Genomic DNA, 55,335 nt, shown 5'->3' with positions numbered 1-55,335 from the left:
ATTTCAAAGATCAAACTCGGCAATTTGGATGATGAGGTTAAAAGTGACCACAAAATGCTCATGTTGCTCGGCCTGGGCATCGTACTGAGCGATATCGTCTTTAACATATCATCCCAAAGCCGGCTGGGCACCCTCGACATCATGACATTCCTCTTTGGCGGCTCCCTGATAGCTTACGGCACCAATAATAATGAACTGCGCAGAATGGGAACCTTCACTGCATACATGTCAGCCACCTTCCTCGTACTATTCCTGGTATTCTTCAGCCTGTTCGGTCGTCTCAACATCAATTTCACCCATATCTTCGACCACTATTTCGTCCTGCTCCCGGTTGTATCCATCCTGCACATCCTGCAAGTCCCCATCGAGGTTATCGGCACCGAGACCGTCCGCATGGCAGGCGTGGAAGAGATGAGCGTTGTCATCGGAGGCCCCTGTTCCGGCCTCTATTCCATGTTCATGCTCATCGGCATCATTATGGGTTACACAAAACTGGAGAAGTTCAACAACAGCCACATCTATATAATTCTTTTCATCACGGCAATCGTTGCATACACTTCCAACATATTCAGGATCCTCGTACTCTACTTAGTAGGATTTTCGTATGGGAGTGAGACCATGATGTTCGTCCATACCCACCTGGGCTGGATCATCTTTACCATCGTTGCCGGAATATTGTTGTATATATTAAATGAAATGACACGACGTAAGGGAATAAAAAATACATAATCTATCTTTCATTGCAGTATGACTTCCACATAAGGAGTTGCACTGGTCCCGCTCACATCGAACCGTATCCAGTTATCCAGTAACGTATATTCATCATCAATGGTTATTGGCTCGGCATTCTCCATAACGACCCCATTCCCGGTCATCTCAGTTACCTTAAAATCACCGTAACGTTTCCCAAGAGAAAGCTGCACCGGAGTTTGTGAATATTGCCTGATGTCCTTCAATAATATCCTCTCCCCGATAATTGATTCTATCTTGCATTCAAAGAAGGTAATTTTTTCATTACCAAACACACTCGTAAATGCAACCGTTCGCCCTTGTGGAAAGATGTTCGAATCAACCATCACCCCGTTTTTGGTAAGTTCCAGCAGCGCACCATCATTGGTGATATCCCAGAATGTCAGGATATACCCATCCTTTAACAAATAAGGTTCCCTGAGCCGTAGCGACTTCTCGTCATCATGTACCAATATCCGGCTCAGCAGATCGACCTTGTTTTTGCCGACCGGTGCATATACCCCTCCTAAAAATCCAATCTCTCCACTGCTGAGGGTCGCCCGGTACGTAGCATCGCCTATCTTGACATAGTTATCATTGGTAAAGTACATGTTCAAAGCTTCATAGGATGTTCCTGAATCCAGGTCATACCCAAAAGGCCTGAAGTTCTCACCACTCAGGTTCATCCAATGTCCCGCTCCGACATTGTATGACGAACCTTTCACCCTGTACGTCCCTGGTTTTGTCTTAATAGTATAGGCATACGCCCTCTCCCTATCATCTGCAACCTTGAACCGAACCCTGTTGTCCAGAAGACTGGTGGGATTCGTGAACTCAATAGTGGCCGGGTTTGTAAAGATAATGCGGTCGGCCTGGATGTCGTCCACCTGGAATTCACCATACCTGTCACCGATACTGACCTGGCGGGGAGCATCTGAATAGAGATACAGGTTTGTTATCCTGACACTTTCAGGTGATACACTCCCTACCTTAAAGGTAAGCATTTTGTAATTGTTTATCCCTGCTGCTGTTGTCCTGTATTCGAATATCTCATCGAACGACAGTGTTTCCGTAGTGATCACAAGACCATTTCTCCGCAACTCCAGGACAGCAGAACCATCAAAACCATTGATAGATAATATCGTTATATTGTAACCATTCTCAAGTGCCCAGGTATCACCTGTTTTCATGGTCTTCGACGCGCTGTTTATGATAATGTCGGTCAACGTATCAGCTTTCAAGGGATTGACAGAATAGTATTTCTCACCCTTATACCAGATACTACCGGAACTGGCACGGGTAGTATTATAGATAGCATCTCCCACGCCCACAGCGCCATCACTGGTGAAATGGAAGGAAAGGTCTTCGGTTGAATAAAGGTCAGTATAATCCCCGCTCGATATTGTGACCGTTTGACCCGCCTTTGTAGAAAGCACATTCCCCCGGATCTCAAGCTCGCTGCCGGAGCCCCCTGTTTTGACACCACTTAAATTCCGGTCAAAGAAAGACGCAAACGCCACATCATCCCACCATACCTGTACCCTGTCAGGATTTCCCTGCAGTTCCCGTACCTTCAGTTCGATCCGGTTATTCCTCAGCAGCATGACCGGGACCTCAACATGTTCCCAGCCCTCATTGCCCGCAGCGTCATCTTCCCACACAACCCTGTCGTTCAACAACACCTGCTTAGTATGATAACCCGGCCTGTTCGAAGTAATAGAATCCTTCACATCAAATACGAGCAATGCCAGACCTTTCGGTGAACCATTGACATACTGGTAGGCTGCTCCAAAATCGCCAGTACCTGAGTAATTACCCGGCCCCTGCTTCATCTCATACGAGAGCACCGGCGAACGGGACGTAACGTCAGTATAATTCCCGCTAAAGTTGACCCCGGTAAATTGCCAGATGGATGAATATTCCATATTGCCGTTGAGAAGTTCAGGTGGCGTTATCGCATAGTGAAGCACACCAGCAAGATCGTCATAGTCAATGGAAGATACTATCAACACCCCGTCAATACGGTAAGGCTCTTCATCATCTCCCCGATACAACACGGCCTCCAGTTTAATATCAGGACCGACCGCCTCGGGAATGAATGATATGTCCTCTACCCGGTCTTCCCGGCCGGCAAGCCAGAACCTCTGACTGCTGACAGGGACACCGTCCAGCCTAATCTCAAGGGTGTAGTCTGTAAAATCAGTCTCATAATTTTCCACTGCCACGGTGATAGTCGTCGGGACCCCGAGGGTCACATTGGAATTCCAGTTTTGGATGTTCAGGTTGGTAAGTGTCTTCAACTGGATATCATCCCACCAGACACTCATACTCTGGTTCTGAAGGCTCTTTAGCGCATTTACCCGCAGCATAATGCGGTTGGTTCCAGACAACCTGACCAGGGATTCAACATGCTGCCACCCTTCATCACCCGCAGTATCCTCCTCCCAGATAACTTTGTTATTGAACAGCACCTGCTTCAGGTAATTCCCTTCGGTCCTGGAAGTATCCGAATCCTTTACATTGAATGCTAAGACTGCCGGCCCTTCCCTCGACGCGTTGATATCCTGGTAAACTGCACCGAAATACCCTTGCCTAACAGTCTGTCCATTCTCACCTTTAAGGATATTGACCTGGTATGAACGTGATTTCGAAATCCAGGTCTTATTCGAATAATTTCCTGTAAAGACCGGACTCCCTGAAAACATCCAGCCGCTATTATCCTCCATATTTCCGTTGATAACCTGTGGTACGGATACAAGGTAACTCTCAATACCACCGGAATTATTTTTATCGATCTGTGAATTGACCCAGAGATGTACTGAACGATAGGTCCCCCCGGTTCCTTCTTTAAATAATAAAAATTCGAGTTTTATCTTCTCACCTATAACATAAGGGATATATGTCACATTCTCAACCCATTTCTCATTATGACCCAGGCGAACCTCCCTTTCGGTCAGGACCACACCTCCAAGCACCACCTGCAAAGTATAGTTCACTCGTGCATGTTCGTAATTCTCTATCCCGACAAGGGTGGTCGTCGTCTCGCCAAAAGAAAGGTTTGTCTGGTATCCTTCCGCTTTCCCGCCCGGGCCAAGGATATACAGGGCCGTGAACTGCTCCGGTTCAAAAGTAAGCTTTGCATAGATGAGCATACCGCTGGCAATGATGATGGACCCGACCATTGCAATAATCAATGCCTTCTCAATATCGGTCATCTCTTCTTTCGTCTTCAGGGATTCAATGAACGGCCGGGCATCGGGAACAAAACGCTGCTCAGGAGGCAGCCGCCTTCTCATAAAATAGGTAATAAGCATAAAGAACAGGATTATGAGCGTAAGCGAGACCACGATGGATGTCGGCCTGAAACGCCAGACTGTGACACTAATCGCAAAACCGTCAAAGACCGTTATGGCAATGCTCAGCCCCACGCTCAGGGTGAACCGTTCTATCCCGCTGATATCGCGTCCCGGGAACAGTGCTGCAATGAACACGTATCCGGGGAGGAACAGTAAGAGTACCAGGGCCAGGGGGATACGGAGCGGCGTCTCATTGAACGGTGGGATAAGTATGAAAAGGATGGCCAGTGCATTCGTAGCAAGTACCAGATACAGGTCGATCCATGGTGATTGAAGCAGTTGTCTTTTCATGTGATTACAACCTCGTTATAACAATTATCCTCATTGAAAACCTCATCGTAACCTGTTCCTAAACACCAGGTACATGATACTGTGAGTTGTGGCCAGCACACCAAGATAGACACCGGTAATAATAAGGGAATCCTGCACCTTGAAATCTTTATTTGCGAACGTATAGACGACAATAATGCCAAACAGTATCATGGAATGGGATATCAGGCTGTACAGCAGTGTTTTTTTCCATCGCGGGATGCTCATATATGCATCATTGATCTTTTCTTGTGTTACAATCACATATTCCAGTACCTTCATACGAGCCCACTCTCCGCCCATTCGGTCTGTACCGTTTTTATTCGCTCACTCAGTTCCGGATGTGTTTTAAAAAGCGCATAAAAATCATCTTCAATATCATTACTCTGGGGCAGAGGATTGACAATGTTCAGCAATCCATGGGAAGGATTTATTCCCTCATGCCTGTTCTCCATGAAATGTCTCCCCATCTTCGCAAGCATCCGGACATAGACTCTCGGCCCTTTACAAAATTCTACTGCCATTTTGTCTACACTATATTCCCCATCCGCAGGTAATGTCAATAATATGAATGCGGCTGCCGGAGGGGCGACGAGTGCCCTGGCAAGAAATTGTATGATGCGGGGCGCAGGGTCATCTTCCTGGCCAAAGCCTGTGAGCAGTGCACCCCAAAAGAACATTGTCGAGCACATGGTCAATATGCCTGCGGTAAATGCCACCAGGGTTCGCCTGTATATCTGGTTCAGTTTGATACGTGACATCTCATGGATTATCGCACAGGTCAGTTCCTCTGAGGATAGTATATCCATGAACGCGTGAGTCAATACAATGGAGGCTGAATTACAGTCCCGCCCAACCGTGAATATCAGTGGAATATCTTTATCTGACAGATAGAATCGGGGGACAGGAATATCAACTATTCCTGCAAATTCTTTGACGGTTTCGATAAACTCAGGAGAATCGTCTTTCAACAATTCCTTGCCACCGTAGATTCTTACCATAATGAAAGAGGGCAGATAATACAAACTTCCTGCAGCCATCCCGGAAATAATAAGGCCTGCTGCACCACCATATAGTATCCCTTGAGATTTGGATAAAAAATATCCGGCTGCTGCAGTTATGGTACAAATTACCACAGATGCTCCAATAAAGACCAGATATATTTTCGATGTATCTTTCATACTATTCCCATGTGCTCCCTGCCCTGGTTAACAGTGATTAATCAGCAGTTCTCATGCCAGGTTGTTTTCCTTAATCTTTTTCAAGCCGGTTCTTTATAAATACTATTTTATAACTAAATGATGTTTTGCATAAAAGTTTTTCTGAAGACTTCAGGAATGTTTTCCGGATATTTATCTGGATGATAATATAATACACGATACGGCGAGAATTATCCTTAAAATACAATCTTCAACGATTACTCGCCTAATATGGACAATATTTTCTGGATATCGGAAAACATTAAATATTTGATTTTCCGATTTTTAATTAATGAACATTACAATCACCCCATCCCTGCAATATATGGGCACAGAACATCCAAAATACACGTTAGATTGTGTCCATTGTGGTAGCCAGTACCAGCACCATGAGATGTCATGCACCCATGATACCGGTCTGCTCAGAAGCAATTATACCTCCAGCCGCCTCCACGTACACGACCTCCCTGGCATGGGAAAGTTCCTGGACTGGCTACCCGTCAGCGCCCCTTTGCCTACCCGCGCCGGACCCGTGACCTACAAAAGCACTGCACTTGCCAGGGAACTGGGCCTTACCAACCTGTACATAGGATTCAATGGTTACTGGCCCGAGCAGGGCGCACATATTCAGACCTGCAGTTTTAAAGAACTTGAAGCCTATCCCACCATGCAACTGATGCAGGAATCGGGGAACCACAACCTTGTCCTTGCCTCTGCCGGGAATACGGCCAGGGCATTTGCCCATGCTGCCGTGGGCACAGATATAGATGTATATATTGTAGTGCCTGAATCCGGTATGTCCAAGATATGGTTACCCGAAGAGCCCACAGATAATATCCACTTTATCAGCATGGCAGGTACATGCGATTATGCTGATGCCATCCAGATGGCAGGGAAGATCGCAACCTTGCCAGGCATGACATCAGAAGGCGGCGCCCGTAATGTGGCCAGGCGGGATGGCATGGGTACCGTGATGCTGGATGGCGCCGTGACCATAGGCCGGATGCCCGACCACTATTTCCAGGCCATTGGCAGTGGAACCGGTGGTATTGCCGCGTGGGAGGCATCCTTGCGGTTGAGGGGAGACGGCCGGTTCGGCGAAACCCTGCCCAGGTTACACCTGGTACAGAACCTGCCCTTCGCACCAATGTTACATGCATGGGAGCTTGGCCGGAGGGATATCGTGGAAGACATTGATATGCCGGGTGCAAAGAAGCTCATTGACCGGATGTATGCAGATGTGCTGTCCAACAGACAACCCCCCTATTCGATGCCAGGTGGTGTTTATGACGCTCTTACCGATACGAATGGTGCTCTGTACGGGATATCCACTCCTGAAGCCCTGCAGGCGAAAGCACTATTCGAGGAATCTGAAGGCATCGATATTGTAGCACCGGCCGCTGTCGGTGTGGCCGGGCTGGTTAAGGCCGTGGAAGAAGATGCGCTGAACAGGGATGATCTCATACTCCTCAATATAACTGGCGGTGGGGTTGAACGGTTGAAAGAGGATTTCACGCTTCACCATTTACAGCCAGAGTTCAAACTTACTTCACCGAATATTGATATGGGACTTTTTTTACGCTGACCGTGTCAGCCTGTTGATAGAATGAACGATATATCTCCAGAAGAACGGGTTGTTGAAATATTAAAAACGCATAGTATAGACCTGGCTGCAACATTACCTTGCGACAGGATGAAATGTCTGTTGCCGCTTATTGAAGCCAATTTCAGGACCGTGCAGTTGACCCGGGAGGAGAACGGTGTAGGCATCTGTGCAGGTCATTATCTTGGTGGCGGGCGGCCCGTCATGGTCATCCAGAGCACGGGCCTGGGCAATATGTTCAATGCCCTGCTCTCGCTCAATGCCACTTATGGCATACCATTACCTATTCTGGCAAGCTGGCGGGGGGTGTACAAAGAAGGTATCTCCGCCCAGGTGCCTCTTGGACAGGCCCTGCCGGGTATGCTTGATGCCGCCGATATACAATATACCATTATTGAAACCCCTTCGCACCTGGAACTGCTGGATACTGTCATCATCGATGCATTTGAGAACCAGCGCCCGCATGTGGCCCTGATACAGCCATCAGTGTGGGAGATGTCCTGCTGTGCCCTTCCACCTCCACCCAGAACAATAGTACCCAGGACCTGCCAGCTGGAATTGACCACCCATATACAGGCACCCACCATATCAAGATACCAGGCCATACTCTCGCTTGCATCTGTGTTTGAGGATGAGATAGTAGTCTCAAATATTGGGGTTCCAAGTAAGGAATTATTCCATATCAGGGACCGGCCCCTCAACTTCTATATGCTGGGGTCCATGGGAATGGCATCTGCCGTCGGGCTGGGCCTGGCCATGGTACAGGACAGGCATGTGGTGGTGATAGACGGGGACGGCAGTCTGCTCATGAACCCGAATGCACTGACCCAGATAGCGGTACAGTCACCGCCGAACCTGACCGTGGTGGCTGTTAATAACGGGGCATACGGGTCCACAGGGAACCAGGAGACTGCTGCCTGCGCAAGCACTGACCTGGAACTAATGGCGAGGGGGCACGGGTTGCAGTATACTGCGAAGGCGCATACCGGGGATGAACTGGTGGCCGTATTCAAGCGTTTGAAAAGGATGCCGGGGCCGGGATTCATTGATATGGTGGTCAGGCCGGTCAATGAAGCGGTGGCGGATATTCCGCTGGCTCCGGTGGAGATTAAGAACAGGTTTATGGAAGCTGTTTCTAGCTATAGCCATGATAATTCTATGTACTGAAGCATATTCGATTTATCAGGACTAGAAAAGTCTATAATTGACGTATGGTTTCGCACATGAAATAGTCACGTTTAAGTCTATTTTGCCTATTGTATCCCATTAAAAAGGATAAGAGATAAAAAATAATGACCCCTGAAGAATCCTACGATATAATCGTTATCGGTGCCGGACCCGCTGGCTCAACGGCAGCCATGTATGCGGCCCGCTCCGGTGCCAGCGTTCTGCTCATTGATAAGAAAAAGGACATCGGCACCCCGATCCAGTGTGGCGGTTTTTTGCCCTGTTACGAAGAACTGGAAGAATTACTGCCCGGTGCAGACCTGCCTGATACGCTTAAGGATATACCGGAAAGCTGTATTCACACCTCTACCCGTATCCACCGATTCATTGCTCCCAACCTTGACCCAAAGGAGTTCGAAGTCCCGGCAAATGTACTTGACCGGAGCCGGTTCGATAAACACCTTGCCCGGGAAGCGGCAAGGGCCGGGGCAGAGTTGATGGTTGGGACCCGTGCGGATTCCATCGAGGGAGATATAGTGTCGGTCAGGGGGATACAGGGTGAATTTACCATCAAGGCAAAAGTCATTATCGGTGCGGACGGCCCCACTTCACTGGCTGCAAAAACGGCAGGCCTGATCGACCTCCGCGACAATATGGGCAGGGCAGTGGCGCTGGAATACGAACTTACCGGAGTTGACATAGATACCGAAGCGGTTGAGATGTTCTTCGGACGGGATTATGCGCCAGGAGGCTATGCCTGGATCATCAGCCAGGGAGGTGATACTGCAAATATCGGTGTGGGAATACGGCAGCCACTGTGCGAAAAAGGTGTATCTGCGCAGGATTACCTTCACAGGTTCATGTACGAGCATCCCAGGGCGGCACCGATGTTCGAGGATGCCAGGATAACCGCAATTATCAGCGGTATCGTACCGGTGGGGGGTGCTCCGCCTGAGACCGTGAAAGGCAATATTATAATATGCGGGGACGCGGCAGGTCACCTGATAGCCACCAACGGCGGCGGCATACCCACTGCCATGGTAGGGGGCAGGGTGGCTGGCGAAACAGCTGCCGGGGCAGTTTCAGGTACGTGCCAGTTATCAGAATACGAGAACGGGTGGAGAGAGCAGATGGGCCTGGAGATCAGGACCTCGGTATATGTCAAGAAACTGATGGACGGGCTGATGAGGTCTGACCCTATGATGAGCACGGCCATGAAAATGATAACCCCGGAGCAGATGAAAGCCCTGCAGCGGGGTCGGCTGCCTGACCCCGTGAAAAAGATGTTGAAAAGCCTCAACGCCGGGTTTGGGTGAATAACCTTAAGGGTTTACAGGTCATTAATAATAGTAGATTACAAGAGTGGCAGAGTGATAGATGAATGAATGAACCGGACCCGGGGACAATTACCTACCCCGCACATGGAAATATGTACCTGAACATTACGAATAGGTGTACCTGTTCCTGTATCTTCTGTGTGAAGAATTACGGCGATGGCGTTTACGGTTACAACCTGGTGCTGGCGAGGGAACCTGAGGTCAGTGAAGTGATCGAAGCACTTGGCAAATATGACCTGTCCGAATTCAACGAAGTGGTATTCACCGGCCTGGGAGAACCGCTGACCCGGCTGGATGATGTGCTTGAGATAACACAATGGCTCAAAGTCCGTGGGGTCAGGGTGCGGATAGATACTATCGGGCATGCCAAACTCCAGTTTCCGGACAGGGATGTTGCACACGAACTGGCAAAAGCAGGTGTTGACGAGATATCGGTCAGCCTGAACACCCATGATGAAAATACCTATGAGCAGCTTGTACAGCCACAATTGCACAAGAATTCCTACGTATCGATGAAGGATTTTGCCAGGGATATTGTGAAAGAGGGTATCAAGCTCAGGTTTACCGTACTTGACCTGCCGCCCGTGGATATCGAGCAATGCCGCCGGATATCAGAGGAAATCGGGGCCGAATTTAAGGTAAGGGGATATGGCGGTCCGGCAGTTAGTGAATGAATTGGTCTGTCAATTTGTTCAATTACGAGACTATTCTTCTACAACAGATACATACGGTCGTGTCACTGAAACAGGGTGATTCGTCCCCGGTTGTGATGAAAACAGATTACCTGTGTACGGATGATGTAACAAGGTTGAACCGGAAAAAACCATCCTGGAGTCATGATTTTGGAATCTCTAATACAAAAATAGCCCCACCCTCAGGATTATCTTCTACCCATACTCGCCAGTCGTGGAGTGCTGCGATTTTTTTTACAATTGTCAGGCCTAATCCTGAACCCTTTACTCCTTTCTTTTCCATTGAGTGGAATCTTTCAAATATCCCCGTCTTATCGGTGTCCTTTATCCCTTCTCCAAAGTCTATGACCTTTACCTTCCATGAATCGGTATTTTCCTCGACATCTACAGTAATCTTTTTGCCCATTCGCCCGTATTTTATAGCATTTGAGATATAGTTTGCAAATATTTCTTCAATTATTCGATTTGCTCTGGTAGGAATGCTCTGAGTGATGTGATTTTCAATGCTCATCCCAGATTCAGAGGCAAGAGGTTCAAAGTTGTCAATGACCTTTTCAATGACCTTCGTTATATCCAGATCCTCGAATTCAATACGTTCCAGACTCGTAAGTTTGGAGAGCAAAGTGGCACTTTCTATCAACTCCAGACTTTTGACCATATTTCTGTTAATGACATCTAAGTAGCCCTTTTTTTCAGGGTCATTTTCGTCATCCATAAGTATTTCAATATAATTACGCGAAATATTCAGGGAATTTAAAAGGTCGTGATGAATGATATCCGTGAACAGGTCCTTTACATGGTTTGACTTTTCCAGTTCCATAGCATATTTATGAAGGGATTCCTCCACCTCTTTTTGAGGGGTGATATCCCGAACGATACATATATGTCCCTGGTAATCTCCTTTCTCATCAAAGAGACCGGTGGCCCTGATCTCAGCTGGTAACGTTTTGCCATTTTTTTTAAGAGCAAGGACCTCGCTGCAGAAAGAGCCTGCATTCCTGTTCATAAGTGTCTCCTGCAAGGCCTTTTCAGTTGGAATAATCATTTCTGGCAATACAAGGTTCCGCCAGGTCATCCCGATAAGCTCTGCAGATGGATAACCGTATATCCGGGCATGAGCATCATTTACGTAAGTAAACAGGTTATTGGCGTCTGTCAATGCGAGACCATCGGTTAAAGTGGAGATTGCCAGAAACAGTTTATTTTGTTCAGTTTCAGCTCGCTTTCGTAGGGTTATATCCCGGGCAATGGCCATCGTTATTAGCCTGCCATTAATATTGATGATATTGCCTGTTATCTCCACTGGCATGAGGGTCCCATCCTTCTTGCGCTGGTTCACCTCGAAATCGATATCATCAACAATGTAATTTATTACTTTTAGAAATGCTTCATGTCCTCTGTGCTCAGCATCTACATCCTTGATATTCATTTCTAAGAGTTCATCCCTGGTATATCCCAGGGATTTACAGGCGGCACGGTTGACATCTATGAAGTTTCCTGCTTCATCAGCAAGAAATATGGCATCTTTTGCTTCTTAAAAAAAAAGTTGGTATTTGTCATTCTCAATATTGTTCGTTATTGGCTTATTGGGAAAGATGTCTCTCACACTACTTTTCACATCTGTTCGTGCCTTTTTCAAAGAACCATCGGTCATTTTTACCTGATAATATACTCATTAATTTATCTCCTCACACAACATTTATCAATTTCGGTGTTCATTTAACTGTACAGTTTGTTCTATGCAGAAGTTTAAAGCTATTCACGGACAGTATACACCATCCTACCCTATTTGCCGGGGTGGCAGAGCGGACTAATCCAACGGAGCCGTGTGACTCATTGGAGTCTATATGCGGCAGGCTCGAGACCTGTTGTATCTTCTGGTACACTTGGGTTCAAATCCCAACCCCGGCGCTTCTCATTAATCCACTGAATATGGATTTTTTTCAGCTTACATTTAACATAACTTTGACAGTTACTATGGATTATAGAATAAATGGAGTCAAAAATCTGATTTATGTGAATTTTGATGTAATAAATACATTTAGATGGTTTTTCCTGACAAAACAGAAGACATTATCCAAAAGAAAGAAAAAAAAGTGCTAAACTTGGATTATTAAAGGTAAAATTGGGATTTAATATCTTTTTTTTCGGATGTAGAAATATTAATATAGTTCTTATACCAATACCTTCGCCATTAACCAATACTAACCAACACTAATCCTATTTTCCGCAGTTTTGAAATCGCTTAAATTTGAATTAAATTCGCTGCTTCAATCGAGATTTTTTCCATCTTTGAAATAATCTCATAAAAACGTCTTTTGTTCCCGATCCATTCCATTAACTGCTCAGCTTCATTCTTTTTCAACCTCACAGATACCGTTTTCCCCTGAACCTTTCGTGTCCATTCATAGTATGGACCATGAAGAGCTTTAGGATCCGTCTGGCATTTGCATCCAGCAGTACCGCAACGCATGAACCGTTCTGCTATGCTCCCTGTCAGAATGAAACCGATCAGACCAAGTTCATCACGATAAGCCTCGAACTTACGACGGCATTCATCAAGGCCAGGAATGGAATCAGATACATCATTCATTGGAATCATCTTATACATAAACACAATAAACCTACCAGTATATATACTGGTAGGTACTATATATAATAGATAAGCGAAATCGAGCCGTTCAGACTTGAAACACACATGATCGGTCCACTTCCCATTGTGAACCATTTCATCAAAAGGATAGGACTTGATGACACTCTCGAACGTCATCTCAACACAGCCAACACCCGAAAAGTAAGCCCCTCAAAGAGTATAGGAGTTCTACTTCGTAACATCATCCTTCATCGAACACCGATATACGACCTGCATGATTGGGCATCCCGGTATCGACCTACACTTTTTGGTCTGGATTCAGAACAAATAACCTCACTCAATGATGACAGAGTAGGTCGGGACCTTGACATGCTTTTCGATGTCGATCGGGCATCTATTTTGACCGAAGTTGTTGTCCGGGCCATCAAGGAATTCAAGCTGGACCTGTCCCGGTTCCATAATGATTCCACCACCATAACCTTCTCAGGCATCTACGAGGAAGCAACAGGTGAGAGAAAACGAGGGAAGGAATCCCTGAACATAACATTTGGTCATAACAAAGATCATCGACCAGACCTCAAGCAACTGATGTGGTTTTTGACGGTAACTGCAGATGGTGCAGTTCCAATCCATTACAAAGCGTGTGATGGAAATACCGGTGAAAGCCCGACATATCAGGAAGCTTGGGATGTACTCAGGGAACTTGTAGGACGATCTGATTTCATATATGTTGCAGATTCAAAGTTGTGCACGGGAAAGAACATGAAGTATATTCATGAAAATGAAGGTCGGTTCATAACAGTATTACCTCGAAACAGACGAGAAGATGGCTGGTTCAGGGAATACATTCAATCTCATAAGGTTCTTTGGGAAAATGTTGAGAGGCATCAGAACCTGAATGACACTGGACAACCTGACATGATGAAAATGGTTGAATCCCCGATCAGGTCATCTGAAGGTTTTCGTATCCTATGGACATGGGATCCACAAAAGGAAGATAAGGATAAACACTCCCGTCAAGCTCTAATTGAGAAAGCCGTGTTGAAACTGGAACAACTTGAAACACGTCTTAGAAATCCACGAACCAGGTTACGGTCACGAGATGCGGTAATTGAAGCTGCTGATAAGGCGCTTGGTGAATTTGCACATCGATGGGTGGATTACGAGATTCTTGAAGAAAAGGAAACTGTTTTCAAACAGGAGAAACGTGGGCGTCCAAACTCAAATACAAGATTTAAGTGTATGGTACAAAAGAGATTCCATGTGAAATGGAGTTCCAGGAAAAAGAATATCGATTTCGATGCACGAAGCGATGGGATGTTTCCGTTAATAACAAATTGTGAGGATCTTTCGTTGGTTGAGATTCTGGACAATTACAAGTATCAGCCCTGGTTGGAAAAGAGGCATGAACAATTAAAGACCGTCCATAAAGTTGCACCTGTGCTATTGAAGAGTGTTACTCGAATCGAAGGTTTGCTGTTTGTATTTTTTCTTGCTATGCTTATACAGGCCCTGATTGAAAGAGAGGTCAGATTGGAAATGAAGAATGATGGGTTGGAGTGCATTTCTATCTATCCTGAAGACCGAGATTGCGAATCACCAACTGCTTCCAGGTTATTGTCTCTCTTTGATAATATCGAATTCCATCGGTTATGGTCACAGAATACCCTGGTACAGACCTTCCAGACAGAGATATTGGCCAAGCAGATAGAAGTACTTAGGTTGGCTGGAGTGCCACTTGAAGCATACTCTGGGGATGAATAACAAGGGCCGAAATAAATTCAGAGTTTAGCAATTTTAAAGTTGCGGAAAATAGGTATGAAACAATAATGAATGGAGAATCATTTTATGGCAGGGCATTTATTGTGAATGCCTGGTATCTAACTGCATACGAACCTATCATAGATAGTAATACGAATGAGATAATAGGCATATTATATGTTGGTGTTAAAGAAGATATATTCCAGGAAAAATTAAAGGAGAACATGGCAAGACAAGTAATAGGAAAAAGCGGTTACATCTTTATTTTAGATGAACAAGGAAATTATGTTTTGTCAAAAGGAAGAGAAAGTGATGGAGATAATATTTGGGAAGCAGAAGATGAAAAAGGAAATAAAATTATTCAAGAAATTGTCACTAACGCAAAGAACCTGAAAGCGGGCGAAACAAAAACAATTTATTATCCCTGGAAAAACAAAGGAGAATTAACTGCACGAGATAGTCTTGTTGCATACGCCTATTACCCTGAATGGGGATTGTTGCAACATCTGCTTATACAGATGAATTCTTCGTTGAATTAAATAAAACCAGAACAATAATCTTTGCAGTATCTTTACTTTCGATCTTACTGGGCGGATTAATAATATATATATTTTCTAATAAGATAACTGGACCCTTGAATAAGATGAGTGAGGTTGGAAATAAAATTGCTAACGGAGAATTAGATACTGAGTTGCCAATAATAACAACGAATGATGAGATACAGGATATTAGTGATACAATGAATCTATTAGTTGGAGCTCTGAAATACCTTAAAAATGAAACAAAGGGAAAATGATTTTGTGACAATTATTGACAAGATTTTCCGAAACCATAGTTGTGCTCTTGAAATCTTTGGAATAAAAGAGACGGGATCATTGCTGACATACAGTACTCTCTATTCCAAAAATATGATTTGGAGCACAATCCCATTTTCCATTTATTTTTTACACCGACTTTAGGTAAGATCGGTGTTATTCAATGTTAATCCGTGTCTGGAAATATAAAAAGACACGGATTTCATGTATTTACACAGATTTGTAGTCGCATCTGTATCTGATATATTCGTTGGAATAACCGATTTTTGGCATTGTGTCACACAATATAATGATGTTTATTCCTAAAGCCCAACATTATGGTTTTTCAGGGAAGAAAAACAATTCAATATTTGACTCGTTCTATTGTATGTTTAGAAATGAGCAGTCCGTATATCATTACAAATATCGAACTTATTATTAACAGCATTCCAAGTGAAAGTCCGGCAGCAATTAGTGGCCCGCTTGTAACAACATTGGTGCCTGCAAGTAAAAAAGAAATGCTAGATGAAGTGACAATTATAATGCCGATAATATTTCGGGATTTCATACCACAACTACTCCTTCATCTTTGATCTCACGGACCCATTCAGGATATTTCTCTTCAGCTTCCTTAACTGACATTTCTCCGCTGAAAATACCACAGTCCATTGGGAAGTGTTCGGGACTGAGATGGGCCATATAGAAATGGAAAAAAATCCCGACCATACTTATTATGGCAAATCCGGCATGAATGCTTTTAAATGAAAGCATCAGATGGATTGGTATTATTTTCATAAACAGAAATGGCATCATCAATATTGCCCCTGAGAGTCCCAGGATGATCCCATCGACAAAAATAACACTGTAAATGTCAATTTTTTCCATCCAGCTATATTTTCCGTATTGTGGTTTCTCGTCTCCAAATCCGAATGTATACTTAATGTCAGTGATTACATCACTGAAATCCTTTTTTTTAGGCAGGACATGTCTGAGGAAGTGTTCATGAATAAAGATCGAATTTAAAGTATGGTATATTACCGTAATAAAAATGGCTAATGATAATACTATACCAGCAACCCTGTGTATGAACATGGTCCCGGAGTAACCGAAAAGTATTGCCGGTATCCAGCCCAGTTGCTCAGGGAAAGATATCGGGAATCCTGTGATATACAATATCAATATGCTAAGTGCACCTGTTACATGAACCGCAACCTGAATTCTGGAAAACCTCTCAATAAACTGTTCTGCTTCACCGGCCATGTTACTCCCTCACCTTCTTTTTCCTGAAATAACCGGAAATCGTGATATGCTCGAACAATTCAAGCCCTATAATCACTATGACTGCAACTGCAATGATGATCTTCATTGCCAAATCAACCCAAGAATTTATCTCCATTCCCTGTTCATAAGCTGTTTCGTCAGGTATCCTGGATAACTGGTTTGGAACAGATTGGTCGAGAGCATATGTTATCAGCACGGCAATAACTATAATTGCAGCGATAACTGAAACAGCCTCCAATTGTAATTTTGTCACGCTCATGGTCTGGCCTCAAAAACGTTTCAATCTCAAGTTTCAACGGCCAATCGTGTTGCTGCACGCTCTCGCATTTCTGCTGTTATCTTTTCAGCATCACCGGCTAACAGTCCCTTGCATGAACAGAATTTCGAGCACCTGGCAACTGCATCATTCTGTACCAGTTGACCATTCTCTTTCTGTTGATACGGCTCCACACAGAACGTACACTTATCCATCTTCCCTTTACTGCCGAATATTCCACTGGCTTCGAACTGTGGGGCTCCGAACGGACAAGCAAATAAACAATAACCGCAACCGATGCATTTATCTTTATCGACGAGGACTACACCATCTTCCCGCTTATATATAGAATCTACCGGACATGCTTTAGCGCATGGAGGGTCAGCACAGTGCATGCAAGGCATGGGTACATTTTTTTCACCGGGTTCGCCTTTGTTGATAGTTATTACTTTTATCCGCCTCATACCGTAAGGTACATCGTTCTGCTGTTTACATGCAACCTCACATCCACCGCATTTTATGCAGCGGTCAGTATCTGCCAGGAATTTATTTGTTACCATTTCTCACACCTCCTATGCCGGATATATCTTGCATTGACAAACCTTTGTTTCCTGCATCTGCATACTTCTGTCATAGCCATCGCCACAGATGATATTAACCGAATCGCCAAGAGCCAGCTCTGCAGTCCCGGGCGGGTACCTGTCCCCATAAGATTTTCCTTCAAAGATGCCTGCCCAGTGGTACGGCATGAAGGCTACTTCATGGCTTTGCTCCGGTGTTTTCGTCATTGCTTTAGTCACATTTGCCCTCACTTTGCACTTGCCCCGTAAGGTCTCGACCCAGACGAAGTCCCAGTGTTTGACCCCGATGTCTGCTGCCAGTGCCGGACTGATCTCCGCATACATCTCAGGCGCGAGTTCAACCGTGTATGGGCAGCTTCTTGTCTCGGCTCCACCACCCATATGCTCAACCTGTCTTCCTGTAGAAAGCACAACAGGATACTTATCAACAATGTGCTTTCGTGCAGTCTGGTTGGTTATATACGGTGCCGGGACTCTATATTGGAAGGGAACATCATCATATGTGGGATAATCCTCAATAAGATCCGGTCTCGGGCTTTCAATGGGTTCTCTATGTATTGGTACAGGGTCAGGCAGGTTCCATGCCCATAACCTTGCCCTTGCACGACCCGTTGGGGGATCGCCTCTGGCCAGTGCCTCTCGTGATGTGTTCAGGGTAAGATCATAAGCATATCCCACCTGAGCAACAGGTTTGTCACCTCGAAGCAGATCATCACCTATATGCTTCCCGGTTGGATTATCCGGGACCGTCGTACCCCAATTGGCTCTAAAATCGTGTCCCCCATCGCTTACTGGTTTGCTGACATCGTATAAAATCGGAGTTCCGCAATGGTCTGGTGTCCAGCAAGGCCATGGCATACCATAGTATTCACCTTTACATGGACCACCCGTTGCCCTGGTCGTTTCCACATCAAAGTCCGCACAATGTTCCTGCTGCCTTTTAAGCCTCTCAGGTGTCTGTCCTACCAAGGCAATGGCACCCATGCCCAGGTTCCATTCCCTTACGATTTCCTCAGGTCCGGAATAGGTAAAGTGTTCACCAAAGCCCAGTTTTGTTGTCAGCATTTGTATGATCTCTCCATCTGGTTTGCTGTCAAATCTGGGTTCAACCAGTTTATTCCTCCATTGGACCTGCCTTCCGGTTGTTGTCACCGTGCCGTCCTTTTCGAACACTGTGGATGCCGGTAGTGCAATGATTCCATTATCACGTTCGGGAAGCGCTGATGCAATGGTGGAGTGGGGATCCACACTTACTACCAGATCAACTTTTTCCAGCGCCTCTTTCATTCTTTTCATCTCTGTAATGGAGTTCAAAGAATGACCCCAAACAATGACCATTTTAATATTATGGGGCTGATCGATCTGATCTTCAGGCAGTATTGCACCTTCATACCACCGTGCAACGGTGAATCCATTTTTGTTCATGAGTGTTGAATCATTTTGAAGGTCGAACCTACCTTTCATCCAATCCATTGTTACCGGGGATTTTGTATTCCAAACATCGACCCAGTGCCCCCATGCTTTATCTGAAAGACCGTAATAACCGGGCAGACTGTGCGCAAGGATACACATGTCTGTAGAACCCTGAACATTATCATGTCCTCTGAGGGCCTGGACACCTCCACCTGACATACCCGCATGACCGAGAACAAGACTTACTATAGCATCCATACGGATATTATTCGTCCCAACGCTATGCTGGGTCTGGCCCATGGCCCAGACAAGAGTAGAAGGTTTGTTCTCGTACATTGTCCTTGCGATCAATCTGATGCTATCGGCAGGAACCCATGATATATTTTCTACAACTTCAGGAGTGTAATCTTTTGCAATCTCCCAGAGATCCTCGAATCCTATTGTCCTGTTCTTGATAAATTCTACATCATGCCAGCCATTATTCACAAGGACATTGACTATCCCGAGCAATATTGGTATATCTGTTCCCGGTCTCATTCTGGCATAAATATCAGCTTTTCCAGCTGTTCTGGTAAATCTGGGGTCCACTACAATGAGTTTGGCACCCCTATCCTTGGCTGTAAGGAAATGCTGCATACTTACAGGATGTGCCTCGGCAGCATTAGATCCTATAAAGAATGCACATTTTGTGTGACGCATATCATTAACATTATTGGTCTGGGCACCGAAACCCCATGTATTGCCAAGCCCTGCAACTGTTGTCGAGTGGCAGATCCTGGCCTGATGGTCAACGTTATTGGTTCCCCAGAAAGCGGCCATCTTCCTGAACAGGTAACATTCCTCATTGGTCATTTTCGCTGACCCTATGAACATCACAGAGTCCGGGCCGTAGGTATCTCTGATCTCTGTCATCTTGGCGGAGATTTTATTGATAGCGTCGTCCCATGATTTTCGAACCCACTTTCCATTCACTTTCTCCATCGGATATTTTAGACGGCGTTCAGAATTGACCATTTCAGCTATTGCTGTTCCTTTGGAACACATCCCGCCATGATTGATTGGATGATCTTCCCATGGTTCCAGTCCGATTAGTTCTCCGTCTTCTACTTTTCCAAGTACACCGCAACCTACCGCACAGTGTGAACATATAGTCTTGATAAGTGTTTCGTCAATTCCTTGTGTATCATTGGCAGCACTTGCCAGTCTAATTATATCGTTCTTAAAAAAATCTCTGTGTCCTGCATACCCACCCAATGTAGCAGTGGCGCTAAGGGCAACAGTTGCTTTGGCAAATGTGCGTCTTGTTATTTTTAATTGAAATTGCTTTTGTTTTTCAGATATCATATACAACTACCCCCTAATATCTAAATTCAATTATTAATTGTTTGTTATTACATTTATAACTATCTATACTTTGAAGGTTTTAATTTTAATTTTAATTTTTATTGTTAAGTTGAAATGTGATAATATTGTAATTTCGAATAACAATCATATTTATACTATTGGACTATCCAATTATTTATGGACAAAATAAAAGGATGTATGCAATTCAGGAATAACATCTATGCCTTCTTATATCGTATGTTCCTTGAAGAACCTCCGAAACAGCTTGCTATTGATCTGGTGAAAGGTACATTTCTCATACCTTCAGGTCTACGTAATATAAATTCTTACACAGAGGAGGGGGGTAACCTGTTAAATGAATATATGATGAACTGCAAAGATGTGGGTACAGTATATGAAAAACTCCATGAAGAGTTCACGACCCTTTTTATTGGACCAGGTAGACTTCCGGCACCACCTTACGAATCAATGTACAGAGATAATAAAATGCGCGGACCATCACTTCTGGAATTAAAGCAATTTTACCGCGAAGCCGGTGTTGAGAGTAATGATTATTCCGAACCTGAAGACAATATCGCGTTTGAATTGAGATTTATGAATTATCTTGGTGAAAAATTGCTCCATGAAAACGATAACACGTATCTTGAGTTACAACAAAGGTTCATAGATGAACATCTGTTAAAATGGGTGCCGGATTTTTGTGATGAGCTTTTTGCCAGTGATAAGTCTGATTTCTATCAAGGGATAGCAAAGTTCACCAAAGGTTTTCTTTTATTTGACAGGCAAACATTAAACGAGTTATTTTAACAATCCTTTTTCAAACGCCTTTATCGGCCTGCAGTCCTGGCAATAATAAAGTAATTCTATTATTTCATTTTCGGGTCCTAATTTATCACTAACACGCGCTATAGCCCCTTTTGTAATAAATGGTTTGTTGCATGCCAGGCAATTGATCTGTTCAGGTTCTGCCAGTATGGTCTCGCGCTGAGACAATCGTGCTATATCAAGTATCTTCTCAAGCCTGATAACATGTTCCGGGCATGCTTTCTCGCATAACCCGCATGCAATGCACAATGAATAATTAAAATAAATCTTCCCACTTCTATTATTTAATGCCTCTGTCGGACACATATTCATGCATGCATTGCACATAATACATTCACCATCAATGGTAACATTTCCAAAAGGAATATCACCTCTTTGGACAAAATCCCCGGACTTACCAGGCAGATTATCAATCAAATCAAGTAAGACAAATCTCTTATTATCGCCTTTGATCCCTGCTACCATCTTCCTTCTCTTTTCGCAGGATGGGAGATTATCGACAAAATCGTATAGTTCATGCACAAGAGCTTCCGGATGATTCGGATCAGCCTGAATGACTGCAAATTTTTCATTAAAATCAACTGCGTTCAAAATAGTTTTGATGACATTCATAGGAGAATTATCATTGATTTTATGTTTGCAATTTTCGCATCCAAGAAGAACTACCCCATCTGCCCCCGATTCAAAAGCATAGAGAATGTGTGCTTCATGAACAGCATTGATACAGGGAATCAATATTGGCAGTACGGGTGGATAGGTTATGTGTTGTTTCCCCAATTCATCCAATACTTGTTGTCCCTGTTCGACACAGGTGAACATGATTATTTCATTTGAAAGTCTCTCTTTTCCAGTTAACAAACTGTCTATCTGAGCATAAATCGAATTGTCAGGATACGCATGTAATTTTGGAATTGAAATTGGACAAACAGCTGTACAAGCCCCGCAGCCCAGGCATGATACATCGTTGAAAATAATGTTGTCACCTGTACGGCTAATGGCATCATGCGGACAGACCAATTCACATAAAGTACATCCGATAATCTCACTTTTTCCGGATGCGCATCTATCATTAACTTCCAGTATCTTATATTTTTTAACTACTCCGATATTTATGATGGCATCCATTGCTGCAATCAGGGCCCCTGAAATATCTCCATTTTCATTGATATGCACGCCTAATTTTTTTGTATGCTCCCATCCCGGTTCAGTTACCACTATCTGTCCACATATCAAAGGCTCAGCCTCATTTTTCTGGAAATTGATAGCTTCCACCGGACAGGCATCAATGCATTTACCACACTGGTCACATGCATTATCAATTTTTAAAGAAAAGTCTATTGCACCTTTCGGACATACCTGAACACAGCGACCACATAAAATGCATCTTTTAAAATTCACAGGTTGATGTGCAGATATTTCCACAGTAAAATCACCAATCTGGCCATTGATGCTTCGTATGGACCCCACATAGAGGGGTAAATTATATCGCAACATTCTGTGGTCAGGTTCAGTTAATAAAAGACTTACATTGGCAAGTCCGGTCAATTTTTCAATAACTGGAACGAGAAAACGCGTTCCAGTAACCAGTATATCCTTACCTGCATTTAATCTGGTCGTATCAAGTGATTTCTTTTCTGTGTTTAACGCGACATTCAGCAAACGTCTTGCTTTCTCGGTTGCATCTTTTTGTTCATGGACCCATCCGCAGTGCTCCCGCAAATTCAAAAAGTCCAAGTCAACCGATTCATTAACAATTTCGTTAAATATCGGTTTCTTGAAAGTACAGCCAATAAATATTCTATCCAGATCTTTTCTGCGGATGTCTTCTATTATATATGCTAATCCTTCATTCTGACAAAGAGTGTTATGGATTTCGATTATATCAACATTGATATCTTTCTTTAGATTGTTATATGCAATGGATGATGTTTTGTTGCATGTGCAAAAAAATACTCCCGTCTTCATTGTAATTTTGTTTATACGCATGAGATTAAATAGATACCTCTTTTGATCTGGGCTTACTCGCTTCAGTCCAGGGTACCGGTCTCAAGATCTGTTGTATCTTCTGGTACACTTGGGTTCAAATCCCAACCTCGGGGCTTCTTATTTTTATGATGGGGATAGGCAAATATTAATAATCAAGAAGCTGCCATATACTTTTAGAGATGCGGAATGATGTGAAATGGATAGTAACACAGCAGTGCGAAATCTCGGCATAGGACTGGTAGTCATCGGTATCATCATGTTGGTGGGATACGCTTTCTATACTATTTTAACCATAGAGAGTAATATGATACTGAAACTATCTCTTGCAGCCATTATATTGGGAATAATACTGGCATTATTGTCGTTGATAAAGGAAAAAATGGGTGAAGAAGATGCAGAGATCGAAAGAAAATACTGAGGTAAGAACATGATTATCGTGAATACAGACACCATCGCAGGAAAAGAGATCACCCAGAGTCTTGGTATGGCCCGGGGGAGTACCATTCAGGCCAAGCATATCGGCAAGGACATTATGGCAGGTCTGCGCTCCATCGTAGGCGGCGAATTGACAGAATATTCAAAAATGCTTGAAGAGGCCAGGGAAAAAGCCATGAACCGCATGGTGGACGATGCTGAAACGATGGGGGCCGATGCCGTGGTAAATGTCAGGTTCATGACTGCAATGGTAATGGCAGGGTCAGCCGAAATACTGGCATACGGCACCGCTGTCAAAATAACGGATAAAGAATGATCACGTGAAATAGTATCCCTGCCAACAAGGAACCCTATTTCTTAGTGGCCTTTTCGATCTCATCAAGCAGCTGGTCGTCAGTCTTGCCTTCAATTGAAATCCCCAGGTTCTCGGCTGACTGCTGGAGCTTGGATCTTTCCTGCGGTTTTTTGTTGTTATCGAGTTCCTTCAAGGATAATTCTGATTCCTTCTGGGCTTTCTTGAACTCACCCGTTGACCTGCCAAGTGCGTTGGCAAGTTCAGGAAGTTTGGTAGCTCCAAAGAGCAGGACTATTATACCGACTATCAGTGTCAATTCCATTGGTCCGGGCATTATCATTTTTAATTTACCTCAAAATTTTTCTGTACAATTAATCTATCTTTGCCATAGTAATTGTTTCTTCAATTGATTCTTTTACCTCAGAAACCGATAACTGGTTTTCAGCCTCTCGCATCGCCTTTCTAAAATCCCCCATCAAACGTCCAAGGGAATGAGCGATCTCCGGCAATTTGTCGGGTCCGAACAATAATAACGCTGCTGCAAAAATAAGCAACAATTCAGTTGAGCCAAGCATGTTATCAGTCTTCTTATTAATTTAATCTGGTGAATTATTTTCTTAACAAGAGTATAATTAGTAATATAATACATATAGCTTTCAGGCAATTCCGGTTTCAAATACTATTATTAACAATACTATTATAGCAGCTCCAATCCTATAAAATTATCCATCATCAAATGCATAACGATAGGTTAGACATGAACAATGTACCAGGCGACCAGGAATTGCCCCTGTTGGAACATGTACGAGAGCTTCGCCAGCGGATGCTCATAGTTGTGGCTGCTCTAATCATCGTACTTATGGGTACATTCCCCTTTACCGGAGACCTTATTGGTACGATGTGGGCCTACCTGTTCCCTCCTGAGATAGAAATGGTTATCTACAGTCCAATGGAGTGGATGCTGACACGATTGGTCCTATCCCTGGCAATTGCTATTGCATTTGTGTTTCCGTTATTCATGTATGAATTTTTCGTATTCATTCAAAAAGGACTGTTTCCCAACGAAAAAAGATTCACATTATTGGTAGTCCCTCCTTCGATGTTACTTTTCTTTATAGGTATGGGGATAGCTTTTTTCATAGTCATACCTTTGATATTCAATTACATGTTCTATTATTCAGAAGATGTGGCAACCTCAGGAATATCAGTACGAAATACATTCTCAATTATGACAACGATGATGATAATGTTCGGCCTGCTATTCCAGCTTCCCCTGTTAATGGTAATTTCCATCAAATCAGGACTGGTAAAAGCTGAGCAATTAAAGGATAAACGGATGATCGTCTATGGTATCCTCATCGGTTTTGCTATTTTTGTTGCACCCGATATTACAGGGATGTCACAATTGATAACAGCACTTTTCCTTGTGATCCTGTTTGAGTTCAGTTTATTCATCAGCAGGTATTTTTGACAAGTATTTATTACCCTACACATATAACCGTAATGAAGAGAATCAATAGCTATTCCATAATTTTATGTAATATACAGCATATTAGGACTTAAGATATACAATGGACTATGAAAATATTAGTATCACCCTGGTAATGCTAAAAAAGAAATTAATCCTGTTTGTACTAGTTCTAGTTTGCGGTTTCATAATATCTTTTCCATTCACGGGCGGATTTATAAAAAACATAATTGATAATATCCTCCCAGAGGGAGCCAGGGTCATCTACCTATCCCCTCCTGAGGTTATGCTCTTGAAAGTCAAAGTAGCACTCATTGCAGGTGCACTGCTCACACTCCCGCTGGTATCATATTACATTTATTCAGCGTTAAAAGGACGGTTCGAAGTTAAAAGGTCGTGGTTCTCAATTTTGTTTGCTGGAATGATTGCCTTTATCCTTTTCATGTTGGGTGCAGGCTATGCATATTTCCTGATGCTCCCCTTTTTTCTCAATTACCTGTTCCAGAATGCGGCCTCAGCCGGTGTGATGGCCACGTACTCTGTTTCACAATTCATCTCTTTTGTGTTATTTACCACAGTCATATTCGGACTGGTATTTGAATTTCCATTAGCGATTATAATCTTGGTACGTAATGGGCTGGTGGAACGGAGCACACTTGTGATGTATAGATATCACACTTATATTGGCCTCTTGGTAATATCTGCAATGATAACACCTCCAGACGTCATCAGCCAGGTCATCATTGCTGCGCCATTGATACTATTTTTTGAAATAAGTCTATTATTGGTAAAATTTGTAGGTAAGCCTGCCAAGTAATTTAAAATGGACTTGACAGTAAAATGAATAGCTATTCTATTCTTTCTTTACCTATTTAGAATCTGCCAGTGCCCACATAGTAAAAGTAAATACGAGTATCAGCATTGCCGTTGCTGACATGTAGACAACCTGTAGGGATTGCCCCAGTATAAAAATAAAGGCATGGTTTCCAATATCGCCTATCCTGGCCAGGAAGATAATGACGGTAAGACCGGTTACAGTACCTGCGAGCATTGCCAGAAAGCCCATTAAGACCTTATTTTCCTCTTTCTGCCGATACGATTCAAGCATGGTTAAAGCCGATAGGAAAAGGGTTGGAGTTGCGGTCAGGTAAATGAAGGGCAGTTCAACTCTGGCATCGTAGGGTTCGATAGCATTCAAAGCTATTGCAAAGGCAACCATGGGTAGAATTATTATTATACCCAGAATGACTTTGGATGATGTTGGTGTTCCACCTTGCCGATATTGCATCCGGTATTCCTGGGTCCCGATATACAGGAAGAACATGGCAACCAATCCCCCGAGCAATACGAGATAATGGAAAAATTCGTGCCAGAGAGTATCGAAATTATGTTCTAGAGCTTCACCCAGTCCCATAAAGCCAGCAGTGAAGATACCGCCAATGACCGGTCTCCAGGTAAATCTTGATTTTCCAAAGCGGCCATAGAGGATTATTGTGGAAATGATACTGGCCATGAACAATAAGATACCGGCATAAACAGTGGCATAAAGTTCATCCAATCCATAATGACCCTCTTTACCCTCCCTGCCACCATACTGGTTCTCAAGTGCAGTATTATCTTCATTGAATGATACCTGCTGATAACCAACGAAAAAAAACAGGAAATAGATCAATATTGCAGATGCAAAGGTGATTATGAAAATATCCTTAATATTCATGATATTACCAGACTAACATTGTACGCTATTTATTTATATATTTAATGTGTAACAATTTCTTTTGAAATTGTTGATGATACCTCAAAATGTTTCAGCATAGATGCGTTTGCCTTTTCCCGGGAACCTTTCTCATACTGTATCTGGATTGAAGTAGGAAGGACGACCATTTCTTCCAATACAAATGGTTCTTCAATTGTTGCAAGATATTGGGACAATAAAAGAGCTTCAAATTTATTGATAGCCTTATCAACACCGGTAATTATGATATATAATTTTCTTTTATCAACGTCGCATTTTATAAAAAGTGGCCAATGCATTGTCTTGTTCTGTTCATTTATCGACCTGATAAGACTATTGATATCCTTTTCAGTGAACATCTGGGACATGAACAATTGTTTCACTTCTTCCAAGGATGGTATTTTCCCATCCCTGGACGTGATGAGCCATTTAAACATTGATATGGGAATCGTCACGTCATAGACCGAATCTTCCTTTTCAAGCATCTTTTCAAGCATCTCTTTGCCTCGTTCAATGCTATCATATCTTTCCAGTGTGAAAACTGCATATTCGATAATATCACGCATTGCAGCCGAAAGATTATTATTATGCTTTTTTAATATAGGGTCAAGCATGTCAAAATGGTCTTCACTGATTGTTATGTTTTTCCTAAGTATGGTTGGCACCCCATTTTCACATATGTTGATGTGACATAAAGATAAATAGTGTGAGGAATTATTTAATATTATGCATAGTAAGGACTTTGGCCTGGCTATAATAACCGTGCCATGGAATGACCAATCTTCCGGACCAGACACGAGGAATGATGTGGTTTTTTGATACAAAGCATTAATCACCGTTTATTTTTCCCATGGTTTGTACTACTACATCATCCCGGGATAGAAATCACAATTGAATTATGTGCCCCCAATCCCCAACCCGCACCACGTGCATGAAACAGGTTTAAGGTATCATTTTGACCAGATAGGTCATTCCTACAGTTGCCACCCAGGAAGATACATAGATAATAACAATGGTAGATGCAAGAACTGTACCTATTTTCAGGTACCTTACTGCATCATATGCAAAGTTGTACTTTGATCTTAAACTCATCCTGGCAAACATACTATCTTTCTTATAACCGAATCCTTCACTCATATTCATGACCTCGTGCTTTGAATTGCCGTTGGTAATACATCCATTGTTATTAACCATTATAAATGTGACGGTTGCACATCAACACACACTCAATGTTGCAAAATGAGGCCAGTTTTAGATAATATTATATAAATCCAAGGCATGAATTAGGATGAAATCTATTTTTAATCAGATATATTTTCTTTTTTATACATATAATGTAATATACATAGTTAAAATTTGATTTAATAAAAATATATTAATTATTAATATCACATTATAGACTATATTGTATGAATAAGTTTTATTATACATGAACATTTAATAAGAATAAACTTGAGGCGATATTGATATGTTCAAGAAATTCATTGTATTGTCAACGTTCATCATTCTTGTCCTGGTTTTCATTGGGCCGACCTATGCAGACCTGCCCTCTGCAGAAGAACCAGCAAATAAAGCTGATGAACTGATCAACAGAAGACTTCCATTCACGTTCCAATGTGATTTTTGTCACGATCCCGGGACTGCCACAAACGAGAAAATACCCCATAGCACATCACTTGAATACCATGACAAGTTAGTCCTTGAAGGGCAGGTTGGCTGTTTTATATGCCATGATTTTGACCAGAGAAGCAAATTGCGGCTTTTATCAGGAGAATTAATACCATTTGAAGAGTCCCCAAAATTATGTTACCAATGTCACCAGAAGCGATATGATACGTGGTTATACGGGGACCATGGCAAATCCAAACCAGAATTGAACCTGGTAACTGATGCCTCACATAAAAATGCAACTGTGGAAGAATTGGAAAGTAGACGGTTCAGTTGTTCAGATTTCAGGTGTCATAACCCGCATAACCCGAAACTGTACAAAGTAGGTCTTGGAATCGGTTACCCGCTGCCTCCTCCCCTGAACCCGCCGGAAATAGTAAATTTCCTGGAACCAGGTAATGATGAACCATATACTCAAGCCGTAATTTTTTCAGGTAAAATTTTCATCACAGTATTGATCCTGAGTTTTTTGGTCTCATTATTGATGATTGTGAATCGGAATAAATGGAGACCGGATTAACCGGGGTGTTTTCTATGGATATATCACGACGAAATTTCTTAAAACTTTCAGGAATGGGTGGCGTTGCTGCCTTGAGCGGCAAATCCCTTGCCATGATAACGTCCAACCTACCGTGGAATGTAGAAAAGGTTGGAAAATATTATGATGACCCGGCCCCTGTGGAAGGGGTCCATTACGCCATGGCCATCGATACTCAGACGTGCATCGGATGCCGAAGATGTATGTATGCATGCATCAAAGAGAACAATATCGGCAGGACATCAGGAATACAATATATCAGGTTACTTGAGATGGAGGAGAGCTCGTTTGACCTGCTCAACTCTGACCAGTATTATACTGATGCACCAAAGGAAGACAAGTGGTATCTTCCGGCACATTGCAATCATTGTGATAACCCGCCATGCACACAGGCATGCCCGGTAAAAGCCACATGGAAGGAACCTGATGGCATCGTTGTAGTTGACTATGACAGGTGCCTGGGATGCAGGATGTGCATGATAAACTGCCCGTACTGGGCCAGGAAGTTCAACTGGGTTAAACCGGAAGTTCCTGAAGATGAGATCAATCCTGATGTGCCCATAAGACCGGTGGGAGTGGTTGAGAAGTGTACCTTCTGCCTCCACCTTGTCCGTGAAGGTAAGACGACGAAATGTACCGAAGTGTGTCCGGTGGGCGCAAGGAAATTTGGCGATATAAATGACCCGGACAGCGAGATATCATACCTGTTGCGCACCAGGAGGGTAACGGTACTCAAGGAAGACCTGGGAACTAAACCTAGAGTTTACTATGTAGGGTGATGAAAATGTTCAACTTAAAACCAATTACTATTCTTGGAGCCGAGGTCAAGCTGGATATGCTGTTTAAAGGCAGCAAACTGTACTATGGATGGGTGGCCATCCTGCTGCTCCTGGTATCATCGGGTTTCTTTGCCTACTACTTGCAGTTATCCGAAGGGTTCATCGTTACAGGCAGCAGGAACGTGGTCAGCTGGAGTTTGTACATTATCAATTTCATATTTTTTGTGGGATTGGCGGCCGGCGGCCTGATCGTGGCATCCAGTGTGGAACTGTTCGGTGTGAAAAAGCTGGAACCCCTGCTTAAGGTCGGGGTTATCCAGGCATTTGTATGTGCCGTAACGGCCATGGCCTTTGTGACCGCTGACCTGGGCCATCCTGAACGGTTCTACCGATTTTTTTTGTCACCCAATACCACATCTATGATGTTCTTTGACTTCATGATCCTGGGCGGTTATACTGCACTATGTTGTGTAGACCTGTATGCTCTGCTGACCAGGAGGATGCGCTGGCTATTTCCACTGGCAGTGGTTTCATTGCCTGCGGCCATCAGTGTCCATTCGGTCACAGGATGGGTGTTTGGCCTCGTCAAGTCAAGACCTTCCTGGTTCTCGGCGATCATGGCACCGTTGTTCATATCTTCGGCCATTACCTCCGGACTGGCATTGCTAATTATTATTACGCTTGTGCTTCCAAAATACACGAACATCAAGTTCCGTGACCCATATGCTATTGTTATGACATTGAGAAAAGCATTGACCATTGCAATACCGGTGGATCTATTCTTCCTTTTCAACGAGATCCTGATTACTGTCTGGCCATATGCACAAAAACCCGAACATCACCTGGGGATCCACTTCATACAGAATGGACCCTACGCGTTCTCACTGTACGGAGAGATCCTGCTGTCGGCTGTGATACCCTTTATCATTGTCCTGCATCCCAGGACCAAGAACTCGATTAAATGGATTGCTGCTGCATCCGTGTTTGTGGTGGGAGGGATCTTCCTTAAGAGGATATTCCTGATCCTGGTCGGGATGTCTATCTCGCCATTAGGTGAACTGGTCGTGTATATTCCAACCATACTTGAGCTCAATGTAGTGGTCGGGTTCTGGGCAATGGCGGTGTTGATGTTCACAGTGATGATAAGGATATTTAACATGGACCCGGTAGAACATTAGTAAAATCAGAGTTTTTCGAAAGCCAGGAGAAGGGGTATTCCTGGCATTTTTCTTTTTACGGGAACATCCCGGTCAGGAGTTTGCATGGGACTTGCCAAAATCGGGTAAACGATATTTTTTGTCATCCTGCTTCATAATAATATACATCGAAATCGTGAAGACCATGATAAATGTTGCTGTTACAATAAGAAAAAGAACCTGCAGGATCTGGGCTACCAGATAAATGTAAGCATTGCGGGCAATATCTGCATCACGTCCCAACAGTATTACTATATTCAATACCATTACTGAAATGGCAAGTAATGAAAGGTTATGCATCACTATTTTCTGCATTTCGAACTGGTCATAGGCTTCCTTTATGGTTAAAACCGATAGCAATATCAGGGGTACAGCGATTATATAGATAAAAGGTCTTTCTATATAAGGGTCCCATTCCTCACGTGCAAAGGACGCTAGTACCACAGACACAATGAATACTGATGACATTATGGCCATGATACTTCTTGTTGCCATGGGTTTACCGCCTTCTTTGAACTGCATGGAATATTCTTTGGTACCGATATACAGGAAATACATGGCTACTGGTGACCCCAACATGTGGGTATAGTGAAATACCTCATGACCAAATGTGGCAAATAAATGTTCTGCTCCTTCCCCAAGACCGATAAGTCCGGTGGATAGTATACCTGCCATAACGGGTTTCCAGGTATATTTCGAATCTTTGAAGTGGTCATAAAGTAAAATGACTGAAATAACACTGACCAGAAAAAGTAAAAATCCGGAATATATGTGAACGTAAATCTCGTGAAGTCCTTTATGGGCCATGAACTGGTTGACCATCACGTTATCCTGGAATTCCACGATACCGTGTCCGAGCCGGAGTATAGGATAATAGATCATTATAGTAAGCAATGTGAAAAATATATATTTCAGTTTCATTTTTTCACCAGTATCGTGGACAAAATTAAATTAAAACGTAATTATACTAATGGCTTATAAGATTTGCCTTTATTCCACATTAATAAAGATTACCAATATTCCATACTATGGTAATCCTCGTTGTGTACCAGAACAACCCGGAGGATATCGTTTCAGAAAATAAATAAAAACCATCGAAAAAAGCGGGTTTCCCCGCTTTATTTCCTGGATTTCAGAACAAACAACGTTCCGAGGATTAACAATGAGGAAAGCAGACCGAATCCCGGAAGAGGTGGAGTGGATGTGGGGTTTATATCAGGTACCTCTGTAGGTGAAGGTTTACCGAATATATCTGTTACTTCGCCCATATTTTTCTGTACTGATAAATCCGGATGGCAAATTGAACACTCCACTGAACCTTTCATTGTTTTCCCTATACTGCCAAAAGCATGTATCTTGTCAATATTGTGGCACCTGGAACATTGAGGAACAGTGATGGTATCCTCCTTTAAGTCCCAGTGACAGGTCATGCAATCCACTTTTGGCACATGTATTATATGGGGGATCTTTGTTGTCTCAGTCTCTTCCACACCCTCTCGGTGACACCGGTAACAGGTTTGGGAATCATCTTTTGAACCATGAATGGTGGCCACGCTCTCTGCCTGGTGACAATTTTCGCATATGACCGCCATACTTTGTGTTTTGACCGGTTTTGTTATCTTAGCGGCAGAACCGTGGCACTTGGTACAGGCATCAATTTCACTACCATGAATGGTTATCAGATCTTTGTGACAGTGTTCACAGATAGAATCGCCCAAAAGGGAGTTGTGTTTTCCCTGAATGTTCTTATGGCAGCTTGAACAGGGCTGACTGTTTACTTTATCCTTATGGACTTCATGGATAGGTCCTTTATGGCATGTTGTACATTGAGGTATTCTCACATTAAGGGTTTCACCATGGCACTCCTGGCATTGTAAATTAATTTTTGAATGTATCGGATGTGGGTCTGTATGACAACTGCGGCAATTAACATCTAACGCATTGAGTTCAACGTTATCACTTTCGGCCATTGATACAATGGTCAAAAAGGCAGTCATCAGTAATAAAGAAATGAATAGTCGCTTTCCCTTCAAATGATATCACCTGGTTCTTACTTATTTAGCAATTACTTTGCATATAATATGTATAAACATTTCGGTCTTTTTCACACTCTAAGAGTAATTTTAGATATCATTATGTTCTCGTTTTTCCTACTAATCCAATATTAGTTTATCATTTTTGCACTATTTTATGAAAATAACCACAAATCAGTATTTTTTTACTTGTAAAGTGAATAATTACTGTTTATTTCATATTGTACCTACTATTATTATTTGTTCTATTTCACACTAACAAATTGAAAATTCACAAACATTTAAGTAGAATGTGTAAATTACTGATGATTAAGTTCATTTAAAGGAGAAATTGATGTTGTCCCATCAAACATTCACACCAAATAAAATGGGTGTCAGCACAGCGATTTTAATATAATAACAATAATGAGGTAGAGGAGAAATGGTTTTCCAAGAAGTATATAATGTACAACATGGACTGATATGGGGATTGCTAATTACAGCTTTCCCCTTTTTTACAGGACTGAGTGCAGGGTCTTTCACACTATCGACCCTGGCATATGTATTCGGGAAAAAGGAATATAAGGTCATATCGAAGAACGCTGTATTAATGGCTATTGTACTATTATTGATGGCGAATATGACACTGTTTGCAGATACAACCCAGCCTACCCGGGCTTATTATACATTTTTATACCCGAACATAGCTTCTATGTTCAGTTGGGCTACTTTTGTGATCAGTGCCTATCTGTTATGCAGTATTATATATGCATATTTCATCTTTACCGGCAACGACAAATATGCAAAGCTAATGGGCATTATTTGTATACCGGTTGCCCTCGGAGTGCATGCAGATACTGGATTTGTGTTCGGGCTCAATAAAGGTATGGTGTTGTGGCACACCGCTCTCATGCCGGTGTTGTTCCTTGTTTCTGCACTGACGTCGGGAATTGCATTATTGATAGTTGTTGTAACCATAAAGGAAAAATACTTCCCTGAGAAGAAGAAGATCGATCCGGAAATCGTTTACAGCATAGGAAACCTGCTTGTTTTCTTCCTTGTGCTGGAATTCTTCCTTGATATTGTAGATATAACGACTATGTTATACTCTGCTGCTGAAGAGTACGAAGCAATAATGCTCTGGTTAAATGGACCCCTATCGTTCTCATTCCTGTGGATACAAATATTCTTAGGCGGAATTGTACCGTTGCTGCTTTTGTCCCATCCAAAGACCGGCCGGACATATCTCGGGCAGGGCCTGGCCGGAGCTCTTGTGGTTATCGGAACTTTCGCAATGAGATTTAACGTGATAGTTGGCGGACAGATGATCCCGAAAAGCGAAGCCGGATTGGTGCCCTATACGAATGAGATCGGATATATCGGTTATTCCCTCTTCGAGGAAATAATGCTATTGACCGGCATTATCATTTTCGGTACCATCACTTATATACTGGCTTTGAAATACACGCCGAAGATCGTTGCAATGATTGATGGAATTATTGGACAGAGTGTTGTTCACAGAGGAACTGAAGTCCCATTGGAGCTGGAGGAATAAGAAATGGGAAAGAAAAAACTTGACAGGATAAATGAAAATTGGGGTCCTAAATACCCAAGACCGGAATTCAGACACGGAGACCCGGAAAAAAAATACGCTATGGTCATAGACCTCCGTAAATGTATAGGATGTCATGCCTGTTCCATTGCATGTAAGCAGGAAAATGAAGTACCTCTGAAGCATTACAGGTCATGGGTTAAGAAGATCGAGAAAGGGACGTATCCAAATGTCAAGACCTTTAACCTGCCCAGGTTATGCAATCACTGTGACCGTCCACCCTGTGTTCTTGTGTGCCCGGTCAGGGCATCGTTTATACGTGAAGACGGTGTGACGCTTATTGATTTCAATCGTTGCATGGGATGCAAGGCCTGTATTGCAGCCTGTCCTTATAATGCCAGGTTCATGAATGAAGGACCTTTCACCAACCATGACCCAAAACATACAGAATATAAAGATACAGCAGATAAGTGTTCTTTCTGTGCTCACAGAGTGGATAATGGTGCACTGCCTGCATGCGTGCTTTCCTGTATGACCAAAGCAAGGGTATTCGGGGATATGAACGACCCGAACAGTGAAGTATCGAAATTGATACACCTTTATCCTACCCAGCTCATCAAACCGGGACTGGGAACCGAACCAAAGGTATTTTACATTGACGCAGATTCCAGTATCATGGGACGTGTAGAGGAGGATAAGAGATGAAACAGTTCAAGGACGTGACTTCCAAAGACATCACACGTCGTGGATTCCTGAAACTTACCGCAGCAACAGGCGGAGCAGTTGTTGCTGGTAGTGCATTGTTAGATCCTGCCATGGCGGGTAGCGAGTGTATCGACTGTCACAAGATAGCTGGCGCCCCTGCCCGGAAACAGCCGCACAAATGGATACCTACAGTCTGTAATATGTGCGGCGGACAGACCGGAGTACTGGCCGATGTCATGACCGTGGAGAATGAAAAAGTGGTCCTCAAAGTAGTACCGAATCTCCATAACCCTATGGGCGTATCTAATGTGTCTGAAGATTTTGAAGAACATAAAAATGAAGGAGCAGCATTATGTCCCAGAGGTAACGCCAGCATTATGGACCTGTATGATCATGACAGGCTTTCCAAACCCATGAAACGCACCAATCCTGTAAAAGGGAAAGGTATCGACCCTGGCTGGAAAGAAATAACATGGACCGAAGCTTATGAACTTATCAGTACGAAGCTTTCCGAACTCAAGGAAAACGGTGAAGCCCATAAACTGGTATGGTTCAGTGATGATGACAATTTTGTTCATATACAACAGGATTTCTGTAACCTGTATGGCACTCCCAATTACCATAACCAGTCGAACCTGTATGATGCAGTCCGGAGGGCGGCATTCAAATCTATGGTCGGGCACCAGCGGCCACTGACAGACAACGTGGATACTAAGTTCATTCTGCTGTTTGGTACAAATCCTCTCTCTGCAGTTAAATGGGGATATGTGCCCCAAACCATGATCCGCGGAATCCAGCACGGGGCCCAGATGGTGGTTGTAGACCCGTACCACAGTTTTACTGCTTCAAAAGCCCATGAATGGGTCCCCATAAAACCAGGCACGGACGGTGCACTTGCCCTTGCATTGGGTCATGTCATCATTAAACTGGGATTATATGATAACGATTTCATAGACCACTGGACTGTTGGTTTTGATGAGTATGCTGACTATGTCAGGAATAAGAGCCCGGAATGGGCCGAATCGATTACCGGTATTCCGGCAGGTACTATTGAGAGGCTGGGACGGGAACTGGGTAATACCAGGCCGGTAATTATCGATGCATGGTCTGGCGTAACCCAGCATTCGAATGGTTTCCAGACCATGAGGGCCATTGTCGCCCTGACCGGTCTGCTCGGTCAGTTCGATGTGCGGGGAGGTCTTGTGCTGCCTGATATGAGTGGAAATGTACATCAGGAAGTAAAGTACACACCATCAAAGTATTCCAGGCTGGATGGCGGTACTGACAAATATCCATTTGCTCATGAATCCGGGGTCATAGTTGAGACATTGAACACTATGCAAAAAGGGACCGGACCATATCAACCAAAGGTCGGTGTTGTTATGCACCAGAACCTGGTGATGTCAGTTCCAGGGACCGAAAATGTCATAGAAGCCATGAAGAGTCTTGAATTCCTGGCTGTTGTGGACACACACATGTCAGAAACTGCCGAACTGGCTGACCTCGTATTGCCCGGTACTCATTACCTGGAACGGTATGACCTGGTCAATAACTGGACCACCTGGCCGTCGGTAAGCCTGCGCCAGCCTGTTATTGAACCCCGGTTCGGACAGCCGGTAGAATACGAATTCATCATAGAGCTGGGCAGGCGCCTGGGATTACGTGAGACAGACGGTAACCTATTCTTTAATAATCTGGTTTATGAGGAATACCTTAGCAGAGAACTTGAGAATGGTGCCCCCGGTATTACTCTTGAGGAATTGAAGGAACTGCCTGGTGCCACGTGGACCGATCCTGAAGGTACGAAATTCAAGAAGTATGACAAAATAATCCGTCTTTCAGGCTCATCAGATGTGGACGAGAATGGTGTTGTTCATGACAAAGATGGAAAACCAATAGGTGTCATGATATGGGACAGATATCATGCAGGTTTTGAAACCCCAACCCGTAAGTTCGAACTGTATTCCGGTACATTAGGAAATACAAAAGACGCCAATGGTGACCCTATCCCTCCCATACCCGAGTATAAGGCTGCAGACATTAAACCTGACTATGAATATCCGTTATACCTGATAAACTGGAAAGAAGTATCTCATACCGGTGTCAGAACCCAGAACAATATCTGGCTGGATGAATTGAAACATTCCAACTACCTGGCAATTCACCCTGAGACTGCAGAAAGGTTGAACATCAGGACCGGGGATCCAGTATGGATCGAGACAAAAAATGTCAAGGATAAAGGTACTGCGCTTCTCACTGACCGGATACATCCTGAAGTGGTAGGTATGCAGCACGGGTTTGGACACTGGAACATGGGTGAAGTGGCAAACGGTAACGGAACCAATGATTACCAGTTCTATAACACTGCTGCTGACCCCGTTTCAGGTAATGCCCTGGCAAATGAAATGATAGTCAAGGTGTACAGGGCATAACAGTGCCCTTACATCTTGATTCTTTTCTTCTTTTTAGTATTATCCGACATTGAGTTGTATACTCTAATGTTGATGTTTGCTTTGAAGTGGATTTTCACCTGATAGGTCTCTTTTCAACGTTGATAGTTATCGATTATCTGCTTTCTGTATTGTACCCCATCATTAATTATTAATTTCGACAGTACATTCTAAGGAATGAGAATTTTCATGAATTACCTTCTTTATCTGGTATGTTCCTATGGTGTGAAAAAGGGTGTGAAAAAGGGTATGAAATAATGTTGGGAAAAATGGGCGGTTTGAAACAATAGATGAAAATGGATGTGTAAGGGTACAATCGTCGATAAGAGTAGAATGTAACCAATAAGTTGGTAGTAGAAAAAAAGGAGCAGATAAATCCTTACATATTTGAGGATATATGCATGCAACTAAAAAAGGTAAAGCCGGGACTATCTTCTTTCCCGGCCATTTATCAGGAGTAATGCTCCCAGGATCCCAATTGACATCCCTATGAAGCCAAATCCTGGTGAACCTTCAGGCTCATCTGGCTCAGGGAATGAAGTATCATCTCCCGGCAGTGTCATTTCGTCCAGTTCTTCCTGATTTGTATAGCCATCTTTGTCAGAATCAAGGCTCGCTATATCCTCAAAAGATTGATATGCGCTGTAATCTATCCCATATGAATTTAGATCACCGCCTCCGTTGGCATCAGCATGACAAATTAAACAATTTCCATTCAAGTCTCCTGGAACCTCATCCGCATAGGATTGGTAAGCACTGCTCGGTGCTGACAATACTGTCAATAGTACTAAAGTTAATGAAAGTGTGTAGATAAGTTTCATTATATCACCAGTTTCACACTATAAGATTAAATACTATAAATAAGAATCGGTCGAAGCTAATATTGACAATACTATAAAATGTACTAATAATAAATATATTAAATGTTTTGATGAAATATGGCTTACCTGCTATTGAAAATAGGCAATAGATTATGTTGGATCTACAACTCTTCTCAATAAACCCTGTTTCACAATAGTTCACAACAAAAAAGAAACCTATAAGTAGGAACAGGTTATTAAATCATTACGTTAAAAAGATTAATTTACTTAAGTGGTGAAATGATTTGAAAGGCTTAATTGAAAATACTCCAAACTTCAAAATTATTGTGGCTATCATACTCGTTCTTGCAATATACATCACATTGAAAATATTCGGAATACTTTCTTCATTCAACTGATACTTTTTTTATTTACTATTTTCCCAATAATAACATGGACTTATTATTGGAATATATCAGTTGTTGTTCGAAAAGTAGTGTTTATTATATAGGTATTATGAAGATGAGAAGGCGGGCAAGGGTAGTGCCTCCTCACCTCATAAATGCATATTTAGTATTTTAGTGCGAAAATCACAGCCATTGACAGTAATGCAATCACCAGAACGATGATTGTGGCGAGCAATGGAGTGATTGAAAGCATGAAACAATTTTTTCCAAATACTTTACTCTGATAATCCGGCCTGATCGAATAGTAAATACCTGTCACCATTCCAAAAGGAAGAACGAAAGACAGTAGATATACCAATATTCTCATAAATCCTTCAGGAACATTGTACTCTACGGCATTATTCCTGGGATTTCTCACATGCATTCCATCGTAGGTACTTATTTCATTCATGGTTTTCACCTTTATCAATTAGTTTTAATTTATTAGTCTTAATTTGTTAGTAAATAATACATCATGCTAAACCATTATATATCTTTCGGTACTGTTCACACCATCCAAAAATAATATATTTGATATTTTAACATTAAATTAAATTAGGGGTAAATATTTGATATATCATAAATTAATTATTGATATAATGCCATATATTCTCATTTTGTTTAATATCTGTACAGCAATAACGTTTTTAATCCAAAATTTTGCTCAATAAATTTCACACGATATTCACAAGATATGAGTAATAACGTCCATAATTCGATCAAATCCGAAAATCTACCAGCTGTATTCTAAAACCAATAAGCAGGAACCAACGTACTTGCTCATCATGCTCAATTGTCGCTCAACATGATATGCATTGAAACGGTGAACAGAATTATCAAAGCAGCTGTTACGACATGAAAAATGTCTTTTAATGAATACGATAAAGCGTACAAATAAGCATTTTCCAACACATAAGAATTCATACTTACAAGGATAGTGACAAAGAGCAATGACACAGAAACCGCAAGCAGAGAAATATAGCCCATTAAAAAACTTTGTACTTCCCACTGCCGGTATGATTCTCTTATGGTAAGGCCGGCGAGTATCAATGTTGCCACAGTAACTATAAAACCGGTAGTATTGGCGATGTCTACATCAAGTATGTCAATTGAGGATACGGTTGCAAGTAAAGCCAGTAATGGAAGTACCGATAATAAAGTGATTATCCTGGTTTTTGACATGGGCTTGCCACCTTCCCTGAATTGCATCGAATATTCTTTCGTTCCCCGGAAAAAAAAGAAGATTGCAATAGGGCCACCGAACTCATGTATGAAATGAAAAAAATTGTGCCCGGCCAGGGCAATAAAACCACTTGAAACATATACCGCGAACAAATGGTCAATCCCGTCACTAAGACCTATCATTCCTGTTACAAATATCCCGGCCATCATAGGCCTCCAGGTAAAAGAAGAATCCTTAAATTGTTCGTACAGGACCAGGATCGAAATAATACAGGCAATAAACAGGAATACACTACTATATATGTGGACATACATCTCCATCAGACCATGGTGTCCTTCCAACTGGTTAATGATAACAAGGTTGTCGTCCCTGAAACGGATATCTTTATAGTTCAGGCTGAAAACCGGAATTATTACAAGAAGGAAAAATAACGTGAGAATAAATCGCTTGTGCCTGCTGAAAGATACAAATAAACTGGAAATTATCACATTCATTGTTCAACCTTCGTATTTTCAGGAAATACTATAGCAAGGAAAATTCTTATTGTTTAACTATTATATATTTGTTAGTAGTAACGATCCCGAATTGAATCAGCTTTTAACAGGCAGGTCGGCCATTTTCCCATAAAAACGTTCAAAGGCTTCCTTAGCATCGCTTTTTTTACTGGTAATAAACTGCAGCTGAATGGAAGATGGCAGTTTGAGGACATTCGTTAACTTTAATGGTTCATCCAGATTAGCAAGATACATGGATAATAACATGGCTCCGAACTTATTTATCAGGGTGTCAGAACCGCTTATCAAAATTATATATTTCTCGCCCTCAATGTGGGTTTTTATGTACAAAGGCCATTTTAGCAACGAATTTTTATCATTAATATCTTTAATCACACTTTCGAGATCTGTAGCACCACCAGATTCTGGCATAAAGAGCTGGGTAACTTCCTCTATTATCGGAAGGTTCGATTTATCCCTGGATTCAAGAAGCCACCTGAACATAGAAAGGGGCATAGTAATGCCATATATACTGTCAACATAGTAATCGTGTGAATGATTTTCTTTTGAAAGCTCTTCTTTCGCATTCTCAATACTTCCAAATTTTTTAACGATAAAACCGGTGAAATCAATAATATCACGTATAGTAGCTGATAGATTGCCATTATTTTTTTTTAAAATGGGGTCTATTATTTTTAAATGGTTATTACTAATTGATACATTTTTTCGAAGCATTGCCTAATTCATCCCACTGCTATATAATTTTATTATAGAATATTAATTCCATTAACTACCATAAATGTTAACATTTTGATTTTACCATATCTACCCTGTATATAAGCTTATTTTACCAATAATTGTATGAAATATAACTATTATAGAATATTGTCCATAATTTAGAGCTTGATATTATATATAATCTCTATATGAGCTAATAATACGTAAATATACCTGATATAGTATTTTATCAGTTCACATTTACTTCACAAAAAGAATGAACCAGGAGGGACCAAATCAAAATGGCTCCCTAGCTCCAATCCAAACAATTTGACGGCACTACCTGAATTTACCGATATCTCCAGATAACCGTGGCTACCAACAACAAGAAGAGGCATACCTTTTTTCACGCTACCGTATGTTTTGACAAAAAGCATGTTCACACCATAAATATCCAGTACATCACCGTATTTAAACCACTCGAACATAACTTTGCCCGGGATATTTGTAATGGCATTACCAAAACCATCCACATACACGATTTGCCCCCGCACTTTCCCATCCATTACCCCAGAGCCACAAAAATCCATTTCCACAAAATTCTGTATCGTATCACCTACGTCTGCCACTGCCATTCCTGATGACAGGTGAGCTGCAACCGGGGCAAATATATCCCGTCCGTGGAACGTGGATGAAGGTTCAAGCAAAAGATCCGGGTTGGTGATCTCACGTACCGTAAGATCCTGTCCTGCCCCGCAAGCCGCTGGAATCAGCAGACCATTGTCAGGCCCTACAAAAAAATGTGCCCCGGCCTGTACTGCTATAGGGCGCCTGGATGTGCCTACGCCAGGGTCAACCACAGCAAGGTGCACCGTACCTTCAGGGAAATGCGGTGCCGATATCATCAGGGCAAAGGCTCCGGCACTGATGTCCTGGGCAGGTATCTGGTGTGAGATATCTACAAGCACAGCAGTTGGATTGATACGTAAAATGACGGCTTTCATCTGGGCCGGGTACAGGTCCCCGAAATCAGAGAGCAGTGAAATTACTGCCATGTGAAATCACTCCTTGCCAGCATAGCTGTATTTAATAATCAGATATCCGTGTGGCATGGTATCTTGACCTCAATCCTGTCATGTTCACCTTGTCCTTTAAAATGCCAAAAATGACCTCACCACTTTTTGCAATGATATTTACATCCGCACCCTTCATCTCATAGGCTTTATCACTGGCAGGTATATCGAACCGGGTAATATCCTCCCTGTATTCCCTGAGCCGTCCGTCATTGGATTCTCTCACATAAGGACTATCTTTTGGAGTTATCTCAAGCAGGTTCAATTCATACCTGAAACAGGGACGGTTGAACAGGGTGGTCAATATATGAACAGCCACGGGGAATCTGATATCAGAATCCACCTCCTTCAGGCGGTCTTCCAGCATCAGGTATAAGTCTTTCTCCTGCCTTTTGTGATTGTAGGTATATACCTTTGAAGGCGGGATATCCAGTTCTTCAAGATAACCTGCGTCGTACAGTGCCCTCAGGTATCCTGTGATGATAAGCCTGTGCTGGTCATACCCGCTGGACTTGAGTTCGCGTGAGACTCCACTGATGGACAACTGGCGGTCCCTGAGCATGTGTAAAACTGTGGTAAAGAATTTCTCAGACATAACAAAACAATTTCTTATTGGTAATGGACCTGATAAATACTTTGGTAAATGATAGCGGTTTAAGTCTTGCTGGGTCTTCCATCTTCAGTATTCTTATTCACCCGTGTTGATATCTGTATCAGATGCATCAAGTTCACTTCCGATAGCACCTATCCCAACCAGTTCATCCACAAAATCACGGACCTCCTGCGCAAACTTCCCGCCTTCACTGGCAGCCACCCACGCAGTTCTCACGCGCCTGGGGTCGATCCCCCTATCAGCCAGCATACTTTTCAGGATATCCACCCGTTGCTGAGCCTTACGATTCCCGGTCAGGTAATGGCATTCACCGAACCGGCACCCTGCCACAAGCACACCATCCGCACCGCCTTTCAAAGCCTTCAGTACGAATGACGGGTTCACCCTGCCCGCACACATCACACGGATGTTCCTGACATTGGTTGGATAGCCCGCACCCAGCGAACCAGCCAGGTCAGCTGCAGCATAACTGCACCAGTGGCATAAAAAAGCGATAATGAGCGGAGTTTCTTTTATGTCATGAGTGGCTGCTTGTACCTGTGCCAGTATCTGGCCGTCAGTGAAATGCCTGGGCTGCAGGGCACCACCGGGACAGGCAGCAGCGCAGGCACCGCATCCGCTGCAGGTCAGTTCGTCCACCACAGCTTTGCCGTTCACTACCGTTATCCTGTCATAAGGGCAGACCTCCTCACAGAGCCGGCATCCTGTACAAAGGTCATCAATGACCTCAACCCCCATCACATCTTTCGGGATACTGCCACTGCTTAATATACTTATGGCCCTGGCTGATGCGGCAATTCCCTGTGCAATGGACACCTGTATCTCCTTGGGACCGGAAGCACAGCCTGCTACGAACACGCCCCTGGTATGGGTGTCTACCGGGCGCATCTTGGGATGGGCTACCTGGATGAACCTATCAGGCCGCTGGCTCAGGTTCAGGGTATTGACAATTTCACCGGAATAGGGATTTGGCTCAAGGCCTACTGAGAGCACTACCAGGTCCACAGTCTGGTCCACAATCTCCCCGGTCATGGTATCTTCATAGGTGATGACAGCTTCACCATCAACCTCTTTCACTGACGCCAACCTCCCCCTGATGAATTCCACACCTTTTTCCTGGTTCCTGATATAGTACTCCTCATAGTTCTCGCCGCCGGCCCTGATGTCGATATAATGTACACTGACCGTTGTTTCAGGATTCCTTTCCCTGATAAGCCCGGCGTTCTTTATAGCAACCATGCAGCACACCCTGGAACAATACGGGTTGCCCACAGTCTCATCCCTGCTGCCCACGCATTGAATAAATGCCACCCTTTTCGCCTTTTGTCCATCCGAAGGACGGACAACCATCCCGCTGGTAGGGCCCGAAGCATTCAGCATCTGCTCAAGTTCCATGCTGGTAATGACGTTGCGGATCGTGCCATAACCATATTCCGGTTTGCGCGATGCATCAAAGGGACGGTGTCCGGTGGCCACGATAATGGCACCCACACTGAACTCAACACCTTCTTCCTTCTGGTCAAAATCCACTGCCTCGGGTTCGCATGCCTTCTCGCACAATTTACACCCCACGCAGTGTTCAGGGTCGACCACGGCCACAAGGGGCACAGCCTGGGCATGAGGCAGGTAGATGGCCTTACGCAGGCTCAACCCACCATCAATTTCCTGTGGCACTTCTATGGGGCACACGGTAGCACACAGTTCGATACACCCCTTGCACTTTAATTCATCAACGTACCTGGGTTTGTGTCTCACTTTAATATGGAAATTCCCGATATGTCCTGTAATATCTTTTATCTCAGAATAGGTATGTACGGTTATATTGGGGTGGTCGATGACCTCGGTAAGCCTGGGAGCCAGCACGCACATGGAACAGTCGTTGGTAGGGAACACCTCGTTGAGCCATGCCATCCAGCCTCCCAGCATAGGCTCGCGCTCGACCAGATGTACCTTTATTCCGCTATCTGCCATGTTGAGTGCTGCCTGGACACCGGTGACTCCGCCACCTATGACCAGCACGTCCCTGATGGCCGGAACAGTCTCGAGCATGAGGGGACTGAGCAGTCTCGCCCTTGCTACACCCATAGCCACCAGGTCCTTGGCCTTCTGGGTGGTGTAATGATAAGAATCCCTGTGTACCCAGCTGCATTGCTCCCTTATATTCACGATCTCGACCAGATAGGGATTCAGTCCGGCTGCCTTTGCCGCCCGTCTGAAGGTCACTTCGTGCAGCCTGGGGGAGCATGCAGCCACCACGATTCGGTCCAGATCCATTTCCTGAATATCCTTTTTGATCTCATCCTGTCCCTGGTCCCCGCATGCAAAGGTAATATCTTTTGATACGACAACGTCAGGCAGGGTACTGGCAAATTCACGTACTGATTCCACATTCAGGTGGCCCGCAATGTTGCTGCCGCAGTGGCAGGTATATACGCCTATTGGCATCAGGATGCAACCTCGTTCTTCAGGTTATTTTATAGAATGATATTTTTAAGCTATTCTATGTATGAAATATCCTTCGATTATAAGGGGATTATTGGTATGCTGCTCCACAGGCAACCTGCTACATATCCCAGTATAGCCCCAGTGTTCAGGAAAGGCAATCCCGCCTGCGGTTTTCCTTTTGCCACTAGAGCCATCAGAGCCGCAAAGCCCACAATGGTACCTACAGCCGCACCAAGGGCCGGTGAATTTATTGTGCCTATCCCAGGTAGCTCGAAAATAAGCAGTTTTACGTAATCTGCCTGGGTAATGAAAACGTTAGCTGATACCATCAGTATGGTGGGCATAACCGCGTCTCCCAGGCCCATAAAGAATGCCTCGCGTTCACCTTCTTTATCATATTTGTATTGACGGAAAGAGAAGTTCAGATGCCTGGGTATTACGAACAGGATGGGCACCTTCATATCCATCACGCCTTCGGCCAGAGCGAGCATATGTTTGGTCTGGTAGACCGATATTGCATCATATATTGCAAGCAGTACCAGCAGTACCAGTGTTGGTACCACGGCAAAAGATATTCCGAATATGGCTGTCACTCCTGCACCTATGAGGATACCGATGATATCGATGACATACCATTCAGGGAAAATGTAAAGCAGTGCAGTGAGCAGAAGCGACAATGCAAGCGTGAGCCAGAAGCTGGTAGATTCATCCATGAAGCCTGCGGTAATTGCAAAAAATACATAGTAAAGAGTTGAAGCTATTGCGAAGAGGATGAATCCATGGATCAACCATTTGATATTTTTCTTAATAGCAATGAGAATGACAAGGGTGAATCCCAGTATAAGAGCGATGTAATAGACCGAATACCATACATTCTCCGGGTCGTCTGTGAACTGCATACCCTCTGAGATCATGGGCTGGGCAAGCATGATCGAGATCAACTGGACCAGGAGCAGGAACACTCCCATAACAACGAAAGGAAGTAGGTCTGCAATTGTGTTTTCCTTTTTCTTAGTTTCTGTCAATATAACGGCTCCTTCAAGTTGTAAGGAATTGACCAATAAACGGTTTTAACGTTAATATAATTATCAGGTGATCTGATCGAATAAAAAAGAAGAAAGGTAACCAGGGTTACCTTCTTTTCAATAGATATATTGCCACCAGGACCGTTGACGTTACCAGTATCCCAAACCCAGGCGATGGTTTGGTCGCATCTTCCATGGGAGTTTTCGCTTCCGGCATCAAGGTCATGGCCTCTGGAGCATGCTCTGCTGCCCATGCTTTATCCATTTCCTCATGGCATGGCAGGCAGACATATTCCACGGTGAGTGCAGGATTAGCATATTGCATATTATCTGCAGGGTCTGTATATATGTACTCAGCATCTGCCGAGATATTTATCCTGAATAGATGTGACCGAACATCGCCGACATATTCAGATGCAGGTGCGGCTGATAATGCTGCTCGTGGCATGTGGCAATCGATACATTCCACACCTTCAAGCTGCATCACCGTACCGTTGTATCCAGCTTCTTCAGTTTGGTGACATTCCTCACAGGTTGATATAATACCTTTACCTGCTTCAGTATTAGTTGCACCTACATGGACCGGTTGATGTGGATCGTGACAATCTACACAATTCAGGGCAGACATCTTGCCTGATGACAGGAAATCAAGGTATTGTTCATGATGCTGGACAAATTTCCCTTTTGCAGGTATCTTATCATCATCTGCACCCCGCCTGTGGCACTGGCCGCACATTGAAGCTTCCCTGTTCACTACTATTGCGACACCCTTTCCGCCACGCCGGGCGACATGTTCACTGCCCGGGCCATGGCATGCTTCGCACTGGATGCCCCGAAACTCCCAGGAACCCACCATGCCGGGCAGGTTGTCCTGGTCCGATTCATAGGAAGACCCGGTGTTGTGGCATTTGGTACAATCATATTTCTTTTCCTTACCAGCATTATAGTCCACCCATTCTCCTGTAGCAATATTATACTGGTTCTTGCCGTCGATATCCCGGTTCTCGCCGGTCTTGGTAATGATATAGCCATCAGTTCCAATAAATCGTGCTTTCCAGCCCCAGCCACCTATCACATAAAGAATGTCTTCTTTTGAATATCCTTCAGGCATGGGCAGGTCTGGCCGCACAGCCAGAATCTCATCAGGTGTACTCAATTTGTAATTGTGTCCGGTCGTGACCCAATCATTGTATTTGTCTGAATGACACACCTTACATTCTTCAGCACCTACATAAGTAGCATCTTCCTGACCTTCACTTCTTTCTACTGGCATCTTCTGATCCCCAATAACATATCCCTCTGCAACAGCTGCCGATGGAACAAGCAGGGATATCACCAGTACGAGAAATACCAATTTGGTCGATATCTTATTTGTCATGACTTTCCTCCTCATAGAAAAAAACTTTTTTTTCCTCATCATTATATATATTGAATTCTCCTTATAAGTGTTACTGGTCATTAAAATAATAAAATAGTTGGAGAAGAATGACTGTAATAGACCAAGTTTCAGTGAAAATCCAATTTCATTTATGAGAATATTTCTATTAATATATTCAAAAAATAAATCCGGTACTATCCCATAATCTAGTGATTTTTCCAAATTCTTCGGACTTTATCCCCTTATCTTTGTAGATAAGCTGCTGCAGGAAAGCCGATTAATGATGGGAGCCAGAAGGAAAAAAGTCGGGATATAAGGATTACCATCACTACTACTGGCCAGAGTAGTGCGGGGAACGGGATTCGAACCCGCGAATACCTACGTAACAGGATCTTAAGTCCTGCGCCTTTGGCCTGGCTTGGCTATCCCCGCGCACTGGGTGCTAAGATAAACATTAATTTATTTCAAAGTATCGTTATAATATTGACAGTATTGTAGTATAACCGGGTCGTTATAGGCGAAACCATTAAAAGCCAGTATCACCTTAGTATGGCTCTATCAAATCAACATTTTCATAGTAATCCGGAGTAATTATCAATGGCAAGATTCCCTGAAGCTGAAGCACATATCCTGCACACCAAGATATGCATGAACTGCAATGCACGAAACCCAATTAAAGCAACACGATGCAGGAAATGCAAATCCAAGCAACTTCGTATGAAATCCAAGGAAAGCAGAAGCAGCTGATCCTGACATGAGTGTAGAAGAGCGTCTGAACAATATCGTGAAGACACAGGGCGCAGTACACCTCACCCTTATCGACCCGGACAGCCAGTCCCCTGAAACTGCGGGTAGCATGGCTGCCCGGGCCGCAGAAGGCGGGACTGACGCCATCATGGTGGGCGGTTCAACCGGGGCCGGAGGCAGCATTCTTGACAGGACCATAAAAGCCATCAAGGAGCAGACCGACCTGCCCACAATATTGTTCCCTGCCAGCGCAGGAGGGGTCAGTGCCCATGCAGACGCCGTATTTTTCATGAGCCTCCTCAACTCCCGGGATGTCAACTATATCACAACCAACCAGGCAATGGGCGCACCAATGGTGAAAAAATATGGCATTGAACCTATTTCAATGGCCTATATCATCATCGAACCCGGCGGTACTGTCGGCTGGGTCGGGGATGCCAAACTGATACCCCAGAAAAAACCTGCGATTGCCGTGGCCTATGCCCTGGCAGGCAAATACCTGGGTATGCATTACATCTACCTGGAAGCCGGTTCCGGTGCCGATAGTCCGGTCCCTGCGGCCATGGTGGGTGCTGTAAAGCAGTCTGTAGGCGATGAGACAATGGTCATCGTGGGCGGAGGCATCCGTACCGGCGAGACCGCAGCCAGACTGGTAACAGCAGGCGCCGATATGATAGTCACCGGTACAATTGTCGAGCAGGTCAGTGACGTACAATCCAAGATACATGAACTTGTCAGTGCTATCAAGCAATAAAACTGTGTTCTGCTCAATTTATATTCATATTATATTCATATTCTATTCTTTTTCTAAGACAATATAAGGTAAAATATTCTCCATATTGTCCAGCTTACCGAGCAGGTCATCCTTATCACGGTAGGGCCGTCCCTGGAGAATACTGCGGGCACGTTTCTTTCCCACTCCAGGCAGTTCACCTATGAGCCTGGGGGCCGCATGATTAATATCCAGGGGATAGGGTATTCCGGTAATGGAACGGTGCCCGTGTCCCGTGACCGTGACATCAATGAATCTCCCCGGCGGCAGCTCGGCAGGAATGCCAACCAGCAGCGGGTATGATGCCAGCTGCCTGCCAAACGTAATATTGCCAGGTACTTCACACATCACATCCTTTAGCACCGTACCCACAGGCACCAGGCGCTCAAGCATTGGCAGGTCAATCTCCCTGCGCACCCTGTCCTTGAATTGTAGAAACTGCCTGTGATACCGGTATGCGGTATCTTCCTGCCATATCGGGGTGCCCGGGAATGCCATGACCTGCCTGATATTTATCCTCCTGACCATAAGGTTGCCATCCAGCAAACCCTTCAGGAACTGGAAATTGTGATGGAACGTCTCCTCTGACTCACCTTTGAGCCCGTGGATGAAATTCAGGCCAGGCAGCAATTCAGGCAGCCCGTTATCCCCACGCTGACCACCGACACGGTTTATCAGCCTCACGGCCTCCAGCACATCATCAGGCATGGCTTTCAGGCAGTTGGCCCTGATCACCCGGGGGTCTGCGGATTCCATACCCATGGCAGCCACATCCCCTGGTGTATGATATTTAACAATTATCCGCGCAATATCCTCTGATTCAACAGGATGCGTAGCAATGGTTGCAGGATTGGCATTGTCCATGTGAAGCACATGGAGGCCGGGCGCAGCACTGCGAATCCCCCTGTATAATTGCTCCAAAGCCTCGGGGCTGGGCACCGGCATATCTCCACCGGTATCTTTGGCCAGGTAACTGAACAGGTCTGGCTGTCGCCCAATCCTGAAATACCTGGCTCCGTTGCTGTACAGTGCTTCAACTTCGGCAACCACATCCCGAATCTCCCTGAAATCCGCATCACCATAAAAGGGCTCTGTGCAAAAGGAACAGTGACTCAGGCGGGCGCATCCGCGGTATGTCTCAAGTTCGCACATCACATGCGGGTAGTCCGGATGCTGCCGGATTATGAAGGCTCCCCTGGCACCCCAGTGTGCTATTTCGCCGATCGAACGCATCCGGTGAACTACTGTTCCCGGGTCCTGCAATCCGGCAGGGGATGACAGTATATCGTAAACAAACGCTTCAATATCCCCCTTGGCAGGAATAATACCCCGCATGTCCATTGCTGTTGCCTTCATACCGCCCTGGCTGCCGTATCCCAGCCTGATGGGACCGCCCAGTACCACAGGTGTATCCCCGGCCACACGGGCGATATCGCCAATCTCACCAGGATTGATAGGTGTGCCACGCAGGTACTTGCCAGGCACGGTCATGCCTGCGATAATGACGATGAACCCTGCTTTTCCCAGGATATCCTGCCCCAGTCCCTGTCGTACCTGGTCTATGTTCAGGTAATGGATGTGGTCAGGGGATATCCCCTGTTCAGCCATGGCACCAGCAATGTACCTCGGATAAGGCGAAATATACGGAGGGACCCCTAAACATGCCGGTTCATCCACGTATCCATCTATTATAAGAGTCCGAATGATAAGGTGTAACCTCCCTGGTTCTCTGGTTATGTCCTTTTGAAAACCAGTGTTATCTCAATAGTTATATAATTGAAAATATAAAGACTATTATTGTACAGACCAGAGGCAATCCTGTGAAGATAATAAACGAAGACATCACTATTAACTCTAAGGGCCATTCGGATATTATTGACATCACCCATCAGGTGAAAGAGAAAGTCAGCAGTTCCCGGTTGAAGACTGGTTCGGTGCTGGTCTTCGTTCCGGGAGCCACTGGTTCGGTGACCACTATGGAATACGAACCGGGCCTGGTAGCTGATATGAAGTCTGCACTGGAAAGGCTCGCACCCCGGAAGCTGGAGTATGACCACAATCTCAAATGGGGTGACGGCAACGGTCATTCCCATATAAGGGCATCAATGCTGGGACCCAGTCTGGTCGTACCTTTTATGAACGGCCAGTTAACACTGGGCACCTGGCAGCAGATAATTTTTATTGATCTGGATACCAGGCCGCGGTCCAGGGAACTGGTAGTGCAGATTACAGGAGAATGACATATACCTGATTAAAAAAGTATATAGTCCTGTAACTATAACTATCCGCAAAAGTGATCCAATGAATATGACCATCTCAGGGAGAGTCTGGAAATACGGAGACGACATCGATACTGATGTGATAATTCCCGGCAAGTACCTGAGAACCACTGATATGCGGGTCTTTGCCGAGCATGCAATGGAAGGCATTGACCCTGACTTTTCAAAAAAGGTTAAACCCGGTGATGTTATTGTTGCAGGTGAGAATTTCGGGTGCGGGTCATCACGTGAGCAGGCACCCCTGGCACTGAAACATGCCGGTATATCCTGTGTGGTTGCAAGGTCATTTGCACGAATATTCTTCCGCAATGCGATCAATGTGGGTCTCCCCATCATCGAAGCCGATGTCGGATGTCAGGAAGGCGAAATATGCACGGTCGACCTTCAGCAGGGTCGGGTACAGTGTGGTGACAGGGTTTACGAAGGTACAAAACTACCCGGCTTCCTGCAGGAAATGCTGCTGGACGGAGGTCTCGTGGCCCACAGGAAAAAACAGGCATCAAAGTGAGGCTGAATAAACCGGATGATGATATTTCCAGATGATTACAAGATGGTGGGTATAACCCACGAAGACCCTACTAAAAAACAGTTGGGCGAAGCTCCAATCTATTTTGCAACAAAATACGTGATCGCTTATGTGCCCGATGGCAACATAAAGATTTTAAAAGTGGAAAGTGAACCCACAAAGACCCTGCTTACAAAACCCACATCCTTTGAAGTTATTGCACAGGGAGCTCAAGTAGTAGTACACAAGACAGAACATGACGCCCATAACAGGACGAAATTGATATTGCTCGCACTTGAGGAATGCAAAGGTCCGGTAAACACGGTGATCTTCAAGGGAAGGGATAAACACCTGACCTTTGTGCATAAACCCAGCATGTGCGATGTCATGCGAATCGAAATAATCGATGTCATCCCGCCCGAACCTCCCTGGCTGTCCTTTGCTATCCAGCGACTGGTGGAAAGTGGTATCCTGGGTGAATTGAATATCACCTTTGAGAAGACACTCATCGACCTGCGCCAGTTCGAAGGGGAGAATGTGGTGTTCCCCTGTAATGCATCTGAACTCAACGGTAAATATCTTGACACGAATGATGACATTGAAGACGGTTCAATACTTGTGGGCTGCGATATTTCCCGGGAGATTTTTGAACTCAGGTTCCCGGAATATACGTACAAACAGGTCAATATGTGTCCGCTGAAGGCCGAACTTGTCAAACCTTCAAAGCCATTCATCACCCGGTGCTGCCAGACAAGGAATACAGGACTTATCAATATCAATGGACACGATGGTGTGGTGGTTCACTGGGGAGCATCAGAATATGATATTGTTGATGCCATACGACTGCTGGTCAGGAGATTACATGGTGAGCCCGATGAAAGTGGCAGTGATTGAAGGGGACGGTGTCGGTCATGAAGTGATACCTCCTGCAGTGGCGGTACTGAAGGCGGTGGGACTTGATTTTGAAACGGTCTCCGTGGAAGTGGGATACGGTAAATGGGAACGTACCGGCCGGGCAATGGATGACAGTGACCTGGATGTGATGCGGGATTGTGACTGCATCCTCTTTGGCGCCATCACCACACCCAGTGACCCCAATTACCAGAGCGTCTTGCTGCGCATCAGGCGTGAACTTGACCTGTATGCCAATGTCAGGCCGTTCCGGTCACTGAACATTCCAGTGGATACTCCGTACATGGCAAGGGAACCTTTTGATTTCATCATTGTACGTGAGAACACCGAAGGACTCTACGGCGGGAAGGAGGAAATTGGTGAAGACCAGGCCACTAGCATCCGTACCATTACCCGGAAAGGCAGTGAACGTATCGCACGGATCGCATGTAACCTTGCAAAAGAACGTAAGAACAGGCTGACCATTGTCCACAAGGCCAATGTGTTGAAGTCGTGCAGTTTTTTCCGCGGGGTATGTATCAAAGTGGCACAGGAGCATGATATAACATTTAATGAAGGATTGGTCGATGCCATGGCGTACAACCTCATCCTCTTCCCGCACAAGTATGATGTACTGGTTACAACAAATCTTTTCGGGGACATCCTGAGCGACCTGTCAGCAGCGCTGGTCGGCAGTCTCGGTCTTTGTCCCAGTGCCAACATCGGGGAAAAGTATGCGCTTTTTGAACCTGTACACGGTTCTGCACCCGATATTGCAGGTAAGGGTATTGCCAATCCGATGGCAGCCATATTAAGTGCAAGAATGATGCTTGAATGGGCGGGGGAATATGAAAAAGCCGGACTGGTACAGCAAGCAGTAGACCATGTACTTGAGATGGGGATTAAGACCGCTGATCTTGGCGGCCATGCATCTACAAAAGAAGTATCTGACGCAGTAGTGCGATATATTGCGAATTTTCGAAAATAAATCGCTGAATTACCTCTTTATCATATCCTGCAGGGTTGCATTGGGTGCAGATAACCTTTGAATTCCATGCTCTACTTCATGGTTCAGGGTGTTTTGTAATAACCCAGTGCAACCATTCTGCCTGAGGGTATAATTGTAACACTTTCGATCATGTCAGCACAAATGGAGTATACAGAACATGATGTTTGCAGACATACTACTTTTACGCTGTCAATATAAAAAATGAGTCTAATGAATGGATTACTCATCCATTTCAATCTCAACCATGGAAGCGTTATCCATGTGTCTTGTAAACATAGAAAGCCAGAGACCTTGTTTACCATAGAATACCTCACCACTGTTAGGATAGGCGGTCTCGGTCATTTTTTCGTGCTCTATAGGTTCATCTGTCTGTATAGAATCCCCGAAACACAGGCTTAGATTCCCGTTCTTGCTGATACTGAAAGCAAGCTGCATCATGGATTCCATATCGTATCTGCCGATAATCTCTTTTGGAGCAGCAGCCATGCATCTGATTGTAGCGTTCATTGCGATCACCTATTTATTGATTTGTATCTAAATTATCACAGTCGAGGTAGTAGTATACTGCCTTTGATATGGCATCTTTGGTGGAAGATTCGCCTGTTTTTAATTTAAGTGCAATGATATCTTCTTCGGGTAGAACCGATTGTACGTGCACTATTTTCATATTATTCACCATATTTTTCAAACTCGATGACATCATGCTCATCACCATAAGCATTATGATAATCATCATTATAATACTTTCTGTATATATAGGTTTCGTTTTTTTCGGCCTTGGGACAATATTCCCCTAACCCCCTTTCCTTTGCCAATGAGGTCTTCTGCCATCTAAAATCTCAATGTAGCCAATTCTTCTGATATCATGAGCAACAAGTTTCAGCTTTGTTTCAGTCGCT

Annotated in this window: 55 protein-coding genes and 2 tRNA genes; 26 read left to right on the top strand and 31 right to left on the bottom strand. The window is 43.9% G+C overall.

Annotated features, from left to right (window positions below; all coding sequences use genetic code 11):
- On the top strand, nucleotides 1–729 hold a 729-nt coding region (gene artC, locus K0A89_05765; GenBank protein MBW6517990.1), incomplete at its 5' end, for an archaeosortase C.
- A gap of 8 nt (nucleotides 730–737) precedes the next feature.
- On the opposite strand, the gene K0A89_05760 is transcribed toward artC, so the two are convergent.
- The 3 genes from K0A89_05760 to K0A89_05750 are packed head-to-tail and all read right to left on the bottom strand — an operon-like array spanning nucleotide 738 to nucleotide 5,575.
- Nucleotides 738–4,376 (bottom strand): DUF1616 domain-containing protein, encoded by a 3,639-nt coding sequence (locus K0A89_05760; GenBank protein MBW6517989.1) that lies wholly within the window; start codon nucleotides 4,374–4,376, stop codon nucleotides 738–740.
- Nucleotides 4,377–4,418: 42 nt separating this feature from the next.
- Entirely contained in the window at nucleotides 4,419–4,676 is a 258-nt protein-coding gene (locus tag K0A89_05755; protein MBW6517988.1) for a hypothetical protein, read from the bottom strand.
- Complete coding sequence (locus K0A89_05750; GenBank protein MBW6517987.1) at nucleotides 4,673–5,575, bottom strand: M48 family metalloprotease; 903 nt, start codon at nucleotides 5,573–5,575, stop codon at nucleotides 4,673–4,675. The genes K0A89_05755 and K0A89_05750 overlap by 4 nt, the downstream gene beginning before the upstream one ends.
- A gap of 343 nt (nucleotides 5,576–5,918) precedes the next feature.
- On the opposite strand from K0A89_05750, the gene K0A89_05745 reads away from it, so the two are divergent.
- The 4 genes from K0A89_05745 to K0A89_05730 all read left to right on the top strand — a co-directional run bounded on the left by K0A89_05745 (nucleotide 5,919) and on the right by K0A89_05730 (nucleotide 10,374).
- A complete protein-coding gene (locus K0A89_05745) occupies nucleotides 5,919–7,178 on the top strand; it encodes a cysteate synthase (GenBank protein ID MBW6517986.1) in 1,260 nt (419 codons plus the stop codon).
- A gap of 21 nt (nucleotides 7,179–7,199) precedes the next feature.
- Entirely contained in the window at nucleotides 7,200–8,363 is a 1,164-nt protein-coding gene (gene comE / locus K0A89_05740) for a sulfopyruvate decarboxylase subunit beta (GenBank protein ID MBW6517985.1), read from the top strand.
- 125 nt (nucleotides 8,364–8,488) lie between these two features.
- Nucleotides 8,489–9,679 (top strand): geranylgeranyl reductase family protein, encoded by a 1,191-nt coding sequence (locus K0A89_05735; GenBank protein ID MBW6517984.1) that lies wholly within the window; start codon nucleotides 8,489–8,491, stop codon nucleotides 9,677–9,679.
- Nucleotides 9,680–9,744: 65 nt separating this feature from the next.
- Complete coding sequence (locus tag K0A89_05730) at nucleotides 9,745–10,374, top strand: TatD family nuclease-associated radical SAM protein (GenBank protein MBW6517983.1); 630 nt, start codon at nucleotides 9,745–9,747, stop codon at nucleotides 10,372–10,374.
- Between the two features lie 160 nt (nucleotides 10,375–10,534).
- Here the strand turns inward: K0A89_05730 and K0A89_05725 are convergent, their stop codons facing one another.
- Nucleotides 10,535–11,821, bottom strand: a complete 1,287-nt coding sequence (locus K0A89_05725) for a PAS domain-containing sensor histidine kinase (GenBank protein MBW6517982.1) — start codon at nucleotides 11,819–11,821, stop codon at nucleotides 10,535–10,537.
- A gap of 362 nt (nucleotides 11,822–12,183) precedes the next feature.
- Here K0A89_05725 and K0A89_05720 point away from each other — a divergent pair.
- Nucleotides 12,184–12,303 (top strand) — tRNA-Ser (locus K0A89_05720).
- 334 nt (nucleotides 12,304–12,637) lie between these two features.
- On the opposite strand, the gene K0A89_05715 is transcribed toward K0A89_05720, so the two are convergent.
- The gene (locus K0A89_05715) at nucleotides 12,638–12,985 is read right to left on the bottom strand and encodes a hypothetical protein (protein ID MBW6517981.1); all 348 of its coding nucleotides are present in this window, start codon (nucleotides 12,983–12,985) and stop codon (nucleotides 12,638–12,640) included.
- A 105-nt stretch (nucleotides 12,986–13,090) separates the two neighbouring features.
- Between K0A89_05715 and K0A89_05710 the strand changes: the two genes are divergently transcribed.
- The 3 genes from K0A89_05710 to K0A89_05700 all read left to right on the top strand — a co-directional run bounded on the left by K0A89_05710 (nucleotide 13,091) and on the right by K0A89_05700 (nucleotide 15,542).
- Nucleotides 13,091–14,749, top strand: coding sequence for an IS1634 family transposase (locus tag K0A89_05710; protein MBW6517980.1), 1,659 nt, complete (start codon nucleotides 13,091–13,093; stop codon nucleotides 14,747–14,749).
- 65 nt (nucleotides 14,750–14,814) lie between these two features.
- Nucleotides 14,815–15,285 carry a Cache 3/Cache 2 fusion domain-containing protein gene (locus tag K0A89_05705; protein ID MBW6517979.1) on the top strand — a complete coding sequence of 157 codons (471 nt, stop codon included), beginning with the start codon at nucleotides 14,815–14,817 and terminating at the stop codon, nucleotides 15,283–15,285.
- Complete coding sequence (locus K0A89_05700; protein ID MBW6517978.1) at nucleotides 15,234–15,542, top strand: HAMP domain-containing protein; 309 nt, start codon at nucleotides 15,234–15,236, stop codon at nucleotides 15,540–15,542. Before K0A89_05705 ends, K0A89_05700 begins: the two co-directional genes overlap by 52 nt.
- A 362-nt stretch (nucleotides 15,543–15,904) precedes the next feature.
- Here K0A89_05700 and K0A89_05695 read toward each other — a convergent pair whose 3' ends face one another.
- From K0A89_05695 to K0A89_05675, 5 genes are read right to left on the bottom strand one after another with little or no spacing between them, the layout of a single operon-like run.
- On the bottom strand, nucleotides 15,905–16,108 hold the full coding sequence (locus tag K0A89_05695) for a hypothetical protein (GenBank protein MBW6517977.1): 204 nt from the start codon (nucleotides 16,106–16,108) through the stop codon (nucleotides 15,905–15,907).
- Entirely contained in the window at nucleotides 16,105–16,800 is a 696-nt protein-coding gene (locus K0A89_05690) for a cytochrome b/b6 domain-containing protein (protein MBW6517976.1), read from the bottom strand. The genes K0A89_05695 and K0A89_05690 overlap by 4 nt, the downstream gene beginning before the upstream one ends.
- A 1-nt stretch (nucleotide 16,801) precedes the next feature.
- On the bottom strand, nucleotides 16,802–17,080 hold the full coding sequence (locus tag K0A89_05685; protein ID MBW6517975.1) for a hypothetical protein: 279 nt from the start codon (nucleotides 17,078–17,080) through the stop codon (nucleotides 16,802–16,804).
- 26 nt (nucleotides 17,081–17,106) lie between these two features.
- Nucleotides 17,107–17,637, bottom strand: a complete 531-nt coding sequence (locus K0A89_05680; protein MBW6517974.1) for a 4Fe-4S dicluster domain-containing protein — start codon at nucleotides 17,635–17,637, stop codon at nucleotides 17,107–17,109.
- Between the two features lie 12 nt (nucleotides 17,638–17,649).
- Nucleotides 17,650–20,415 (bottom strand): molybdopterin-dependent oxidoreductase, encoded by a 2,766-nt coding sequence (locus K0A89_05675; protein MBW6517973.1) that lies wholly within the window; start codon nucleotides 20,413–20,415, stop codon nucleotides 17,650–17,652.
- Between the two features lie 177 nt (nucleotides 20,416–20,592).
- Here K0A89_05675 and K0A89_05670 point away from each other — a divergent pair, with 177 nt between their 5' ends.
- Nucleotides 20,593–21,222, top strand: a complete 630-nt coding sequence (locus K0A89_05670; protein ID MBW6517972.1) for a molecular chaperone TorD family protein — start codon at nucleotides 20,593–20,595, stop codon at nucleotides 21,220–21,222.
- Here the strand turns inward: K0A89_05670 and K0A89_05665 are convergent.
- Nucleotides 21,214–22,974, bottom strand: coding sequence for a 4Fe-4S binding protein (locus tag K0A89_05665; protein MBW6517971.1), 1,761 nt, complete (start codon nucleotides 22,972–22,974; stop codon nucleotides 21,214–21,216). The two genes, K0A89_05670 and K0A89_05665, sit on opposite strands and share 9 nt — an antisense overlap.
- Nucleotides 22,975–23,422: 448 nt before the next feature.
- On the opposite strand from K0A89_05665, the gene K0A89_05660 reads away from it, so the two are divergent.
- Nucleotides 23,423–23,644 carry a hypothetical protein gene (locus K0A89_05660; protein ID MBW6517970.1) on the top strand — a complete coding sequence of 74 codons (222 nt, stop codon included), beginning with the start codon at nucleotides 23,423–23,425 and terminating at the stop codon, nucleotides 23,642–23,644.
- A gap of 9 nt (nucleotides 23,645–23,653) precedes the next feature.
- Nucleotides 23,654–23,977 (top strand): YbjQ family protein, encoded by a 324-nt coding sequence (locus K0A89_05655; GenBank protein ID MBW6517969.1) that lies wholly within the window; start codon nucleotides 23,654–23,656, stop codon nucleotides 23,975–23,977.
- Between the two features lie 34 nt (nucleotides 23,978–24,011).
- Here K0A89_05655 and K0A89_05650 read toward each other — a convergent pair whose 3' ends face one another.
- Entirely contained in the window at nucleotides 24,012–24,290 is a 279-nt protein-coding gene (locus K0A89_05650; GenBank protein ID MBW6517968.1) for a twin-arginine translocase TatA/TatE family subunit, read from the bottom strand.
- 37 nt (nucleotides 24,291–24,327) lie between these two features.
- Nucleotides 24,328–24,531: a twin-arginine translocase TatA/TatE family subunit gene (locus tag K0A89_05645; GenBank protein ID MBW6517967.1), complete on the bottom strand. Its 204-nt coding sequence runs from the start codon at nucleotides 24,529–24,531 to the stop codon at nucleotides 24,328–24,330.
- Between the two features lie 182 nt (nucleotides 24,532–24,713).
- Between K0A89_05645 and tatC the strand changes: the two genes are divergently transcribed.
- Both tatC and K0A89_05635 read left to right on the top strand, forming a co-directional pair.
- Nucleotides 24,714–25,427 carry a twin-arginine translocase subunit TatC gene (tatC, locus tag K0A89_05640; protein ID MBW6517966.1) on the top strand — a complete coding sequence of 238 codons (714 nt, stop codon included), beginning with the start codon at nucleotides 24,714–24,716 and terminating at the stop codon, nucleotides 25,425–25,427.
- 100 nt (nucleotides 25,428–25,527) lie between these two features.
- The gene (locus K0A89_05635; protein MBW6517965.1) at nucleotides 25,528–26,241 is read left to right on the top strand and encodes a twin-arginine translocase subunit TatC; all 714 of its coding nucleotides are present in this window, start codon (nucleotides 25,528–25,530) and stop codon (nucleotides 26,239–26,241) included.
- Between the two features lie 51 nt (nucleotides 26,242–26,292).
- Here the strand turns inward: K0A89_05635 and K0A89_05630 are convergent, their stop codons facing one another.
- The 3 genes from K0A89_05630 to K0A89_05620 form a co-directional block, all read right to left on the bottom strand.
- Nucleotides 26,293–27,141, bottom strand: a complete 849-nt coding sequence (locus tag K0A89_05630; GenBank protein MBW6517964.1) for a hypothetical protein — start codon at nucleotides 27,139–27,141, stop codon at nucleotides 26,293–26,295.
- A gap of 41 nt (nucleotides 27,142–27,182) precedes the next feature.
- On the bottom strand, nucleotides 27,183–27,824 hold the full coding sequence (locus K0A89_05625; GenBank protein MBW6517963.1) for a hypothetical protein: 642 nt from the start codon (nucleotides 27,822–27,824) through the stop codon (nucleotides 27,183–27,185).
- A gap of 277 nt (nucleotides 27,825–28,101) precedes the next feature.
- Nucleotides 28,102–28,353 carry a hypothetical protein gene (locus K0A89_05620; protein ID MBW6517962.1) on the bottom strand — a complete coding sequence of 84 codons (252 nt, stop codon included), beginning with the start codon at nucleotides 28,351–28,353 and terminating at the stop codon, nucleotides 28,102–28,104.
- A gap of 274 nt (nucleotides 28,354–28,627) precedes the next feature.
- Here K0A89_05620 and K0A89_05615 point away from each other — a divergent pair, with 274 nt between their 5' ends.
- The 3 genes from K0A89_05615 to nrfD (K0A89_05605) are packed head-to-tail and all read left to right on the top strand — an operon-like array spanning nucleotide 28,628 to nucleotide 31,322.
- Nucleotides 28,628–29,347: a hypothetical protein gene (locus tag K0A89_05615; GenBank protein MBW6517961.1), complete on the top strand. Its 720-nt coding sequence runs from the start codon at nucleotides 28,628–28,630 to the stop codon at nucleotides 29,345–29,347.
- A gap of 14 nt (nucleotides 29,348–29,361) precedes the next feature.
- Entirely contained in the window at nucleotides 29,362–30,144 is a 783-nt protein-coding gene (locus K0A89_05610; GenBank protein MBW6517960.1) for a 4Fe-4S dicluster domain-containing protein, read from the top strand.
- A 5-nt stretch (nucleotides 30,145–30,149) separates the two neighbouring features.
- Nucleotides 30,150–31,322 (top strand): polysulfide reductase NrfD, encoded by a 1,173-nt coding sequence (gene nrfD / locus K0A89_05605; GenBank protein MBW6517959.1) that lies wholly within the window; start codon nucleotides 30,150–30,152, stop codon nucleotides 31,320–31,322.
- A gap of 72 nt (nucleotides 31,323–31,394) precedes the next feature.
- Here nrfD (K0A89_05605) and K0A89_05600 read toward each other — a convergent pair whose 3' ends face one another.
- Nucleotides 31,395–32,261 (bottom strand): hypothetical protein, encoded by an 867-nt coding sequence (locus K0A89_05600; GenBank protein MBW6517958.1) that lies wholly within the window; start codon nucleotides 32,259–32,261, stop codon nucleotides 31,395–31,397.
- A 197-nt stretch (nucleotides 32,262–32,458) separates the two neighbouring features.
- On the bottom strand, nucleotides 32,459–33,373 hold the full coding sequence (locus K0A89_05595; GenBank protein ID MBW6517957.1) for a hypothetical protein: 915 nt from the start codon (nucleotides 33,371–33,373) through the stop codon (nucleotides 32,459–32,461).
- 421 nt (nucleotides 33,374–33,794) lie between these two features.
- On the opposite strand from K0A89_05595, the gene nrfD (K0A89_05590) reads away from it, so the two are divergent.
- From nrfD (K0A89_05590) to K0A89_05580, 3 genes are read left to right on the top strand one after another with little or no spacing between them, the layout of a single operon-like run.
- The gene (gene nrfD, locus K0A89_05590) at nucleotides 33,795–34,907 is read left to right on the top strand and encodes a polysulfide reductase NrfD (protein MBW6517956.1); all 1,113 of its coding nucleotides are present in this window, start codon (nucleotides 33,795–33,797) and stop codon (nucleotides 34,905–34,907) included.
- A gap of 3 nt (nucleotides 34,908–34,910) precedes the next feature.
- On the top strand, nucleotides 34,911–35,609 hold the full coding sequence (locus K0A89_05585; protein MBW6517955.1) for a 4Fe-4S dicluster domain-containing protein: 699 nt from the start codon (nucleotides 34,911–34,913) through the stop codon (nucleotides 35,607–35,609).
- Nucleotides 35,606–38,041 (top strand): molybdopterin-dependent oxidoreductase, encoded by a 2,436-nt coding sequence (locus K0A89_05580; protein MBW6517954.1) that lies wholly within the window; start codon nucleotides 35,606–35,608, stop codon nucleotides 38,039–38,041. The genes K0A89_05585 and K0A89_05580 overlap by 4 nt, the downstream gene beginning before the upstream one ends.
- 446 nt (nucleotides 38,042–38,487) lie before the next feature.
- Here K0A89_05580 and K0A89_05575 read toward each other — a convergent pair whose 3' ends face one another.
- The 10 genes from K0A89_05575 to K0A89_05530 form a co-directional block, all read right to left on the bottom strand.
- Entirely contained in the window at nucleotides 38,488–38,880 is a 393-nt protein-coding gene (locus tag K0A89_05575) for a hypothetical protein (GenBank protein ID MBW6517953.1), read from the bottom strand.
- 549 nt (nucleotides 38,881–39,429) lie between these two features.
- Complete coding sequence (locus K0A89_05570; protein ID MBW6517952.1) at nucleotides 39,430–39,717, bottom strand: hypothetical protein; 288 nt, start codon at nucleotides 39,715–39,717, stop codon at nucleotides 39,430–39,432.
- Between the two features lie 377 nt (nucleotides 39,718–40,094).
- Nucleotides 40,095–40,982 carry a hypothetical protein gene (locus K0A89_05565; GenBank protein MBW6517951.1) on the bottom strand — a complete coding sequence of 296 codons (888 nt, stop codon included), beginning with the start codon at nucleotides 40,980–40,982 and terminating at the stop codon, nucleotides 40,095–40,097.
- 96 nt (nucleotides 40,983–41,078) lie between these two features.
- The gene (locus K0A89_05560; protein MBW6517950.1) at nucleotides 41,079–41,717 is read right to left on the bottom strand and encodes a hypothetical protein; all 639 of its coding nucleotides are present in this window, start codon (nucleotides 41,715–41,717) and stop codon (nucleotides 41,079–41,081) included.
- A gap of 248 nt (nucleotides 41,718–41,965) precedes the next feature.
- Entirely contained in the window at nucleotides 41,966–42,754 is a 789-nt protein-coding gene (locus K0A89_05555; GenBank protein ID MBW6517949.1) for an S-adenosyl-l-methionine hydroxide adenosyltransferase family protein, read from the bottom strand.
- A gap of 31 nt (nucleotides 42,755–42,785) precedes the next feature.
- Nucleotides 42,786–43,367, bottom strand: a complete 582-nt coding sequence (locus K0A89_05550; protein ID MBW6517948.1) for a hypothetical protein — start codon at nucleotides 43,365–43,367, stop codon at nucleotides 42,786–42,788.
- Between the two features lie 93 nt (nucleotides 43,368–43,460).
- Nucleotides 43,461–45,830 (bottom strand): hydrogenase iron-sulfur subunit, encoded by a 2,370-nt coding sequence (locus tag K0A89_05545; GenBank protein ID MBW6517947.1) that lies wholly within the window; start codon nucleotides 45,828–45,830, stop codon nucleotides 43,461–43,463.
- A 77-nt stretch (nucleotides 45,831–45,907) separates the two neighbouring features.
- Nucleotides 45,908–46,798, bottom strand: coding sequence for a hypothetical protein (locus K0A89_05540; GenBank protein ID MBW6517946.1), 891 nt, complete (start codon nucleotides 46,796–46,798; stop codon nucleotides 45,908–45,910).
- Nucleotides 46,799–46,961: 163 nt separating this feature from the next.
- The gene (locus K0A89_05535) at nucleotides 46,962–48,233 is read right to left on the bottom strand and encodes a NapC/NirT family cytochrome c (protein ID MBW6517945.1); all 1,272 of its coding nucleotides are present in this window, start codon (nucleotides 48,231–48,233) and stop codon (nucleotides 46,962–46,964) included.
- Between the two features lie 347 nt (nucleotides 48,234–48,580).
- Nucleotides 48,581–48,665 (bottom strand) — tRNA-Leu (locus tag K0A89_05530).
- Between the two features lie 165 nt (nucleotides 48,666–48,830).
- Between K0A89_05530 and K0A89_05525 the strand changes: the two genes are divergently transcribed.
- Nucleotides 48,831–48,980 carry a 50S ribosomal protein L40e gene (locus tag K0A89_05525; protein MBW6517944.1) on the top strand — a complete coding sequence of 50 codons (150 nt, stop codon included), beginning with the start codon at nucleotides 48,831–48,833 and terminating at the stop codon, nucleotides 48,978–48,980.
- 7 nt (nucleotides 48,981–48,987) lie between these two features.
- On the top strand, nucleotides 48,988–49,734 hold the full coding sequence (locus K0A89_05520) for a geranylgeranylglyceryl/heptaprenylglyceryl phosphate synthase (GenBank protein MBW6517943.1): 747 nt from the start codon (nucleotides 48,988–48,990) through the stop codon (nucleotides 49,732–49,734).
- Nucleotides 49,735–49,776: 42 nt separating this feature from the next.
- On the opposite strand, the gene K0A89_05515 is transcribed toward K0A89_05520, so the two are convergent.
- Nucleotides 49,777–51,456 (bottom strand): radical SAM protein, encoded by a 1,680-nt coding sequence (locus K0A89_05515; protein ID MBW6517942.1) that lies wholly within the window; start codon nucleotides 51,454–51,456, stop codon nucleotides 49,777–49,779.
- 68 nt (nucleotides 51,457–51,524) lie between these two features.
- Here K0A89_05515 and K0A89_05510 point away from each other — a divergent pair, with 68 nt between their 5' ends.
- The 4 genes from K0A89_05510 to K0A89_05495 all read left to right on the top strand — a co-directional run bounded on the left by K0A89_05510 (nucleotide 51,525) and on the right by K0A89_05495 (nucleotide 54,415).
- Nucleotides 51,525–51,992, top strand: coding sequence for a secondary thiamine-phosphate synthase enzyme YjbQ (locus K0A89_05510; GenBank protein MBW6517941.1), 468 nt, complete (start codon nucleotides 51,525–51,527; stop codon nucleotides 51,990–51,992).
- 61 nt (nucleotides 51,993–52,053) lie between these two features.
- Nucleotides 52,054–52,539 carry a 3-isopropylmalate dehydratase small subunit gene (locus K0A89_05505; GenBank protein ID MBW6517940.1) on the top strand — a complete coding sequence of 162 codons (486 nt, stop codon included), beginning with the start codon at nucleotides 52,054–52,056 and terminating at the stop codon, nucleotides 52,537–52,539.
- Between the two features lie 18 nt (nucleotides 52,540–52,557).
- On the top strand, nucleotides 52,558–53,430 hold the full coding sequence (locus tag K0A89_05500) for a hypothetical protein (protein MBW6517939.1): 873 nt from the start codon (nucleotides 52,558–52,560) through the stop codon (nucleotides 53,428–53,430).
- Nucleotides 53,411–54,415 carry an NAD-dependent isocitrate dehydrogenase gene (locus K0A89_05495; protein MBW6517938.1) on the top strand — a complete coding sequence of 335 codons (1,005 nt, stop codon included), beginning with the start codon at nucleotides 53,411–53,413 and terminating at the stop codon, nucleotides 54,413–54,415. Before K0A89_05500 ends, K0A89_05495 begins: the two co-directional genes overlap by 20 nt.
- A gap of 240 nt (nucleotides 54,416–54,655) precedes the next feature.
- Here the strand turns inward: K0A89_05495 and K0A89_05490 are convergent, their stop codons facing one another.
- Entirely contained in the window at nucleotides 54,656–54,943 is a 288-nt protein-coding gene (locus K0A89_05490) for a hypothetical protein (protein ID MBW6517937.1), read from the bottom strand.
- 13 nt (nucleotides 54,944–54,956) lie between these two features.
- The gene (locus tag K0A89_05485) at nucleotides 54,957–55,103 is read right to left on the bottom strand and encodes a DUF5371 domain-containing protein (protein MBW6517936.1); all 147 of its coding nucleotides are present in this window, start codon (nucleotides 55,101–55,103) and stop codon (nucleotides 54,957–54,959) included.
- Between the last annotated feature and the right edge of the window lie 232 nt (nucleotides 55,104–55,335).

Source organism: ANME-2 cluster archaeon (assembly GCA_019429385.1).
GTDB lineage: Archaea > Halobacteriota > Methanosarcinia > Methanosarcinales > Methanocomedenaceae > Methanocomedens_B.
The sequence above is the reverse complement of the archived record's forward strand: the minus strand, read 5'-3'. Positions and strand labels throughout refer to the sequence as shown.

Bases quoted from the DNA above. Each gene is read 5' to 3' on its own strand.
- K0A89_05760 (MBW6517989.1), bottom strand. From the start codon at position 4,376: ATGAAAAGACAACTGCTTCAATCACCATGGATCGACCTGTATCTGGTA.
- K0A89_05755 (MBW6517988.1), bottom strand. From the start codon at position 4,676: ATGAAGGTACTGGAATATGTGATTGTAACACAAGAAAAGATCAATGAT.
- K0A89_05750 (MBW6517987.1), bottom strand. From the start codon at position 5,575: ATGAAAGATACATCGAAAATATATCTGGTCTTTATTGGAGCATCTGTG.
- K0A89_05745 (MBW6517986.1), top strand. From the start codon at position 5,919: ATGGGCACAGAACATCCAAAATACACGTTAGATTGTGTCCATTGTGGT.
- comE (MBW6517985.1), top strand. From the start codon at position 7,200: ATGAACGATATATCTCCAGAAGAACGGGTTGTTGAAATATTAAAAACG.
- K0A89_05735 (MBW6517984.1), top strand. From the start codon at position 8,489: ATGACCCCTGAAGAATCCTACGATATAATCGTTATCGGTGCCGGACCC.
- K0A89_05730 (MBW6517983.1), top strand. From the start codon at position 9,745: ATGAATGAACCGGACCCGGGGACAATTACCTACCCCGCACATGGAAAT.
- K0A89_05725 (MBW6517982.1), bottom strand. From the start codon at position 11,821: ATGAATATCAAGGATGTAGATGCTGAGCACAGAGGACATGAAGCATTT.
- K0A89_05715 (MBW6517981.1), bottom strand. From the start codon at position 12,985: ATGAATGATGTATCTGATTCCATTCCTGGCCTTGATGAATGCCGTCGT.
- K0A89_05710 (MBW6517980.1), top strand. From the start codon at position 13,091: ATGATCGGTCCACTTCCCATTGTGAACCATTTCATCAAAAGGATAGGA.
- K0A89_05705 (MBW6517979.1), top strand. From the start codon at position 14,815: ATGAATGGAGAATCATTTTATGGCAGGGCATTTATTGTGAATGCCTGG.
- K0A89_05700 (MBW6517978.1), top strand. From the start codon at position 15,234: ATGGGGATTGTTGCAACATCTGCTTATACAGATGAATTCTTCGTTGAA.
- K0A89_05695 (MBW6517977.1), bottom strand. From the start codon at position 16,108: ATGAAATCCCGAAATATTATCGGCATTATAATTGTCACTTCATCTAGC.
- K0A89_05690 (MBW6517976.1), bottom strand. From the start codon at position 16,800: ATGGCCGGTGAAGCAGAACAGTTTATTGAGAGGTTTTCCAGAATTCAG.
- K0A89_05685 (MBW6517975.1), bottom strand. From the start codon at position 17,080: ATGAGCGTGACAAAATTACAATTGGAGGCTGTTTCAGTTATCGCTGCA.
- K0A89_05680 (MBW6517974.1), bottom strand. From the start codon at position 17,637: ATGGTAACAAATAAATTCCTGGCAGATACTGACCGCTGCATAAAATGC.
- K0A89_05675 (MBW6517973.1), bottom strand. From the start codon at position 20,415: ATGATATCTGAAAAACAAAAGCAATTTCAATTAAAAATAACAAGACGC.
- K0A89_05670 (MBW6517972.1), top strand. From the start codon at position 20,593: ATGGACAAAATAAAAGGATGTATGCAATTCAGGAATAACATCTATGCC.
- K0A89_05660 (MBW6517970.1), top strand. From the start codon at position 23,423: ATGGATAGTAACACAGCAGTGCGAAATCTCGGCATAGGACTGGTAGTC.
- K0A89_05655 (MBW6517969.1), top strand. From the start codon at position 23,654: ATGATTATCGTGAATACAGACACCATCGCAGGAAAAGAGATCACCCAG.
- K0A89_05650 (MBW6517968.1), bottom strand. From the start codon at position 24,290: ATGCCCGGACCAATGGAATTGACACTGATAGTCGGTATAATAGTCCTG.
- K0A89_05645 (MBW6517967.1), bottom strand. From the start codon at position 24,531: ATGCTTGGCTCAACTGAATTGTTGCTTATTTTTGCAGCAGCGTTATTA.
- tatC (MBW6517966.1), top strand. From the start codon at position 24,714: ATGAACAATGTACCAGGCGACCAGGAATTGCCCCTGTTGGAACATGTA.
- K0A89_05635 (MBW6517965.1), top strand. From the start codon at position 25,528: ATGGACTATGAAAATATTAGTATCACCCTGGTAATGCTAAAAAAGAAA.
- K0A89_05630 (MBW6517964.1), bottom strand. From the start codon at position 27,141: ATGAATATTAAGGATATTTTCATAATCACCTTTGCATCTGCAATATTG.
- K0A89_05620 (MBW6517962.1), bottom strand. From the start codon at position 28,353: ATGGTTAATAACAATGGATGTATTACCAACGGCAATTCAAAGCACGAG.
- K0A89_05615 (MBW6517961.1), top strand. From the start codon at position 28,628: ATGTTCAAGAAATTCATTGTATTGTCAACGTTCATCATTCTTGTCCTG.
- K0A89_05610 (MBW6517960.1), top strand. From the start codon at position 29,362: ATGGATATATCACGACGAAATTTCTTAAAACTTTCAGGAATGGGTGGC.
- nrfD (MBW6517959.1), top strand. From the start codon at position 30,150: ATGTTCAACTTAAAACCAATTACTATTCTTGGAGCCGAGGTCAAGCTG.
- K0A89_05600 (MBW6517958.1), bottom strand. From the start codon at position 32,261: ATGAAACTGAAATATATATTTTTCACATTGCTTACTATAATGATCTAT.
- nrfD (MBW6517956.1), top strand. From the start codon at position 33,795: ATGGTTTTCCAAGAAGTATATAATGTACAACATGGACTGATATGGGGA.
- K0A89_05585 (MBW6517955.1), top strand. From the start codon at position 34,911: ATGGGAAAGAAAAAACTTGACAGGATAAATGAAAATTGGGGTCCTAAA.
- K0A89_05580 (MBW6517954.1), top strand. From the start codon at position 35,606: ATGAAACAGTTCAAGGACGTGACTTCCAAAGACATCACACGTCGTGGA.
- K0A89_05575 (MBW6517953.1), bottom strand. From the start codon at position 38,880: ATGAAACTTATCTACACACTTTCATTAACTTTAGTACTATTGACAGTA.
- K0A89_05570 (MBW6517952.1), bottom strand. From the start codon at position 39,717: ATGAATGAAATAAGTACCTACGATGGAATGCATGTGAGAAATCCCAGG.
- K0A89_05565 (MBW6517951.1), bottom strand. From the start codon at position 40,982: ATGAATGTGATAATTTCCAGTTTATTTGTATCTTTCAGCAGGCACAAG.
- K0A89_05560 (MBW6517950.1), bottom strand. From the start codon at position 41,717: ATGCTTCGAAAAAATGTATCAATTAGTAATAACCATTTAAAAATAATA.
- K0A89_05555 (MBW6517949.1), bottom strand. From the start codon at position 42,754: ATGGCAGTAATTTCACTGCTCTCTGATTTCGGGGACCTGTACCCGGCC.
- K0A89_05550 (MBW6517948.1), bottom strand. From the start codon at position 43,367: ATGTCTGAGAAATTCTTTACCACAGTTTTACACATGCTCAGGGACCGC.
- K0A89_05545 (MBW6517947.1), bottom strand. From the start codon at position 45,830: ATGCCAATAGGCGTATATACCTGCCACTGCGGCAGCAACATTGCGGGC.
- K0A89_05540 (MBW6517946.1), bottom strand. From the start codon at position 46,798: ATGGGAGTGTTCCTGCTCCTGGTCCAGTTGATCTCGATCATGCTTGCC.
- K0A89_05535 (MBW6517945.1), bottom strand. From the start codon at position 48,233: ATGACAAATAAGATATCGACCAAATTGGTATTTCTCGTACTGGTGATA.
- K0A89_05525 (MBW6517944.1), top strand. From the start codon at position 48,831: ATGGCAAGATTCCCTGAAGCTGAAGCACATATCCTGCACACCAAGATA.
- K0A89_05520 (MBW6517943.1), top strand. From the start codon at position 48,988: ATGAGTGTAGAAGAGCGTCTGAACAATATCGTGAAGACACAGGGCGCA.
- K0A89_05505 (MBW6517940.1), top strand. From the start codon at position 52,054: ATGAATATGACCATCTCAGGGAGAGTCTGGAAATACGGAGACGACATC.
- K0A89_05500 (MBW6517939.1), top strand. From the start codon at position 52,558: ATGATATTTCCAGATGATTACAAGATGGTGGGTATAACCCACGAAGAC.
- K0A89_05495 (MBW6517938.1), top strand. From the start codon at position 53,411: ATGAAAGTGGCAGTGATTGAAGGGGACGGTGTCGGTCATGAAGTGATA.
- K0A89_05490 (MBW6517937.1), bottom strand. From the start codon at position 54,943: ATGAACGCTACAATCAGATGCATGGCTGCTGCTCCAAAAGAGATTATC.
- K0A89_05485 (MBW6517936.1), bottom strand. From the start codon at position 55,103: ATGAAAATAGTGCACGTACAATCGGTTCTACCCGAAGAAGATATCATT.